The 57,671-nt window shown below is 31.1% G+C and carries 53 protein-coding genes (2 of these 53 cut by a window edge); 28 read left to right on the top strand and 25 right to left on the bottom strand.

From position 1 onward, the window contains the following. The 8 genes from IU405_RS09995 to IU405_RS09960 form a co-directional block, all read left to right on the top strand. Positions 1 to 527: the final stretch of an NAD(P)/FAD-dependent oxidoreductase gene (locus IU405_RS09995; RefSeq protein ID WP_197438467.1), read on the top strand. 823 nt of this gene lie to the left of the window's left edge; only the last 527 of its 1,350 coding nucleotides appear in the window; its start codon lies off the left edge, out of view; its stop codon occupies positions 525 to 527. A gap of 4 nt (positions 528 to 531) precedes the next feature. Further along, positions 532 to 2,154: a 4Fe-4S binding protein gene (locus tag IU405_RS09990; RefSeq protein ID WP_197438466.1), complete on the top strand. Its 1,623-nt coding sequence runs from the start codon at positions 532 to 534 to the stop codon at positions 2,152 to 2,154. After that, positions 2,154 to 3,065 carry a toxin-antitoxin system YwqK family antitoxin gene (locus IU405_RS09985; RefSeq protein WP_197438465.1) on the top strand — a complete coding sequence of 304 codons (912 nt, stop codon included), beginning with the start codon at positions 2,154 to 2,156 and terminating at the stop codon, positions 3,063 to 3,065. The genes IU405_RS09990 and IU405_RS09985 overlap by 1 nt, the downstream gene beginning before the upstream one ends. A 419-nt stretch (positions 3,066 to 3,484) precedes the next feature. Then, positions 3,485 to 4,177: a glycosyltransferase family 2 protein gene (locus tag IU405_RS09980; RefSeq protein WP_197438464.1), complete on the top strand. Its 693-nt coding sequence runs from the start codon at positions 3,485 to 3,487 to the stop codon at positions 4,175 to 4,177. Then, the gene (locus IU405_RS09975; RefSeq protein ID WP_197438463.1) at positions 4,177 to 5,667 is read left to right on the top strand and encodes a cellulose synthase family protein; all 1,491 of its coding nucleotides are present in this window, start codon (positions 4,177 to 4,179) and stop codon (positions 5,665 to 5,667) included. Before IU405_RS09980 ends, IU405_RS09975 begins: the two co-directional genes overlap by 1 nt. Before the next feature lie 203 nt (positions 5,668 to 5,870). Continuing rightward, entirely contained in the window at positions 5,871 to 7,061 is a 1,191-nt protein-coding gene (locus IU405_RS09970) for a mannosyltransferase (protein WP_231749667.1), read from the top strand. A gap of 57 nt (positions 7,062 to 7,118) precedes the next feature. Then, positions 7,119 to 8,132, top strand: coding sequence for a LacI family DNA-binding transcriptional regulator (locus tag IU405_RS09965; protein ID WP_197438461.1), 1,014 nt, complete (start codon positions 7,119 to 7,121; stop codon positions 8,130 to 8,132). A 3-nt stretch (positions 8,133 to 8,135) separates the two neighbouring features. After that, positions 8,136 to 8,942, top strand: coding sequence for an HAD family hydrolase (locus tag IU405_RS09960; RefSeq protein ID WP_197438460.1), 807 nt, complete (start codon positions 8,136 to 8,138; stop codon positions 8,940 to 8,942). 11 nt (positions 8,943 to 8,953) lie between these two features. Here IU405_RS09960 and IU405_RS09955 read toward each other — a convergent pair whose 3' ends face one another. Next, complete coding sequence (locus IU405_RS09955; RefSeq protein ID WP_197438459.1) at positions 8,954 to 9,745, bottom strand: DUF2797 domain-containing protein; 792 nt, start codon at positions 9,743 to 9,745, stop codon at positions 8,954 to 8,956. Between the two features lie 59 nt (positions 9,746 to 9,804). Here IU405_RS09955 and IU405_RS09950 point away from each other — a divergent pair, with 59 nt between their 5' ends. Then, on the top strand, positions 9,805 to 11,313 hold the full coding sequence (locus IU405_RS09950; RefSeq protein WP_197438458.1) for a GH3 auxin-responsive promoter family protein: 1,509 nt from the start codon (positions 9,805 to 9,807) through the stop codon (positions 11,311 to 11,313). 86 nt (positions 11,314 to 11,399) lie between these two features. Beyond that, a complete protein-coding gene (locus tag IU405_RS09945; protein ID WP_197438457.1) occupies positions 11,400 to 13,808 on the top strand; it encodes a TonB-dependent receptor domain-containing protein in 2,409 nt (802 codons plus the stop codon). Here the strand turns inward: IU405_RS09945 and IU405_RS09940 are convergent. From IU405_RS09940 to IU405_RS09920, 5 genes are all read right to left on the bottom strand, one after another. Next, positions 13,805 to 15,691 (bottom strand): hypothetical protein, encoded by a 1,887-nt coding sequence (locus IU405_RS09940; protein ID WP_197438456.1) that lies wholly within the window; start codon positions 15,689 to 15,691, stop codon positions 13,805 to 13,807. The genes IU405_RS09945 and IU405_RS09940 overlap by 4 nt on opposite strands. 47 nt (positions 15,692 to 15,738) lie before the next feature. Continuing rightward, a complete protein-coding gene (locus IU405_RS09935; protein ID WP_197438455.1) occupies positions 15,739 to 16,716 on the bottom strand; it encodes a polyprenyl synthetase family protein in 978 nt (325 codons plus the stop codon). A gap of 70 nt (positions 16,717 to 16,786) precedes the next feature. Further along, entirely contained in the window at positions 16,787 to 17,827 is a 1,041-nt protein-coding gene (gene rlmN, locus IU405_RS09930) for a 23S rRNA (adenine(2503)-C(2))-methyltransferase RlmN (RefSeq protein ID WP_197438454.1), read from the bottom strand. Positions 17,828 to 17,902: 75 nt separating this feature from the next. After that, complete coding sequence (queA, locus tag IU405_RS09925) at positions 17,903 to 18,952, bottom strand: tRNA preQ1(34) S-adenosylmethionine ribosyltransferase-isomerase QueA (protein ID WP_197438453.1); 1,050 nt, start codon at positions 18,950 to 18,952, stop codon at positions 17,903 to 17,905. 71 nt (positions 18,953 to 19,023) lie between these two features. Next, positions 19,024 to 20,259 (bottom strand): 3-phosphoshikimate 1-carboxyvinyltransferase, encoded by a 1,236-nt coding sequence (locus tag IU405_RS09920; RefSeq protein WP_197438452.1) that lies wholly within the window; start codon positions 20,257 to 20,259, stop codon positions 19,024 to 19,026. A 65-nt stretch (positions 20,260 to 20,324) separates the two neighbouring features. Between IU405_RS09920 and IU405_RS09915 the strand changes: the two genes are divergently transcribed. Continuing rightward, positions 20,325 to 23,432: a VPS10 domain-containing protein gene (locus IU405_RS09915; RefSeq protein WP_197438451.1), complete on the top strand. Its 3,108-nt coding sequence runs from the start codon at positions 20,325 to 20,327 to the stop codon at positions 23,430 to 23,432. Positions 23,433 to 23,751: 319 nt separating this feature from the next. Here the strand turns inward: IU405_RS09915 and IU405_RS09910 are convergent, their stop codons facing one another. Genes IU405_RS09910 through IU405_RS09890 form a run of 5 tightly spaced genes read right to left on the bottom strand, consistent with a single transcriptional unit; the run spans position 23,752 to position 26,683 of the window. After that, a complete protein-coding gene (locus tag IU405_RS09910; protein WP_197438450.1) occupies positions 23,752 to 24,003 on the bottom strand; it encodes a hypothetical protein in 252 nt (83 codons plus the stop codon). Continuing rightward, positions 24,003 to 24,329, bottom strand: a complete 327-nt coding sequence (locus IU405_RS09905; RefSeq protein ID WP_197438449.1) for a nucleotide pyrophosphohydrolase — start codon at positions 24,327 to 24,329, stop codon at positions 24,003 to 24,005. Before IU405_RS09905 ends, IU405_RS09910 begins: the two co-directional genes overlap by 1 nt. 18 nt (positions 24,330 to 24,347) lie before the next feature. Further along, positions 24,348 to 25,145, bottom strand: coding sequence for a transporter substrate-binding domain-containing protein (locus IU405_RS09900; protein WP_231749665.1), 798 nt, complete (start codon positions 25,143 to 25,145; stop codon positions 24,348 to 24,350). Between the two features lie 55 nt (positions 25,146 to 25,200). Beyond that, on the bottom strand, positions 25,201 to 25,968 hold the full coding sequence (locus IU405_RS09895) for an alpha/beta fold hydrolase (protein ID WP_197438448.1): 768 nt from the start codon (positions 25,966 to 25,968) through the stop codon (positions 25,201 to 25,203). 1 nt (position 25,969) lies between these two features. Beyond that, entirely contained in the window at positions 25,970 to 26,683 is a 714-nt protein-coding gene (locus IU405_RS09890; RefSeq protein ID WP_197438447.1) for a pyridoxine 5'-phosphate synthase, read from the bottom strand. Between the two features lie 61 nt (positions 26,684 to 26,744). Here IU405_RS09890 and IU405_RS09885 point away from each other — a divergent pair, with 61 nt between their 5' ends. The 8 genes from IU405_RS09885 to murI all read left to right on the top strand — a co-directional run bounded on the left by IU405_RS09885 (position 26,745) and on the right by murI (position 34,706). Continuing rightward, a complete protein-coding gene (locus IU405_RS09885) occupies positions 26,745 to 27,404 on the top strand; it encodes a CBS domain-containing protein (protein ID WP_197438446.1) in 660 nt (219 codons plus the stop codon). Beyond that, entirely contained in the window at positions 27,404 to 28,303 is a 900-nt protein-coding gene (locus IU405_RS09880) for an NAD kinase (RefSeq protein WP_197438445.1), read from the top strand. The genes IU405_RS09885 and IU405_RS09880 overlap by 1 nt, the downstream gene beginning before the upstream one ends. A gap of 106 nt (positions 28,304 to 28,409) precedes the next feature. Then, positions 28,410 to 29,087, top strand: coding sequence for a DUF6089 family protein (locus tag IU405_RS09875; RefSeq protein ID WP_197438444.1), 678 nt, complete (start codon positions 28,410 to 28,412; stop codon positions 29,085 to 29,087). A gap of 4 nt (positions 29,088 to 29,091) precedes the next feature. Then, a complete protein-coding gene (locus IU405_RS09870) occupies positions 29,092 to 29,835 on the top strand; it encodes an isoprenyl transferase (RefSeq protein WP_197438443.1) in 744 nt (247 codons plus the stop codon). A 7-nt stretch (positions 29,836 to 29,842) separates the two neighbouring features. Continuing rightward, a complete protein-coding gene (gene bamA, locus IU405_RS09865; RefSeq protein WP_197438442.1) occupies positions 29,843 to 32,425 on the top strand; it encodes an outer membrane protein assembly factor BamA in 2,583 nt (860 codons plus the stop codon). Between the two features lie 65 nt (positions 32,426 to 32,490). Next, positions 32,491 to 33,318 (top strand): OmpH family outer membrane protein, encoded by an 828-nt coding sequence (locus tag IU405_RS09860; protein WP_197438441.1) that lies wholly within the window; start codon positions 32,491 to 32,493, stop codon positions 33,316 to 33,318. Between the two features lie 19 nt (positions 33,319 to 33,337). After that, a complete protein-coding gene (locus IU405_RS09855; RefSeq protein WP_197438440.1) occupies positions 33,338 to 33,844 on the top strand; it encodes an OmpH family outer membrane protein in 507 nt (168 codons plus the stop codon). A gap of 64 nt (positions 33,845 to 33,908) precedes the next feature. After that, positions 33,909 to 34,706 (top strand): glutamate racemase, encoded by a 798-nt coding sequence (gene murI, locus IU405_RS09850; protein WP_197438439.1) that lies wholly within the window; start codon positions 33,909 to 33,911, stop codon positions 34,704 to 34,706. Here the strand turns inward: murI and IU405_RS09845 are convergent. Next, positions 34,703 to 35,611 carry a type IX secretion system membrane protein PorP/SprF gene (locus IU405_RS09845; RefSeq protein WP_231749663.1) on the bottom strand — a complete coding sequence of 303 codons (909 nt, stop codon included), beginning with the start codon at positions 35,609 to 35,611 and terminating at the stop codon, positions 34,703 to 34,705. The two genes, murI and IU405_RS09845, sit on opposite strands and share 4 nt — an antisense overlap. Positions 35,612 to 35,964: 353 nt before the next feature. On the opposite strand from IU405_RS09845, the gene folK reads away from it, so the two are divergent. Continuing rightward, positions 35,965 to 37,089, top strand: a complete 1,125-nt coding sequence (gene folK / locus IU405_RS09840) for a 2-amino-4-hydroxy-6-hydroxymethyldihydropteridine diphosphokinase (RefSeq protein ID WP_197438437.1) — start codon at positions 35,965 to 35,967, stop codon at positions 37,087 to 37,089. On the opposite strand, the gene gldC is transcribed toward folK, so the two are convergent. After that, on the bottom strand, positions 37,086 to 37,427 hold the full coding sequence (gene gldC / locus IU405_RS09835) for a gliding motility protein GldC (RefSeq protein ID WP_197438436.1): 342 nt from the start codon (positions 37,425 to 37,427) through the stop codon (positions 37,086 to 37,088). The two genes, folK and gldC, sit on opposite strands and share 4 nt — an antisense overlap. Then, positions 37,427 to 38,386, bottom strand: a complete 960-nt coding sequence (gene gldB, locus IU405_RS09830) for a gliding motility lipoprotein GldB (RefSeq protein WP_197438435.1) — start codon at positions 38,384 to 38,386, stop codon at positions 37,427 to 37,429. The genes gldC and gldB overlap by 1 nt, the downstream gene beginning before the upstream one ends. A 59-nt stretch (positions 38,387 to 38,445) precedes the next feature. On the opposite strand from gldB, the gene nadE reads away from it, so the two are divergent. After that, entirely contained in the window at positions 38,446 to 39,234 is a 789-nt protein-coding gene (gene nadE, locus IU405_RS09825; protein WP_197438434.1) for an NAD(+) synthase, read from the top strand. 37 nt (positions 39,235 to 39,271) lie between these two features. Here nadE and IU405_RS15780 read toward each other — a convergent pair whose 3' ends face one another. The 5 genes from IU405_RS15780 to tig all read right to left on the bottom strand — a co-directional run bounded on the left by IU405_RS15780 (position 39,272) and on the right by tig (position 45,120). Then, positions 39,272 to 39,403 carry a hypothetical protein gene (locus tag IU405_RS15780; RefSeq protein ID WP_262894640.1) on the bottom strand — a complete coding sequence of 44 codons (132 nt, stop codon included), beginning with the start codon at positions 39,401 to 39,403 and terminating at the stop codon, positions 39,272 to 39,274. A 212-nt stretch (positions 39,404 to 39,615) separates the two neighbouring features. After that, a complete protein-coding gene (dnaG, locus tag IU405_RS09820) occupies positions 39,616 to 41,559 on the bottom strand; it encodes a DNA primase (protein ID WP_197438433.1) in 1,944 nt (647 codons plus the stop codon). Between the two features lie 134 nt (positions 41,560 to 41,693). Beyond that, positions 41,694 to 42,929 (bottom strand): ATP-dependent Clp protease ATP-binding subunit ClpX, encoded by a 1,236-nt coding sequence (clpX, locus tag IU405_RS09815; RefSeq protein WP_197438432.1) that lies wholly within the window; start codon positions 42,927 to 42,929, stop codon positions 41,694 to 41,696. A 43-nt stretch (positions 42,930 to 42,972) separates the two neighbouring features. After that, positions 42,973 to 43,635, bottom strand: a complete 663-nt coding sequence (clpP, locus tag IU405_RS09810; protein WP_197438431.1) for an ATP-dependent Clp endopeptidase proteolytic subunit ClpP — start codon at positions 43,633 to 43,635, stop codon at positions 42,973 to 42,975. A 168-nt stretch (positions 43,636 to 43,803) separates the two neighbouring features. Next, the gene (gene tig / locus IU405_RS09805) at positions 43,804 to 45,120 is read right to left on the bottom strand and encodes a trigger factor (RefSeq protein ID WP_197438695.1); all 1,317 of its coding nucleotides are present in this window, start codon (positions 45,118 to 45,120) and stop codon (positions 43,804 to 43,806) included. 225 nt (positions 45,121 to 45,345) lie between these two features. On the opposite strand from tig, the gene pyrH reads away from it, so the two are divergent. The 6 genes from pyrH to IU405_RS09775 all read left to right on the top strand — a co-directional run bounded on the left by pyrH (position 45,346) and on the right by IU405_RS09775 (position 53,004). Then, positions 45,346 to 46,053 (top strand): UMP kinase, encoded by a 708-nt coding sequence (pyrH, locus tag IU405_RS09800; RefSeq protein WP_197438430.1) that lies wholly within the window; start codon positions 45,346 to 45,348, stop codon positions 46,051 to 46,053. Between the two features lie 234 nt (positions 46,054 to 46,287). Next, positions 46,288 to 46,842, top strand: coding sequence for a ribosome recycling factor (gene frr / locus IU405_RS09795; protein WP_197438429.1), 555 nt, complete (start codon positions 46,288 to 46,290; stop codon positions 46,840 to 46,842). 101 nt (positions 46,843 to 46,943) lie between these two features. After that, positions 46,944 to 49,319, top strand: a complete 2,376-nt coding sequence (locus IU405_RS09790) for an efflux RND transporter permease subunit (RefSeq protein WP_197438428.1) — start codon at positions 46,944 to 46,946, stop codon at positions 49,317 to 49,319. A gap of 108 nt (positions 49,320 to 49,427) precedes the next feature. After that, positions 49,428 to 50,861: an asparagine--tRNA ligase gene (gene asnS / locus IU405_RS09785; protein WP_197438427.1), complete on the top strand. Its 1,434-nt coding sequence runs from the start codon at positions 49,428 to 49,430 to the stop codon at positions 50,859 to 50,861. Between the two features lie 83 nt (positions 50,862 to 50,944). Continuing rightward, on the top strand, positions 50,945 to 52,408 hold the full coding sequence (rpoN, locus tag IU405_RS09780) for an RNA polymerase factor sigma-54 (RefSeq protein WP_197438426.1): 1,464 nt from the start codon (positions 50,945 to 50,947) through the stop codon (positions 52,406 to 52,408). Next, the gene (locus IU405_RS09775; RefSeq protein WP_317193366.1) at positions 52,405 to 53,004 is read left to right on the top strand and encodes a hypothetical protein; all 600 of its coding nucleotides are present in this window, start codon (positions 52,405 to 52,407) and stop codon (positions 53,002 to 53,004) included. Before rpoN ends, IU405_RS09775 begins: the two co-directional genes overlap by 4 nt. On the opposite strand, the gene IU405_RS09770 is transcribed toward IU405_RS09775, so the two are convergent. From IU405_RS09770 to IU405_RS09745, 6 genes are all read right to left on the bottom strand, one after another. Next, entirely contained in the window at positions 52,999 to 53,673 is a 675-nt protein-coding gene (locus IU405_RS09770) for a porin family protein (RefSeq protein WP_197438425.1), read from the bottom strand. The two genes, IU405_RS09775 and IU405_RS09770, sit on opposite strands and share 6 nt — an antisense overlap. 113 nt (positions 53,674 to 53,786) lie before the next feature. Beyond that, positions 53,787 to 54,251 (bottom strand): ExbD/TolR family protein, encoded by a 465-nt coding sequence (locus tag IU405_RS09765; protein WP_197438424.1) that lies wholly within the window; start codon positions 54,249 to 54,251, stop codon positions 53,787 to 53,789. 21 nt (positions 54,252 to 54,272) lie between these two features. Next, complete coding sequence (locus IU405_RS09760) at positions 54,273 to 54,917, bottom strand: ExbD/TolR family protein (protein WP_197438423.1); 645 nt, start codon at positions 54,915 to 54,917, stop codon at positions 54,273 to 54,275. A gap of 3 nt (positions 54,918 to 54,920) precedes the next feature. After that, positions 54,921 to 55,382, bottom strand: a complete 462-nt coding sequence (locus IU405_RS09755) for a hypothetical protein (protein ID WP_197438422.1) — start codon at positions 55,380 to 55,382, stop codon at positions 54,921 to 54,923. Between the two features lie 9 nt (positions 55,383 to 55,391). Further along, on the bottom strand, positions 55,392 to 56,114 hold the full coding sequence (locus IU405_RS09750; protein WP_197438421.1) for a MotA/TolQ/ExbB proton channel family protein: 723 nt from the start codon (positions 56,112 to 56,114) through the stop codon (positions 55,392 to 55,394). 245 nt (positions 56,115 to 56,359) lie between these two features. Next, the gene (locus IU405_RS09745) at positions 56,360 to 57,391 is read right to left on the bottom strand and encodes an asparaginase (protein WP_197438420.1); all 1,032 of its coding nucleotides are present in this window, start codon (positions 57,389 to 57,391) and stop codon (positions 56,360 to 56,362) included. A 93-nt stretch (positions 57,392 to 57,484) separates the two neighbouring features. Here IU405_RS09745 and IU405_RS09740 point away from each other — a divergent pair, with 93 nt between their 5' ends. Continuing rightward, positions 57,485 to 57,671: the start of a zinc metallopeptidase gene (locus IU405_RS09740; protein WP_197438419.1), read on the top strand. 524 nt of this gene lie beyond the right edge of the window; only the first 187 of its 711 coding nucleotides appear in the window; it begins with the start codon at positions 57,485 to 57,487; its stop codon lies off the right edge, out of view.

Below are 57,671 nucleotides of genomic sequence, written 5' to 3'. Positions count from 1 at the left end.
CAATTGGAGATTGTGCAGAACAACAACATCCGATTGGAAATCGAAGACCCATTGAAGCTGTTTGGTATACAGGAAGAATGATGGGCGAAACTGTAGCGCAAACCATTTGTGGCAAAAAAACGGAATATAAACCTGGACATTGGTTCAATTCTGCGAAATTTTTAGACATTGAATATCAAACCTATGGTTGGGTTTTTAGTGAAAAAACTAAAAGTGAAAATGAAGACCATTTTCAATGGCAACATGCTTCCCAAAATAAATGCATTACCATTTCTTTTGACAAAAATACGCATGAATTTTTAGGAATCAATACGTTTGGAATTCGAATGCGCCATGAAATTTTTGACCAATGGCTTTCTGAAAAAAAATCAGTAGAACATGTTTTAGAATATTTAGCAGATGCCAACTTTGACCCTGAATTTTATAAATCTCACGAAACTGAAATTGTGGCAAAATTCAATCAAGAAATGTGTACAAATATTCAAGTGAAAAAGAAAAGTTGGAAACGAATTTTTAGCAAAGCATAATCAAATGAAAGCAATAAAATACTCAGGTTTAGGAATTTTCTTAGTAGGATTTTCCATTTTTACAATGGCTATTTTTTCAGGCTATTTTAACTTTACTGAGCAAGAATTAGAGAGCTATATTTCTGAAAAAGGGTATAAAAGTGAACACCTAAAAGAGGAGTTATTAAAGTCAATTGTGACTGATGAAAAATTATCCATCTTTGAGTTTTCAAGCAAAGTTAGAGCCGCTTTTGAAACCTCCAATAAGTATCATGAAACTCAAATTTCAAAATACAATGCAGAAAAAAATTGGGCTAAAAAAGGGGAAGAATTTCAATATAAAATTTCTGGAAAACCACATTCATTAAGTTATGATTTGGCAAAAAAAGCGGGAAAAGGATTTTTCAAAGACGAACCAATGTTGGCTTGGTGGTTGACTTTTGGTTTGGGAATTTTTGGAGCATTACTTTTTATTCTTCCAAATGTTATTTTACTGGGAAAACCAGGAATTAAAAACAACGGAATTTATCATGAATCCGCCACAAATAGAGGTTTTATTGCTTGGTTGGTTTTGATGTATTTGGTTGGTTTTTATCTTGTGCTCTACTTTATGCCAGATTATGTGGTGAATTGGACGTTTATTTTTGATCCAATCAGCAATGCTTTAAATGGTGGAAATGCCAGTCAGTGGTTTGTGTATGGATTTTTATATTGTACAATTATGTTGGTGATGGGTGCAAGAATGTATATCAAATACAGACACAATAAATATCAAATAATTAGAACGACTTCCGTTTTATTTTTCCAAATTGTTTTTGCTTTTCTGATTCCAGAAATCATGACAAGTTTGAATATGCCTGGCTATGATTTTAAGAGTGCTTTTCCTTTAGATTACGATTTTTTCTTTGAATGGAACCTCAAAAGTTTGCAAAATAGCGGTGCTATTGGAATTTTTATTTTAGTTTGGGGAATCATTTTGACGATTGTAATTGTACCTGTTATGGTCTATTTTTTCGGAAAACGCTGGTATTGTTCTTGGGTTTGTGGTTGTGGAGGTTTGGCTGAAACTTTGGGAGACCCTTATAGACAGCATTCTGATAAAAGTTTAAATGCCTGGAAATTAGAAAGATGGCTGATTCATTCTGTGTTGATTTTTTCATTAGTAATGACGGTTGTTACTTTATATTGTTATTTTTCAGGAACTTCTTCTTTTTTAGGAATCAAATCACAATGGATAAAAGATACTTATAGCTTTCTAATTGGAGCTTGGTTTGCGGGTGTTATTGGAACTGGATTTTATCCCATTTTTGGCAACAGAGTTTGGTGCAGATTTGGCTGTCCTTTAGCTGCATATTTAGGATTTGTACAACGTTTTAAATCTAGATTTAGAATTACTACAAATGGTGGTCAATGCATTTCTTGCGGAAACTGTTCCACCTATTGCGAGCAAGGAATTGATGTGAGAGCTTATGCCCAAAAAGGCGAAAATATTGTTCGTTCAAGCTGTGTTGGTTGCGGAATTTGTAGTGCAGTTTGTCCAAGAGGAGTGTTAAAATTGGAAAATGGTCCTGAAAAAGGGAGAATTAATCCTACCGAAATTTTGTTAGGTAATGATGTTGATTTAATGCAATTGTTAAACCAAAAATAATGCTTCAAAATAGATTATTCCTTTTTTTTTATTTTTTTAGTTTTATACTATTTTCACAGGTAGAATATAAAAAAGAATATTATGAAAATGATCAATTTAAAGAAGAAGGATGGCTAATCGAAAATAAAAAAAATGGTTATTGGATTACTTATAATTCAAATAATACTATTTCGTCTAAAGGATTTTATATTGAAAATAAAAAAAATGGGTTTTGGAATTTTTATCATTTAAATGGGGAAATTAAAACACAAGGGGTATATATAGATGATTTAAAAAATGGCAATTGGTATGAATATTACGAAGATGGAATAAAAAAAAATGAGGGTACATATATTGATAATTTAAAAAACGCTTATTGGTTTTTTTATCACAACAACACTACTATTTCTGAGGAAGGATGGTTTAAAAATGATTTAAAAATGAATACTTGGTTGAGTTATTATCCCAATAAAACAGTGAAATATAAAGCACGTTTTCTTAATAACAAAAATTCTGGATTTTGGATTGTGTATTACGAAAATGGTCAAAAAGAAAGTGAGGGTGAATATAAAGATGGATTAAAAACAGGGTATTGGAAATTTTACAATAATAATGGTAAACTCAAAAAGGAAGGTAATTTTAAAAACAATCTAGAAACAAATTACTGGTATTTCTATACTAAAAATTCAATCAAAGAAAAAGAAGGGCATTTCAATTTAGGTAAAAAAAATAATTGGTGGTTATTTTACGATTCCAGTGGAGAAGTAAATCAAAAATGCCAATTAGAAAATGATCAAAAAAATGGTTATTGTTTAACATATCAAAATAAGAAAATTATCAAAGCATCCAAATTTAAAGCTGGCAAAAAAAACAAAGAATGGACAGATATTTCAACTTTCAAAAAAGAAAATAATCTACTTGATTTAAGATAAATAACACTGAATAGAAAAGTATTATTTTCTGAGAATATTGAGAAAAATCTAGTTAGAATGCCAATGTGAGTTTTAATTATAGTTATGTTTTTTTTTAGCTCAGTTATCTTGTAAAGAAATTTAAAATTTTAAGATGATCCAAGAAAGAGTAAATTATTTTACTGATATTCTTTTAGGAAAAAAATATAAATTTTATAAAATTACTTAATAATCAATAACATAAAATTAATCTTGCTATAAATTTTTAATAATAAGTAGTTTTTAGCGAAAAAAAAGGTCAAAAAAAGAAAATGTAATTGTTAATATTTTGACAAAAAATATTTATACTTTTACACCCTGAATTTAAAGTAGGCGAAAAAACGAATTGACTGATTTTATTTTTCAAAATAACACAATTTTGATTGTACTAAAATATAAGAATGACGTCCGTAATTAAAGTAATCATCCCTGCTTTTAATGAAGAAAACTCTATTGCAAAGGTCATTTACGACATTCCAAAAATTGTAGATGAAATCATAGTGATAGACAACAACTCTACAGATGAAACAGCAAATAATGCAAAAATTGCTGGAGCAACTGTGCTAAAAGAAGTAAAAAAAGGGTATGGTTTTGCTTGTTTAAAAGGATTAGAATATATTTCAAATCAAACAAAAAAGCCTACTATAGTTGTTTTTTTAGATGGTGATTATTCAGATTATCCTGAACAATTAACACAAATTATACAACCAATTATTGAAGAAAATATTGATTTTGTAATTGGAGCCCGTGTAAAAGATTTGCGCGAATTAGGCGCAATGACACCTCAACAAATCTTTGGGAATTGGTTAGCAACAAGTTTGATGAGGGTGTTTTTTGGTTCAAAATTTACAGATTTAGGCCCATTTAGAGCCATCAAATATGAAAAATTATTAGCATTAAATATGACTGACAAAACCTATGGTTGGACGGTTGAAATGCAATTAAAAGTGCTAAAAAAGAAAATGAGTTATCTGGAAATTCCGGTAAAATACAGAAACAGAATTGGAACTTCAAAAGTTTCAGGTACTGTAAAAGGTAGTATATTTGCAGGAGTAAAAATTCTAAGTTGGATTTTTAAATATAGTTTTAAATAATGTTTATAGAGTCTTTAATTATCACTGTTTATACAATTAGTTTGTTGCTTATTTTTATGTATGCACTAGCACAATTGAACTTACTTTTTAATTATTTAAAGTATCGAAACAAACCAGATAATTCACCGAAGTTCGACTTTACGAATCCTGATGAAATTCCTTATGTCACCATACAATTGCCCGTTTATAACGAATTGTATGTGATGGAACGTTTGCTAGAAAACATCGCAAAAATTGATTATCCAAAAGAAAAATTGGAAATTCAGGTATTGGATGATTCTACTGACGAGTCTGTGGAAACTACAGCCAAACATGTAAAGATTATTCAAGATTTAGGTATTGATATTCAGCATATTAGAAGAGAAAACAGACAGGGTTTTAAGGCTGGTGCTCTAAAAGAAGGTTTAAAAACTGCCAAAGGCGAATTCATTGCTATTTTTGACGCTGATTTTTTACCAAAAGAAGATTGGCTATATCAAACTATTCCTTATTTCAAAGATCCTCAATTGGGAGTTGTTCAAACAAAATGGAGCCACATCAATAGAAATTATTCTACATTGACAAAAATTCAGGCATTTGCTTTAGATGCCCACTTTACGTTAGAACAAGTTGGTAGAAATAGCAAAGGACATTTTATCAATTTTAATGGTACAGCTGGAGTTTGGAGAAAAGAATGTATTTATGATGCTGGAAACTGGGAAGGTGATACATTGACAGAAGATTTAGATTTAAGTTATAGAGCCCAATTTAAAAATTGGAAATTCAAATATCTAGAAAAAGTAGAAACTCCTGCTGAACTTCCTGTAGTTATAAGTGCTGCAAGATCTCAACAATTCAGATGGAATAAAGGTGGTGCAGAGAATTTTCAGAAAATGATCAAACGAATTATTTTAAATAAAAATAGTTCTTTCAAAACCAAAGTTCATAGTGTATTACATTTACTGAATAGCAGCATGTTTACATTCATATTTTTGGTTTCTGTATTGAGTGTTCCTATGCTTTACATCAAAAATGAGTATGCTCACTTAAAACCTTATTTTTATGTAATGAGCTTTTTTGTGATTAGTTCACTGATATTTTTTGTCTGTTATTGGCACATGTATAAGAACGTTTATGGTAGTGGATTTAAAAATTTCATTATTTATATTGGCGCTTTTTTTACGTTTTTTTCTATTGCTATGGGCTTTTCTCTTCACAATTCAATAGCCGTTTTAGAAGGACATTTTGGTAAAAAAAGTGAATTTGTTCGAACTCCAAAATTCAATATTTTAACACTTAAAGACAGCTGGAAAAGCAACAAATACATCAAAAAAAGACCTTCTGTTCATGTTATTTTAGAAGGATTATTGGCACTTTATTTTGTTTTTGGGATGTACAGTGCTTTTGTTGTTGGTGATCAAGGAGGAGATTTTGGACTTTTCCCATTTCATTTGATGTTATTTATTGGTTACTTTTACGTGTTTTTTAAATCCATTTTTTCAAAAGCGTAGTGAATTTTCTCAACAAACATAAAAGTTGGTTTGTTGTTTTTGTTAGCATTATTAACTACGTTTTTATTTCCTATTTTTTAGAGAGAACTTCTTTTGAAAAGCTTTTATTTTGCTGGATTTTTCTCTTTGGATGTTATTATTATTTAGTAAAAAACCAGCCCTTTTCTTTTAAGCATTTAGTAGGAATTTCAATTCTTTTCAGATTGCTGTTTCTATTTGCAACGCCGAATTTATCTCAAGATTTTTATAGATTTATTTGGGATGGAAGAATGATTTTCGAAGGTCTAAATCCCTATCTTTCAAAACCTGAATCATTTATAAATAGCGGTATATTTCCAATACATGAAGCCAAAACTTTGCATGAAGGAATGGGAATTTTAAACGGAAGTCATTTTACCAATTATCCACCAATTCATCAACTTGGATTTTTAATTGCAGCAGTTTTTGCTAGTAAATCCATTTTTGGAAGCATTTTAGTGTTGAGGTTTCTGATTATTATAGCAGATATTGGAATTCTTTATATTGGAAAAAAATTATTAGAAAAATTACAACTTCCCAATCACACTATTTTTTGGTACGCTTTAAATCCATTTATCATCATTGAAATGACTGGGAATTTGCATTTTGAGCCTGTTATGTTGTTTTTTTTAGTGATGAGTTTCTATAAACTACAGCAGCAAAAATGGATAGTAGGAGCAATTTTTATGGGTTGTGCTATTTCTGTAAAACTGATTCCAATCCTTTTTTTACCTTTGTTTTTAAAGTGGTTTCACTCACCAAAATTGGATACAAATCCAACTAAAAAATTGGATTTTCTGAGTTTCATTCAAAAAGAAAATGTAACAAAACTAATTTCGTTTTATGCGATCATATTCTGTGTAATTTCGTTGTTATTCTCTCCATTCCTTTCTCAAAATTTACTATCAAACTATTCAATATCAATTGGTTTATGGTTTACAACTTTTGAATTTAATGCAAGCTTTTATTACCTTTTTAGAAAAGTTGGTTACCTTATTACAGGCTATAATGAAATTGCTATTATTGGAAAAATTACAGCTATGAGTACTATTGTTGTCATTTTCATAATAGCTGCTTTTAGAAAAAATAATTCCATAAAAAACCTTTCTATTTCCATGCTTTTGGGTATTAGTTTTTATTATTTTTTTTCAAGCACTGTGCATCCTTGGTACATTGCAACACCTTTACTTTTATGCATTTTTACAAACTATAGATTTCCTGTTTTTTGGTCATTTGTTGTCATTTTAAGTTATCATGCTTATTCAAACGCAACTTGGAATGAAAATTTACAAATAGTTGCAATTCAATATATTTTATTGTTTTCATACATTATTTACGAAATAAAAAAACATATCGTAAAAAAAACAATTCTTTAATATTTAGTTGTTAAAAAACTGTACATAATTTTATATCTTCGTATAAAATTTTTTCTTATGAATAAACTCACAATAAAAGATATTGCAAAAAAGTTTAATGTATCGATTTCTACAGTTTCTAAAGCACTGAATGACAGCTATGAAATTAGTGACGCCACCAAGGAAAAAATTCAAAAATATGCTAAGGAGAACAATTACAAACCTAATTTTAATGCACTTAGCTTAAAAAACAGAAGTACAAAAACGATTGGAATTATTCTTCCAACAATGTTAAATTACTTTTTTGTACAAGTTTTTAATGGCATAGAAAAGACTGCTTTAGAAAGAGGTTATAAGGTAATTACCTGTATATCAAACGAATCTTATGATAAAGAATTGGAAATTATAGAAATGCTCTCCAATGGAAGTATTGATGGTTTTATCTTGTCAATGGCCAAAGAAACAGAAATCAATAAAGATTTTACCCATTTTCAAGAAACCATCGAAAATGGAATCCCAATTGTGATGTTTGACAGAGTTGCGCCAACTATTCAATGTGATAAAATTATCACTGATGATTTTAATGGTGCTTTACATACAGTGGAACATTTATACAAAAGCGGTCATAAAAAAATTGGTTTTGTCTCAACTTTGAGTAATTTACATATAGGTCAACAACGATTTTTGGGATATAAAAAAGGCCTAGAAATGGTTGGATTGCCTTTTAATGAAGATTTTGTCATCAATATTCTTGATACCGATTATAAAAAATACGAAGAAATCTTACTCCCTTTTTTGAAAAAAAATAAATTTGATAGCATCATCACAACAGGTGAATCTGCTGCTGTAGCTTCTATGAAATCTGCATTAAAACTTGGCTATCAAATTCCTAAAGATATGTCTGTAATTGCTTTTTCAAATGGAATTTTAGCAAGACATTCAAGTCCTAAAATGACAACAATCAGTCAACATGGAGAATTGATGGGAGAAACTGCAGCTAAAATTTTAATTGACAGACTAGAAAATAAATTGACTGATTTTACCACCAAAATCATCAAAACAGATTTGGTAATTAGAGATTCTAGTAAATAATTCATGGATTTTTCCAATATAAAACTAGTAGTTTCTGATATGGATGGCACTTTGCTGAACTCAAAAGGCAAAGTAAGTGACCGGTTTTTTGAATTATTTCAACAACTTAAAGATAAAAATATTCATTTTTGTGCGGCAAGTGGCAGACAACATAACAGTATTGTAGCCAAATTAGCCAACATAAAAAATGATATTTATGTCATTGCAGAAAATGGAGGTGTTGTAAAACAAGGTGACGAAATGCTTCTCTGCTATTTTTTACATCCTGAAAAAGTGCAAAAATTGATTCCTATTTTGAGAGGAATTTCAGGTGCAAATATGGTGCTTTGCTGCGATAATTCTGCCTACATTGAAAGTAAAGACGAACGATTTATTACCTTATTTCAAGAATATTATCACAGCTTTCAACAAGTGGATGATTTGATGGAAATTGCGAAAAGCATTCCTGTTTTTAAAATTGCCATTTATCATTTTGATTCTTCAGAAAAGTTCATTTTCCCTATTGTGAAAGATTTTAAAAACGAAGTTTTATTGAAAATTTCTGGACAACATTGGGTAGATATTTCTGATGAAAAAGCCAACAAAGGAAATGCCTTAAAAGCCGTTCAAGAACGATTGCAAATTTCAAAAGAGCAAACGCTTGTTTTTGGAGATTATCACAATGACATTGAGATGATGCAAGAAGCTGGAATGAGTTTTGCTATGAAAAACGCTCACGAAGACATCAAAAAAATTGCTGATTTCATTACAGAAAGCAATGATGATTTTGGTGTGGAAATCGTGTTAGAGAATGTTGTCAATCAATCATAAAATTGATTTTTTCAAATCTCAATTGCAACCACTAAACCTTCATTTCCTCTGATATTAAAAACGGTTTCATCTTCAAAAATCAAATATTGACCTTTGACACCCATTAATTTTCCAGTAAACGTTTTTTCTTTTTCTAAAGACAAACTTTTAGGTTTTTCAGGATATTTCAATACCGGAAAATGAATCTGTGTTTCTTGATTGTTTTGGATAAAATAAGGCAACACTTCACTAGGAATGTATTTTTTTAACTGATCTCTCCAAGAAACCAAATCTTCATCTTTGCAATCATTTTGAAGCATTTTTCGCCAATTGGTTTTATCTGCAACATGCTCTTTCAAAGCAACTTCTGTAATTCCTGCCAAATATCTATTAGGAACTTCTACAATTGCAATGGCTTCGTGTGCACCTTGATCAATCCATCTTGTAGGGATTTGTTGTTTTCTGGTAACACCAACTTTTACATTGCTTGAATTTGCCAAATACACAATATGAGGTTGCAACTGAACGGATTTTTCATAGTCCAAATCACGGTCTTCAATACCTAAATGGGCTCTGCTCAACTCAGGTTTCATAATCCAATCTCCCGCATTTGGAGTTTCAAAAAAACAAGATTTACAAAATCCTTGTCTGTAAATAGGTTTTTCTAATTCACATTGCAAACACTGATATTTTAGAAAAGAAAGTGTAATTTGCGAGTTTAATAATTGATTCATGTGTAAAAAATCGGATTGCATATCCAAATAATACTGAACTTGCTCCAAATATTCCGTTTTCATTTTTTTTAACACTCCTTGATATTGCATGACCAAATTTTAGTAATTTTAGCTTTTTACAAATCTACATAAAAAACGCAAGGTAACTTATGCCATACTTCATTGTTAATTCCATTATTTCTTGGTTTTTGAAAAAACGCATTCATCAAATAGACTTATTTTTAAAATATCCTATTGATGTTCAAGAAGAATTATTGTTGAAATTAGTTGCTACTGCCAAAAAAACGGAGTTTGGTAAAAAACATCATTTTTCGGAAATTAATAACTATTCAGATTTTTCAAAAAATGTTCCAATTCAAAAATATGAAAGTATTGCACCTTTAATTGAACGTTGCAGAAAAGGAGAACAAAATCTGTTTTGGCCAACACCCATCAAATGGTTTGCAAAATCAAGTGGAACTACCAATGCAAAAAGTAAATTTATACCTGTAAGTAATGAAGCGCTGGAATATTGTCATCTAAAAGCAGGGAAAGACATGTTGTGTTTGTACATCACCAACAATGAAGAAAGTCAATTATTCAAAGGAAAAGGATTGAAATTAGGAGGCAGTTCAGCCATTTATGAAGATAACAATTCATATTTTGGAGATTTATCAGCAATCATTACTGAGAATTTGCCTTTTTGGGCAGATTTTAGTTCTGCTCCCAAGCAAGAAACTGCTTTATTGGCAGAATGGGAAACCAAATTAGAAGCGATTATTGAAGAAACAATTCATGAAGACATCACAAGTTTGGTGGGAGTTCCTAGTTGGATGTTGGTTTTAATGAACAGAGTTTTAGACAAAACAGGCAAAAACAATATTTTAGAAGTTTGGCCCAATTTGGAAGTATATTTTCATGGAGGCGTCAATTTCAACCCTTATAGAGAACAATTTAAAAAATTAATTCCGAAAAAGAACTTCAGATATTATGAAACGTACAATGCATCTGAAGGATTTTTTGCGATTCAAGATCAAAATAATTCCAAAGAATTGTTATTAATGTTGGATTATGGAATTTTTTATGAATTCATTCCAATGACGGAATATAAAGGAGAAAGTTCCAAAGCAATTCCTTTATCCGAAGTAAAAAAAGAGGTAGATTACGGATTAATTATCACTACAAATGCTGGTTTGTGGCGCTATATGATTGGTGATACCATCAAATTTACTTCTTTAGATCCTTACAGAATAAAAATTACGGGAAGAACAAGACATTATATCAACGTTTTTGGTGAAGAATTGAACATTGAAAACGTAGAAGATGCGTTGAATTTAGCCTGTAAAAAAACCAACTCAACCATTACTGATTATACATTAGCGCCCATTTTTATGGAAGGAAAAAATAGTGGTGGACATGAATGGATGATTGAATTTAAAGACGCTCCAGAAAACTTACAATACTTTACAGAGCTGTTAGACAACGCTTTAAAATCAATCAACTCGGATTATGAAGCAAAAAGATATAATAATTTAACCTTGGCATTTCCAAAAGTCAATGTCGCTAGAAAAGGGTTGTTTTATGATTGGTTAAAGAAAAAAGGGAAATTAGGTGGGCAGCACAAAGTACCAAGACTGTCTAATAAAAGAGAGTTTTTGGAGGAATTATTAAGTCTATAATATATCAATTAAAATCGTTAAAATTTATAAAAAGGTATGATTTTTGATAAGTAAAAAATTCAAATATGAATCATATATTTTTATAGATGTTAAAACAACTATTCCTATTCTCAGTTTTCCTTTTTTTTGGTGCGCAATCATTTTCTCAAACAGTAACCATTGTAAATAAAGAAACAAATGAACGTTTAGAACAGGTTACTATTTTTGATCAAAATACAAAAAACTACGTCACTACAAACGAAAAAGGACAGGCTGATATTAGTTCTTTTAAAAATGCTTCAACATTAGAAGTTCGTTTTTTAGGTTTTAAAACGAAAATCAAAACCTATGCTGAAATTAAAAATAATAGATTTATCATTCAATTAGAGCCAAGCATTTTGAGCATGGACGAAATTGTAATTTCTGCTTCAAAATGGAAGCAAAAAAAATCTGAATTGGCCACAAAAGTTGCAGTTATTTCAAAAAAAGAAATTCAATTATTAAATCCGCAAACTGCAGCTGATTTACTCACAGTTTCTGGAAAAGTATTTGTACAAAAAAGCCAACAAGGAGGAGGAAGTCCCATGATTAGAGGCTTTGCAACCAATAGATTGTTATATACTATTGATGGTGTTCGTATGAATAATGCCATTTTCAGAGCTGGAAATATTCAGAATGTAATTTCATTAGATCCTTTTTCAATCGAAAAAACAGAGGTTGTTTTTGGACCAGGTTCTGTCATTTATGGAAGTGATGCAATTGGTGCAGTCATGAGTTTTAAAACAATTACACCTAGATTTTCTTTTGATGAAAAAACGGTTGTAAATGGAAATGCTTTTGCACGATTTTCTTCGGCAAATAATGAAAAAACAGTACATGCTGATATCAATGTTGGTTTTCAAAAATGGGCTTTCGTGACAAGTATTTCTCATAATGATTATGGTGATTTAACCATGGGAAGTAATGGCCCTGATGAATATTTACGAAATTTTTATGTTGAAAGAATTGACAATCAAGATGTTGTAATAGAAAATAAAAATCCTAAAAAACAAATTCCAACTGGATACACCCAACTCAATTTGATGCAAAAAGTAGGATTTAAATCTGATGACAATTGGGATTTTGAATACGGTTTTCACTTTTCAGAAACCTCAAGTTACGATAGATATGATCGACTTATCATCACCAGAAATGGAAATCCAAGAGATGGTGAATGGAGATATGGCCCACAAAAATGGTTGATGAACAATCTTGAAATTGATAAAAATATGGCGAATTCATTTTTTGACAATGTAAGTTTACGACTCACACATCAAAATTTTGAAGAAAGCAGAATAAGCAGAGGATTCAACAGAAATAGTAGAGAAACAAGAACCGAAAAAGTAGCCGCTTTTTCAAGTAATTTAGATTTTACAAAGGTTTTAAGCAAACGTAATAAACTTTTTTATGGGACTGAATATGTGTTTAACGATGTCACTTCTACAGGAGTAAATACAGATATTTCTACAAATACTTCACAAAAAGGACCAAGCAGATATCCCAATGCAACTTGGTCTTCTCTTGGTTTTTATGTATCAAATCAAACAGATTTTGCCTCAAAATGGACATTACAAACAGGTTTAAGATATAATTTTTATAAGTTAGATGCTATTTTTGACACTACATTTTATCCATTTCCATTTACCGAAGCAAAAATTGATGATGCCGCATTTTCAGGAAGTATTGGATTAGTTTTTAGACCTGAAAAAACATGGTTGTTAAGCACAAATATGTCTTCCGCTTTTCGTTCTCCAAATGTAGATGACGTTGGAAAAGTGTTTGATTCTGAACCTGGATTTGTAGTAGTTCCTAATCCAAACTTAAAAGCAGAAAATGCTTACAATACTGACATTTCTATTGCAAAAACGCTGACCGATTTTATAAAAATTGAATTGACAGGATTTTATACAGTATTAAAAAATGCCATGGTTCGTAGAAATTTTACATTAAATGGACTTTCTGAAATTATGTATGATGGAGAAATGAGCCAAGTGCAAGCGATTCAGAATGCAGCTTCTGCGCATGTATATGGATTTCAAACTGGTGTAGAAATTGATTTTGGAAAAGGATTTGGTTTTTCATCCGATTTCAATTATCAAAAAGGAGAAGAAGAATTGGATAACGGCGAAAAAGGCCCTCTAAGACACGCAACTCCTTGGTTTGGTACTACGCGTATTTCTTATTCAAAAGACAAAATAAAAGCTCAATTTTACGCAAATTATAGTGGTTCAGTAGCTTTTGAAAACATGCCTGAGACTGAAATTGCAAAACCTTTTATGTACGCAATTGACCAAAATGGAAATCCATATTCACCTTCTTGGTTTATTTTAAATTTAAAAACTTCGTATCAATTTAAAGAAAATCTATTATTTTCATCAGGAATTGAAAACTTGACAGATGTTCGTTACAGACCTTACAGCTCTGGAATTGTTTCGCCAGGAAGAAATTTTGTAGTTTCTTTGAAAGCGACGATTTAATTTTTAGTACAGTTTTCGCAATAAGTTGTTTTTAGATATTTATTTTTTAACAATTGAAAGGTAACACCCCCATCATTTGAAGCATTGAATAATTTACAAAATCGTTTTTTATTGATTTCAATAGCGTTTAACATAATGGTTCTATAATTTTTTGAAGCAACTGCATACTCATCAATTAATGTTAGGTTTAAGTAATAAAACAATAAATCCTCATCAATAGTTATCTCTTTTACTTTCTCTTCTAAAAGATCAATGGCTTCATCTGTATTTGCATAAAATGTTAGAAACTGAGCTAAACTTACATAATCAAAATTTGAAAGGGTAAAATTATCATACGTCTCTAAGATAAAATCTACAGATTCATCTTTTGCTTCATATTTTTTATCTTTCATATTTTTCTCTGCTTTTACAATATGGAAATTCACCAACATTCTATCAATTAAATTTTGTTTAATACCATATTTTTTTAAATCTAAAATTTCAGCTTTAAAATCATTTTCTTTAATTTCTTCCCAATTATAACGCCAAATAAAAAATTTCATTACTGCTAAATTATATTTGATTTGGTAATTTTTGGTATCTAATTTTTCTAAACTTTTCAATTCATCAAAAACAATTTTTGCATAACTTACGTTTAAAAGATATTTAAAAACAGTATTTTTTGTGAGAATTGGCATAAATTTTAGCTGCTTTGGGACTGTAAGTTTTGAGAGCAACTCTGGTGAATTTTCTTCTTTCAATCTATCAAATATTGAGTTTTGAACTACTAAAGCTTCTTCAATATTTTCGTTTACAATCAATTGATTAAAAGTATCAACCAATGTTTCTTTTGACATATTTTTATACTTATCCTTTTTTTCCAGTTCTAATATTATGACTGCTTTTCTATGATTTTTTAAATATTTTTCTAAATCTGAAGAAACATTTCCTAAAACTTTTTGTTTGATTTCTATTTTAGATAGGTTTTTTAAATCTTTGTATGGTGATTTTGTAACATCATTTAAAAATTCTACCCAATTTTCTGAGGATGAAATTTGAGTAGTTATATTTGGTTGTTGGAATGATTGCAATGATTTTACGATGCTTTTTGCCCGCTTTTCTTGCAATTCTATATTTCTTTCTAAACTGCCTTCAATAGAAGAATACGCCTTAATATTGATCGTTTTTATTGTAAAATCTGTTAGTTTTAAACTATCATATAGTGGTTTAATATCTTCAGATAAATATTCATATTTATTTTTTTCAAATGGAATGACAAACTTTAATGTTTTATATTTTGTAACGAATTTATCAGACGTATTTATTTTTTTGTCTTTATAAGTAAGTGAATCTAAATAAACACCCATATCTAACAAATCCCAAGGAAATGATTCAAGGTTATAAATTGTTTGATATCTACATAGCGTTTTATTGTTCAAAAACAGGATGTTAAACTCTAATTCGTCATTTTGCAATTCTTTTGGTATTGAACCAACAAGGGTTTGAAAATTTATTGAATTAGCTGATTTTTTAAATCCTCTCAGTAATTGTTGTGCAAAAACAGGTTGTAATAAAGTTCCTTTAATTTGAGAATCTTCAAAATCTTTATTACAGTCATAAATAGATTTGGAAACTACATCTATTGCTACTCCATCTCCCGAATTTTTAAAAACTGCAGCAAACCAATCTTTATCATTAGTGCTTAAAAAAAGTTGATTTCCCTCTTTTACGATACTAAATCTAACTTCTTTCGGTTTTTGATTAAATGCATTTGTAAAATACGTGCACTTTTGATTTCTTTCAGCATCAGAAATTGGAAAATATATCCCAGAATTGGATTGAGATAAATTAATTTGCGAGTATAATAAGGCTACAAAAAATAAGAATTGGAGGTGTTTTTTCATATTTAATTTTTCTAAAAATCAAATATAAAAAATACTTTTTAAAATGGTTAGATTTTACGTTCCACAACGTAATCAATCATTGTTTTTAAAGAATTTTTATAGGGAGAATCTGGAAATTGTTCTAGGATACTCAAGGCTTTATTTTTATACTCGTTCATTTTTGAAATGGTATATTCAATGCCTCCTTGATTTTTTACAAACGATATCACTTCTTTTACACGAACTTTATCTCGATTGTATTTTTTTACTGAATTGATAATCCACCCTTTTTCTTTTGAAGAACAATTATTCAGCGTATAAATTAATGGCAATGTCATTTTTTGCTCCTTGATATCAATGCCTGTAGGTTTGCCAATTTTTTCTTCAGAATAATCAAATAAGTCATCTTTTATTTGAAAAGCAATCCCAATATATTCTCCAAATTTGCGCATTTGTTGAACGGTTTCTTCAGTTGCACCCACTGAAGCAGCTCCAATTCCACAACAAGCAGCAATCAACGTTGCTGTTTTTTGACGAATAATTTCAAAATAAATATCCTCAGAAATATCTAGTTTTCGGGCTTTTTCAATCTGTAATAATTCGCCTTCACTCATTTCACGAACTGCAATTGAAATCAATTTTAGTAAGTCAAAATCCTCATTGTCAATCGAAAGCAATAGTCCTTTGGATAATAAAAAATCGCCCACCAATACTGCAATTTTATTTTTCCAAAGTGCGTTGATGGAGAAAAAACCACGTCTTCTATTGCTATCATCAACCACATCATCATGCACTAAAGTTGCAGTATGAATCAATTCCACTACTGATGCTCCTCTGTAAGTTCTTTCATCAAAACCTCCATCAGAAACCATTTTTGCTACCAAAAACACAAACATTGGGCGCATTTGTTTTCCTTTTCTGCGAATAATGTAATAGGTGATTCTGTTTAAAAGAGGCACATTGGATTGCATGGAATCTTTGAATTTTTTTTCAAAGAGTTCCATCTCCATTTTAATGGGAAGTTTTATGAGTTCTACTGGTTTCATCTGATTCGCAAAAATAAACAATAATAATTACAACTTACAGATTTAAAAAACAGCATCAATTAAAAAAGAGTTAAGATTTATTCGCCAATTGACCACAAGCCGCATCAATATCTTTTCCCCTACTTTTTCGAACATTTACAGTGATGTCGTGCATTTCTAAATTGGAAATATAATTGTTAATAGCACTTGAACTTGCTTGCTGAAATTGTCCATCATCAATAGGATTGTATTCTATCAAATTTACTTTGCAAGGCACATATTTACAAAAATCAATCAACGCTTTGATGTCTTCTTTTCGATCATTGATTCCTTCCCAAACTACATATTCATAGGTAATTTTTCGTTTGGTTTTTTCGTACCAATATTCTAAAGATTCGCGCAAATCAGCAAGCGGAAAATGCTCATTAAAAGGCATGATTGATGTTCTAACTTCCTCAATAGCAGAATGTAAAGAAACTGCTAAATTGAATTTCACTTCATCATCTGCCATTTTTTTAATCATTTTTGGCACTCCAGATGTTGACACTGTAATTCGTTTTGAAGACATTCCTAAACCTTCAGGAGAGGTAATTTTATCAATGGCTTTTATTACATTATTGTAATTCATTAAGGGTTCTCCCATTCCCATAAATACAATATTGGTCAATTTTTTTTGGTGATATAATTGGCTTTGTTGGTCAATAACCACCACTTGATCGTAAATTTCATCTGGATTCAAATTTCGCATTCTTTTTAAACGCGCAGTTGCACAAAATTTACAATCCAAACTGCAACCCACTTGACTGGAAACGCAAGCTGTTGTTCTATTTTTAGTTGGAATTAGCACAGATTCTACTACCAAACCATCATGTAATTTGATTCCGTTTTTAATAGTTCCATCTGCACTTTTTTGCATGGAATCTACTTTGATATGATTGATCACAAAGTGCTTTTCCAACATTTCTCTGGTTTGTTTTGAAATGTTGGTCATGTCTTCAAAAGTGTGTAACGATTTACTCCAAAGCCAATCATACACTTGATTTCCACGAAAAGCTTTGTCGCCATTTTCTTCAAAAAAGCGGCGTAACTGCTCTTTAGTAAGTGCTCTAATATCTTTTTTTACGATTTCCATTGGTTGCAAAATTACAAAACCTCACAAGTATTTTTGTGAGGTTTTGTATATCTATTTTTATTTTTAATAAAAAAATTAAATAATCAACATCGCATCTCCATATGAGTAGAATCTGTATTTTTCTTTAACAGCTTCTTTATATGCTTTCATTAAAAAATCATATCCCGCAAAAGCGGCAGTCATCATCATTAATGTAGATTTTGGAGTATGAAAATTAGTAATCATCGCATTTGCAATGCTAAAATCATAAGGAGGGAAAATAAATTTATTAGTCCAACCTTCATATGGATTTAGTAAGTGATTAGCTGATACTGAAGACTCTACAGTTCTCATCACAGTAGTTCCAACAGCACAAATTCTTCTTTTTTCTTTTTTTGCTTGATTTATTTTTTGAGCTGTATTTGCTGGAATAATGATTTGTTCAGAATCCATTTTGTGTTTTGACAAATCTTCTACTTCAACAGGACTAAATGTTCCTAAACCAACATGCAATGTCATTTCAGCAAATTCTATTCCTTTGATTTCCAAACGTTTCATCAAATGTTTTGAAAAATGCAAACCAGCTGTTGGAGCAGCAACTGCACCTTCGTGTTTTGCATAAATAGTTTGATAACGCTCTTCATCTTCAGGACGTAATTCTCTATTGATGTATTTTGGAAGTGGAGTTTCGCCCAATTCAATTAGTTTTTCTCTAAATGCTTCATAAGAACCATCAAATAAAAAACGAAGTGTTCTTCCTCTTGAAGTGGTGTTGTCAATTACTTCTGCCACCAAACTGTCATCATCTCCAAAAAACAATTTATTTCCAATTCTGATTTTTCTTGCAGGATCAACCAAAACGTCCCATAATCTATTTTCAGCATTTAGTTCTCTTAATAAAAAAACTTCGATTTTAGCGCCAGTTTTTTCTTTATTTCCATACATTCTTGCAGGAAATACTTTGGTATTATTCAGCATCAAAACATCTCCTTCTTCAAAATAGTCAATGACGTCTTTAAATAATTTATGCTCAATAGTTTGTGTTTTTCTATTAAGTACCATCAATCGAGATTCGTCTCTGTGTTCAGAAGGATATTCTGCTAATAATTCATCAGGTAATGTAAACTCAAAGTGTGATAATTTCATAAGACTGTTTTAGTAAAGGCGGCAAATATACGATATCAAAATAGGCGTTGTCAAGTGTTTGGGTGTTTAATTTAATTATATTGAATTTCAATACCAACTTGTTGCATATCTTCCCAAAATTTTTGGTACGATTTCGTCACAACCTCAGCATTCAAAATTTTGATAGGAACTTTTAACGCTAAAGGCGCAAAAGCCATAGCCATTCTGTGATCATTGTAGGTTTTGATAGCCTCCCCTAACCCCTCCAAAGGAAGGGAACTAATTCCGATTGAAAGAGAATTCTCAGTAATTGTAATATTTGCTCCAAATTTACTTAGCTCATCATATAATGCTTCTAATCTGTCAGTTTCTTTGATTTTCAGCGTATGTAATCCTGACAATTCACAGGCAATTCCTTCAGCAAAACAAGTTACAGCAATGGTTTGAGCAATATCTGGCGCATTTTTCAAATCAATTTTCAAAGATTCCTTAGTACTTTGTTGTACTTTTTTAAGTGTAATTGCATTTTCAGAAAAAATAGTTTCAACCCCAAAATGTTCATAAATTGTTGCCAAACAAGAATCTCCTTGTAAACTTTCTTTTTTGTAAGCTGACAATGTAATTGCAGAACCAATTTCAGAAAGCGCGATAATTGAATAAAAATAACTTGCTGAAGACCAATCAGATTCCACAACAATGGTTTGTTTTTGAATCGCTTTTTTTGGAAAAACTTGAATGATATTTCCCTCAAACGTAGTTTCGATTCCTAATTGATGCAACAAACTCAAGGTCATTTGTATATATGGAATTGAGGTGATTTCACCCAACAATTCAATTTTCAATCCATTTTCTAATTTTGGCGCAATCAATAACAAAGAAGAAATATATTGACTACTCACATTTCCATTGATTTTTACACTTTCTTTGGTGATTTTTGTCCCTGAAATTCTGATAGGAGGAAATCCTATTTTGTCTTCGTAAGTGATGTTTGCACCCAAATCTTGCAATGCATCTACCAAAATTTTGATAGGTCTGTTTTGCATTCTTTCAGAACCTGTAAGCACAATTTCTCTATCAGCATTTGTGGCAAAATAGGAAGTCAAAAAACGCATAGCTGTTCCTGCATGACCTATGTCAATCAGTTCATTTTGAGTTGATAACGCATGTTGCATGTGCACAGAATCATCAGAATCAGAAAGATTTTCAATCGAAATTTCTGGAAATAATTTTTGTAAAATCAGCAATCTATTTGATTCGCTTTTTGATCCAGAAATGGTGATTTTTTCAGTGATTTTTTTATTTGCTAATGTTTGTAAAAGGATGTTCATATTTTGATACAATCAATCAGATTTTATTTTCTTAAATTTACAACTACAATTTCAAAATCATCAAAATGAAAAAATACCTATTTCTGACAATCAGTTTTATTTTTGTAATTAGCGCCAAAGTTAACGCACAAAAAAATGTTGACAAAGTTTCTGAGACATATTTTAGTGCCATAGAATGGAGAAATATTGGTCCATTCAGGGGTGGAAGAAGTGCAGCTGTGACTGGAGTTGCCCATAAAGCAAATCTTTTTTACATGGGCGCAACTGGAGGTGGCGTTTGGAAAACTACAGATGCAGGAAACACTTGGGAAAATATTTCTGACGGATTTTTTGGAGGTTCAGTGGGAGCAGTCGCAGTTTCTGAATCTGATAATAACGTGATTTATGTTGGAATGGGCGAAAAAACAGTTCGTGGAAATGTTTCATCTGGAGATGGAATTTGGAAATCCGAAAATGCAGGAAAAACCTGGAGACATGTTGGATTGAAAAACGCACGTCACATTCCTAGAATGCGAATTCATCCAAAAAACTCGGATATTGTTTTTGCGGCAGTTTTAGGCGATCTTTATAAACCAACTCAAGATAGAGGTGTTTATAAATCAATTGATGGTGGTGAAAATTGGAAAAAAGTATTGTTTGCAGATGAAAATTCAGGCGCCATTGATTTGATTTTTGACCCAAATAATCCACGAATTTTATACGCAACAACTTGGGATGTAAGAAGAACTCCTTCTAATTTATCCTCTGGAGGAAAAGGTTCTGGAATGTATAAAAGTACTGATGGAGGTGAAACTTGGTCAAATATTTCTGCAAATAAAGGGTTGCCAAAAGGCATTTGGGGAATTAGTGGTGTGACAGTTTCACCCGTAAATTCTGATATTGTTTGGGCTTTGATTGAAAATGAAAATGGAGGTGTTTATAAATCTACAGATGCAGGAAAAACTTGGAATTTAATTAATTCTGAACGAAAATTACGTCAAAGAGCTTGGTATTACACACGTTTATATGCTGATACGCAAGATGAAGATATTTTATATGTACTGAATGTCAATTATCATAAATCCACTGATGGTGGAAAAACATACAAAACATACAATGCTCCTCATGGAGATCATCATGATTTGTGGATTGCGCCTGAAGACAATCAAAGAATGATTATTGGCGATGATGGAGGTGCTCAAATTTCCTTTGATGCTGGCGAAAACTGGAGTACCTATATGAATCAACCAACTGCTCAATTTTACAGATTGACCACTGACAATCATTTTCCGTATCGAATTTATGCAGCACAACAAGACAATTCTACCATTAGAATTTCGCATAGAAATTCTGATAGATTTATTTCTGAAAGTGATTGGGAAGAAACTGCAGGAGGAGAAAGTGCGCATATTGCTGTTGATCCTTTGAATGATGATATTGTGTATGGTGGAAGTTATGGAGGATTTTTGACAAGAGTAAATCACAAAACCAATGAAACACGTGCCATCAATGTTTGGCCAAATGATCCTATGGGACATGGAGCTGAAGATTTTAAATATCGTTTTCAGTGGAATTTTCCGATTTTCTTTTCTCCAAATAACAAAAAACGTTTGTATGCAGCTTCCAATCATTTGCATGTGACCGAAAATGAAGGTCAATCTTGGAAATTGATTAGTCCAGATTTGACAAGAAATGACCCAAAAACTTTAGGTCCTTCAGGAGGTCCAATCACCAAAGACAATACAGGAGTGGAATATTATGGAACTATTTTCGCAGCAACAGAATCCGCTTTTGAACCGGGTTTAATCTGGACAGGTTCTGATGATGGTTTGGTTCATGTTTCCAAAGACAATGGCGAGAATTGGGAAAATATCACCCCAAAAAAAATGCCTGAATGGATGATGATTAATTGCATTGAAGTGGATCCTTTTACCAAAGGTGGAGCATATATTGTGGGCACAAAATACAAATCTGGAGATTATAAACCTTATATCTATAAAACAGAAAATTATGGGAAATCTTGGGAATTAATTGTTTCTGGAATTGAAGGAGAAAGCTTCACAAGAGCATTAAGAGCAGATCCAAAAAGAAAAGGTTTGTTGTATGCAGGCACTGAAAAAGGCATGTATATTTCTTTTGACGATGGAAAAAATTGGCAAACTTTTCAGCAAAATTTACCTATTGTTCCCATTACAGATTTGGCTATAAAAAATGACAATTTGATTGCAGCAACTCAAGGAAGATCTATTTGGATTATTGATGATTTAACGCCATTACATCAATTAAATGAAACTATTTCCAAAGAAAAAGTGGTTTTATACCAACCAAAAGATGCTTATAATTTGAGTGGTGGCAGTGGAAGAACTTCAAAAACGGCTGGCACAAATCATCCTGGAGGAGTTGTAGTGAATTTTTATATCGATAAAATTGAAGAAAAAGATAGTGTTTCAATATCCTTTTTTGATTCAAAAAATACACTCATCAAAATATTTTCAACAAAACCCAATACAAAAAAAAAGGAAGAAAAACTGACTGTAAAAAAGGGTAATAATCTATTCAATTGGAACATGATGTATGATGGCGCAGAAAGTGTGGAAGGCATGATTTTATGGTGGGCTTCACTGAGTGGACCCATGGCTTTGCCTGGAAATTATAAAGTGGAATTGGTTGTAAATGACATCAAAAAATCTCAAAATTTCAATATTCTTAGAAATCCAATTTCAGAAGCTACTGAAAGTGAAATGAAAGCACAATTTGATTTTATCAATGACATAAATACCAAAGTTACAGAAATTCACAAAGCACTGAAAAATGTGGCTAAAATCCGAAATCAAGTTCAAGTATTGCAAAAAGCAATTAGTGATAAAAAACAACACAAAGCGTTGATTGATTTGTCAAATACGTTGGTAAAAGACATGACTGTGATTGAAGAAACCTTATATCAAACAAAAAGTAAGAGCAATCAAGATCCGTTGAACTTTCCTATCAGATTGAACAACAAATTGGCGCATTTGAATTCGTTGACAAGAATTGGCAATTATGCTCCAACACAACAAGCCATTGATTTTAAAAACGAAATTGTAAAAGAGATTGATATTGAACTCGCAAAACTGTATTCATTGTTTGATAATGGCGTGAAAGAACTCAATCAAAAAGTGAAAGAAAGTAATATTGATTTGATTCAATTGGACTGATTTTCAATAGTTTAAAAACTCAAAAGCGACTTTAAAAAGTCGCTTTTTTAGTTGTGTTTATTGTTCCAATTTTGTTGTATTTTCAATCTTAGTTTATGAAAAATTCGTAAAAAAACAGCAAAACTAACTGCCTGAATGATAACATGCCTTATGTCAAAAGGAAACTCGAAAAAAAGACTTGCGATGAACATCATAACCGAAAAAATCACAAAAAGTATAGGAACGTAAATCAAAAAATACTTTCCCAAAGGCAATGAATTTATAAGAGTTGTCTCTTCATTTATACTTTTATTTAAGATATCATTTATTTTCTTAAACATTATTTTTTCATATTTTTATTGGTAATATACAATCCATACAAAGAACTAAAGACAATTTTATATCCAAAAAATGCTTGCCATTTTCCTTCTGAAAAATTGGTTTCAGCCACTTTTGTAAAATCCCCTGAAAATAGATCTCTCCAAGAATTTAATGCCAATGAAAAAATAGTAACGATTACAAAAAAAGGAATGGCAACTTTTAAAAAATTTGGCCAAAAATCAGGATGTTTAATATTGTTAAAAAAGCTCATTATTGTAGTTTTTGATTATTTTGATGACGTTCGTGATCGCGTTTTGTTTTTATATCCAACTTTTTCTCAAAAGCTTCTTGCAAATTAACTCCAGTTTGATTTGCCAAACACAAAACTACAAAAACAACATCAGCCAATTCTTCGCCTAAATCTTTGTTTTTATCAGATTCTTTTTCACTTTGTTCGCCATAACGTCTTGCAATAATTCGTGCAACTTCACCAACTTCTTCGGTTAATTGAGCCATGTTTGTCAATTCATTAAAATAACGAACTCCGTGATTTTGAATCCATTCGTCAACTTGTTTTTGAGCGTTTTGTAAGTTCATCTTCATTGAAATATTAAATTATAACAATGCCAAATTCGGTTTTAAATTGGCAAATTCTTTTGGAATTAAAGGGTTTTCAAGAACAAACAGCGTTCTTTTTTCTAAACCCAATTTTTCTACAATAGTAGGATAATAATGGTTAAAAATCAAATCCAATTCTCCTGAATTCATTATTCTTTGCATTCCTTCATCAATTCTTTTTGCCAAATCAGGCATTGCTGGATTTACATAAAAAACCAATGGAAATGGATAAAAAAACATCATGTTTTTTGAAATCATAAGACTTTCAAATTTTGATGCTCGTTCTTTGAAAACAGTTTCAACTTCATTGGCACCAAACGTCACATAATCGAAATTTTCATTGTGCAATCGCTCAAAAATATCATCAAAATTTCCTTCTTCAGAAACTTTATAGTCATTGTGTCTAAAAACTGTGGCATCACTCCACGTTTCAGGAATTCCAAGAACTCCCTTTTTTAGAATGGAAACATCTTTCAAATTATCAAAAATTGGGGCATCTTTTTTCCTGATAATGGGAATTCTATATCCCAATAAATTTTTAGCAATTGGCTTTGAAATCAGTATGATTTCGTCATTTTTAAACTTCTGATTTCCAGCAATTGTCACTAAAAGATGATGCTTTTTTTCACTAAAAGCTCCTGATTCTTCTGCTCCTGAATAATCAGTAAATGATTCCTGAATTTGATAGTTTCCATGAGTTTCTATAGTTGCTTTTAAAATTGCATCCAAAATTTCACGTTCATATCGTTGTCTGATTTCTGATCTGTTTCCATTCCAAAAGTCAATTTCTATCATTTGCTTTATTGTTTAGAATTCGGAATCAACTAGTATTTCGAATGTTTTTTCAAAATTAGTTTTTCAAAAAATCAAAAACGACCGTATAAAATTGTTCAGGATTTTCGGCATGCAACCAATGACCTGCATTTTTAATGGTTACAATTTTATTTTCGGGAAAATGAGCATCAATTATCAAGGCTTCATTTTGTGTGATGTAATCCGAATTTTCGCCTTTTAAGAACAAGGTTTGCTTTTCAAAGCGAGCATTCATTGGCAATGCTTCTCCAATTGCAGGATTATTTTTGGTGAGGGAATCTAAATGAAATCGAAAGCCCAAAACACCTTTGTCTTTCCAAAAAATATTTTTCATCAAAAATTGACGAACACCAAATTCGGGAATCAATGTTGACAATTGTTCGTCAACCAATTCTCTGGAATTGTGAATGCTAAAATCAATAGAATTGAGCGCGGCTAAAATCGCATGATGATGAGGTTTGTATTCTCTGGGCGAAATATCAACAATTACCAATTTATCAACCAACTCTGGATACAAAACTGCAAACAACATCGCTGTTTTTCCTCCCATAGAATGTCCCAATAAATGAACTTTTTCTAACTGATAATGTTCCAAATACTTGTGCAAATCTTCCACCATCAAATCGTAAGAAAATTCATCAGAATGAAAACTCCTTCCATGATTTCGTTGATCAATCAAATGCACTTCAAAGTGTTCAGAAAACTGACTTCCTAAGGTTTTCCAATTATCACCTGAACCAAAATAACCATGCAAAATGAGTAGAGGCTTTCCCTTGCCTACAATTTTAGAGTGAAGAATTTCCATGTTATTGAAGTTTGTGCAAATACATATTGACCACATTTTCAAATCCTAGATACAAACTTTCGCAAATCAATGCGTGTCCAATTGAAACTTCTGCTAAATTTGGGATATTTTCTTTGAAAAATTGAATGTTATCCAAACTCAAATCATGTCCAGCATTGATTCCTAAACCCAAATTATGAGCTAAAATAGCAGCATCAGTATAGGATTTTATGACACTTTTATTCCCTTTTGCAAATTCACTCGCAAAATGCTCTGTGTATAATTCAATTCTGTCAGTTCCTGTTTTTGCAGCAGCTTCCATCAAATGCAAATCTGTATCAATAAAAATAGAAGTTCTGATGCCATTTTGTTGAAATTCCTGAATCACTTCTTTCAAAAATGATTGTTGTGTTATGGTATCCCAACCTGCATTTGACGTGATAGCATCCTCAGCATCAGGAACTAACGTAACTTGTGTTGGTTTGATTGACAATACCAAATCCATAAATGATTTTACAGGATTTCCTTCAATATTATACTCATTTGTTACGATGTTTTTCAAATCTCTTGCATCTTGATAACGAATATGACGTTCATCTGGTCTTGGATGAATGGTAATTCCTTGTGCACCAAAACGCTCCATATCTTGTGCCACTTTTAGTAAATTTGGTACATTTCCACCTCTAGAATTACGTAATGTTGCAATTTTATTGATATTTACACTTAACTTTGTCATTGAGTAAAAATTAGTTTGCAAAGATAAATCATTCAAACATTTTATCCTATCTTCGTGCAAAATGAACATCAACGATTATATACTTACCGAAATCAATCCTTTACGCTTGAAAAGCACCATTCAAAGCGCAAAAAAACTATTTAAAAATTTTCCTTTAACACATTTTCCTGTGATTGATGAAAACAAATTAGTAGGCTCTTTTGCAGAAGACGATATTCAAATTATTGAACATGAAAAAGGAGAATTGATGTCATATACACATTTGTTGAGTTCGTTTTTTGCAGATGAAAAGGCAACAGTATTAGAGTTGCTAAAGATTTTTGCAGATAATGATACCAATATTATTCCAGTGTTGGATGAACAAAAAAATTATGTTGGTTATTATGATTTGCGCGATGTTTTAGATGTATTTTCTACAAGTCCATTCATGATTGAAGAAAGTGAAACGTTGATCGTAAAAAAACTAGAAAATGATTTTTCAATGAGCACCATTGCACAAATTGTGGAAGCAAATAACGGAAAATTATTGGGTGCTTACATTTCAGAAAAAAAGGAAGATTTTGTTGAAATTACATTAAAATTAGTTTCAAATGACATCAACGAAATCATGCAAACTTTCAGAAGATACAACTACGAAATTGTGTCAACTCATGAAAACGATATCTATTTAGAAGATTTAAAAAATAGATCAGAATATCTTCAAAAATACCTAGAAATGTAATGAGAAAAGTTGCTATTTATGGTCAATCTTATTCCATTTCTGCTGAAAAGGAAATCCATGTTTTATTGGACATTCTTGAAGAAAAAGGGTGTGTTTGCTTTATTGAAAAAAAATTCTACGAAACTTTAAGAAGAGAGACTTCCTTAGAAAAAGAATATGATACTTTTTCGGGTTTTGGGGATTTAAACAGCACTTTTGAAGTCATGTTTACCTTGGGTGGAGATGGCACTATTTTAAGAGCTGTTACATTCATCAGAAATTTAAATATTCCCATTATAGGAATCAATGCAGGAAGGTTGGGCTTTTTGGCGACCATTCATAAAGATGCCATTCAAGAAAATATTGATCTTATTTTTAAAGGAGCATATACTATTCAAGAGCGAACGTTATTATCTGTTAAAACTACTCCAGAAATTGAAGCGTTTTCAGAACTAAATTTCGCCCTAAATGAAGTAACCATTGCACGTAAAAACACCACTTCAATGATTGGTATAAAAACCAGTATCAACTTTGAATATTTAACCAATTATTGGGCTGATGGTTTGATTATTGCAACACCCACAGGTTCTACAGGATATTCATTAAGTTGCAATGGACCTGTCCTTTCTCCTGATTCAAAAAACTTAGTAATTACGCCAATTGCACCTCACAATTTGAATGCAAGACCCATGGTAATTTCCGATGAAAAAACAATACAATTGAGCACAAATTCCAGAGAAAAAGACTTCTTGATTTCATTAGATTCAAGAATTACAAGCGTTCCAAAAAATACCGAAGTTTTCATTGAAAAAGCACCATTTACTATCAAAACAATTGTTCCAAATAATCAATCATTTTTACAAACTTTACGCACCAAATTATTGTGGGGTGAAGACACTAGAAATGAGATAAATTTGTAAGAATCAACTTACAATAAAAACCAAAAATAGCTGTTATCCAAAAAAGACTCATTATTAACTTTATAAAGCAACTAGAAATTCCTATATTTGCACGCTATTTTTTAGAATGAAAAACAGTATATTATTACTCATAGTTATCAATTTTTCTTGCATTTTACATGGACAAGTGTATGAAGCAGGAATTTTTTTAGGGGGCTCAAATTACATTGGCGATATTGGAAGAACAAATTATATCTATCCCAACAAATTTGCTGGTGGTTTGATTTTCAAATACAATTGGAATCCTAGAATTGCTTTGAGAGCAACTTACAGTTATTTGCCCATAGAAGCAAGTGATTTAGAGGCAGATACTGATTTTAAAATTTCGCGAGGTTTGCAATTTAAAAATACCATCCACGAATTGGCTTTAGGACTAGAATATAATTTTTATGAATATGATTTATCATCAGATGATAAAACGTGGACACCTTATATTCTTTTAGAACTAGCTGCATTTAATTACAATTATGTGGTGAGTGAACCTATTCCAAATCAGTTTACTTACGATTCAAAAAATGCTTTTGCTATTCCATTTGGTTTTGGAATCAAATCAAAATTGATTGGTGATTTGGCGATTGCTTTTGAAACCAAATTTAGATATATTTTCAACGACGATTTAGATTATACTACTCCTGCAATCCCAAGATTAAATATTGGTGGAACAAACAGTGATTGGTATGTGTTTACTGGTGTTTCTTTTTTATACACTTTTGGCAGACCCGCCTGTTATACAAAAGGATTGTAGGCTTATGGATAAAAAATTACACATCGATTTACAAAGAGTTCCAAAACACGTTGCCATCATTATGGATGGTAATGGAAGATGGGCAAAGGGTCAAGGAATGAATCGTATTTTTGGTCACAGAAATGCCTTAACCGCAGTAAGAGAATCTGTTATTGCTGCCTCTGAAATAAATGTTGAAGCAATCACTTTATATGCTTTTTCTACAGAAAACTGGAAACGCCCTAAAATTGAAGTGGACGCTTTAATGAACTTATTAATCAATTCCTTAAAGAAAGAATTGCCTGATTTCATGAAAAATGGTGTCAAAGTAAATTCTATTGGATGTATTGAAAGTTTACCTAAAAAAGCACAAAAAGTATTGGCTGAGGTAATTTCTGAAACAAGAAATAATACTAAAATCATCCTAACTTTTGCATTAAGTTACGGTTCAAGAGAGGAAATTGTTAATGCAATGAAAACGATATCTAAAAAAGTTGTTAATAAAGAACTTGATTTAGAAAATATTGATGAAAATACTATAAATAACCATTTATATACATTTAATTTGCCCCACGTTGATTTAATGATTAGAACTAGTGGCGAACAACGCATTAGTAATTTTTTATTATGGCAAATGGCATATGCCGAACTATATTTTACAGATATACTTTGGCCAGATTTTAGACAAGAACATTTCTATGACGCCATCATAGAATATCAGAATAGAGAAAGAAGATTTGGAAAAACAAGCGAACAACTTACAGAATAAATTTTTTATGAAATTATTTTCTGCGTCATTAGTGCTTTCTGCACTATTTTTTACTTTTAATGCAACTGCACAAATAAAAAATGACAGTATTAATGTCATCAAAAATGATACACTAAATATCACTAAAAAAGATACCATCATCAACAATCAAAAGGTTGAATATGAAATTGGTAAAGAATATGTTTTAGGAGGAATTTCAGTTACTGGTTTGAAAAAATTTAGTGAAGAAACTGTAAGAGTTTTTACAGGTCTTGTAAATGGACAATTATTACGATTGCCTGGTGATAAATTGACAAGCGCTATCAAAAAATTGTATGAAACCAAACAGTTCAGTAATGTAGATGTGTATTTGATAAAAGTTGATGGACAGGCTATTTATCTTGAATTTGATGTTCAAGAATTACCCCAATTAAACCAAGTAAAAATCAACGGAGTTAAAAAATCGAAAGCCAAAGAATTGATTAAAGAAGCTGAATTAAAAGTTGGAGCAATGGTTACTGACAACTTATTAGTAACTACCAAAAATTACTTCACCAAAAAATATACTGACAAAGGTTACTTAAAAACTAAAGTAACACTTGATCTTCAAAAAGACACAACAGACATGGATGTTGTAAATATGAATGTGTATATAGATCAAGGTCAAAGAATAAAAATCAAGAACATCAACTTTACAGGAAACGAAAAATTATCAGACAAAAAATTGCGCAAAGCAATGTCTAAAACCAAAGAAAGAATGATTGGTCGTTTTTGGAAAGCATCCAAATATATTGAAGAAGAATATCAAAAAGATTTGGAGAAAATTTTAGACAAATACAGCAGATTAGGTTTTAGAGATGCACGAATCTTAAGCGAAAATATCTCATGGAATAAAGACAATACCATCAATGTAAATATTGACTTAGAAGAAGGAAAACAATATCGTTTTGCAGACATTGTTTTTGTTGGAAACAAAGAATTTACAGATGAGCAATTACGAATGGTATTGCAAATAGAAAAAGGAGACGTTTATAATGGTGCTGTTTTAAAAGAACGTGTAAAAGGTGATGGAACACCCACATCTGATGATTTATCGACCTTATATCAAGATAATGGTTTCTTGTTCTCGCAAGTAAATGCAGTGGAAACCAAAGTAGAAAATGACTCTATTACTGTTGAAATTAGAGTTCGTGAAGATGAAAAAGCACGTATCAGAAAAGTAACAGTAAGAGGAAATGACAAAACCAATGACCATGTAATTTTTAGAGAATTACGTGTAAAACCAGGAGATTTATTTAGCAGAAGTGCCATTATTCGTTCCATTCGTGAAATTGGACAATTGGGTTTCTTTGATCAAAATGTGTCACCAGATGTAGTTCCTGATTATCAAAACAAAACGGCTGATATCGATTTTACCGTTGTTGAAAAAGGAGGTAGTCAAATAGAATTGCAAGGTGGTTATGGTGGTGGTTCATTCATTGGAACGCTTGGTTTGTCTTTCAATAATTTTTCTATTAAAAATATTTTTAACAAAGATGCTTACAAACCATTACCAATGGGAGATGGACAAAGTTTGTCTTTGCGTTTGCAATCTAGTAGAACTTTTAATACGTATAGTTTTTCGTTCACAGAACCATGGTTAGGTGGAAGAAAACCACAATCACTATCTTTTTCCGTGTATTCTTCGAATCAATATCAATTCAATTTTCAAACTGGAGATGTTGACAGAAGCCAAAGTTTAGGAATTGTTGGTGCTTCTGTAGGTCTTGGAAAACGTTTAAAATGGCCTGATGATTTCTTTCAATTATCGCAAACAATCAGTTATCAAGCTTTTAATTTAAATAATTACGGTTTTAGAGTTGGTGAAAACATTTTAAGTAATGGAAGTCTAAACAACTTGTCTTACAGTGCTACATTATCAAGAAATTCTGCAGGACCAAGTTTAATTTTCCCAACATATGGTTCAGAATTTAGCATTGGAGTAAAAGCTACTTTCCCATATTCCCTAGTAAATGGAAGAGATTATTCAATTCCAGAAGATGCAACTGATGAAGAAAGAAACAATTTGATCGCTGAAAATTACAAGTGGTTGGAATATTATAAAATCAGTGCAAAAGGAAAATGGTACACTTCATTTACGGATAAATTGGTATTGATGACCAATGCAGAAATGGGATATTTAGGATATTACAACTCTAAAGTTGGATTATCTCCTTTTGAAAGATATTATGTTGGTGGAGATGGAATTGCTATTTTTCAATTAGATGGTAGAGAAGTAATAGGTTTAAGAGGATATGAAAACAATAGACTTTCTTCTGCTGAAGGAGGCTCTATTTATAATAAATTTCAATTAGAATTACGTTATTCAATTACTGATGCGCCATCTGCTTCCATTTATACATTAGGATTTTTAGAAGCTGGTAATTCTTATGACAATTTTAAGACATTTAATCCGTTTGAGTTAAAACGTTCAGCTGGATTAGGAATCAGGATATTTATGCCTGCTTTCGGGTTATTAGGAATCGACTTTGCACACGGGTTTGATCCTTTGCCTGGATTTACAGAAAAATCTGGTTGGCAAACACATTTTATTATTGGAAGACAATTCTAAGAAAATTGTACATTTGTAAATGCATCTATTTTTTTGGCATGGTTTTTTCTAAATACATTTTACAAATGAAAAAAATATTTTTATTCGTCGTTCTTTTATTTAGTGTATCCAATTTTTGGTCACAAAGAAATCAGTTAATTGCTTATATAGATATGGAATATATTCTAGAAAATGTTCCTGAATATCTTAAAGCACAAAACACGTTAGATGCAAAAGTTGCTAAATGGAAATCAAACCTAGACCAACAAGCACGTCATATAGAGGTTATGAAAACCGATTTGGCAAACGAAAAAGCAATTTTAACAAAAGATTTAATTGAAGAGAAAGAGGAGGAAATTACCTTAAAACAAGAAGAATTAAGAAGACTTGAATCGTTATATTTTGGTCCAACTGGCGATTTGTTTTTGATGCGTAAACAATTGGTAAAACCAATTCAAGATCAAGTTTACAATGCCATTCAAAGCATTGCAAGTAGAAAAAATTATGATTTTGTTTTTGAAAAATCTAGTGATTTGGTAATGCTATATTCCAATAAAAAATACGATATTAGCGACCTCGTTTTAGCAACCATTGACAGGACACGATTGTCTGAGGAAAAAAAGGAGCAACGAAATAAAAAAAATGAGAAAGATCCTTTATTAGACAATGATATCTCTGAAAAACAGCAGCAGTTAATTGACAAAAAAGAAGAATTAATTACTGAAAAAAAAGAGGAACAAGTTAAAAAAGAGGAAGAGAAAAAAGCATTAGTTGATGCTAAAAAGAAAGAAATAGAAGATAAAAAAGAAGCATTAGCGAAAAAAAGAGAAGAACAACGTAAAATTCTGAGAGAAAAACAAGAAGCGCTAAAAAAGAAAAAGGAGGAAGAAAAAAAGAAGAAAAATCAAGAATAATTATTAAACTAAAACAAGAATGAGAAATTTTAAAACGTTACTATTAATTGCTGTATTTACTTTAGGATTGGGTGGTGTTGCAAATGCACAAAAATTCGGTCATATTGACTTTGAAAAATTAGTAGCTGAAATGCCATCAACTACAAAATTAAAGGCGGACATTGAAAAATTAGGAAAAACCTATCAAGATGAAATTGAAGGAATGGGCAAAAAGTTAGAAGCAAAAGTAAAAAAATACCAAGCTGAACAAAATGCACAAACTAAAGAAATCAATGAATCTAGAGCTTTAGAAGTACAGCAAGAAAATCAAAGATATGAGCAATTAAGACAAACTGCTTATCAAGAGATGCAAAAAAAACAAGCTGAAGGCTTAAACCCAATCATTGAAAAAGCTCAAAAAGCGATTGAAGATGTTGCTGCTGCAAAAGGTATTGTATATGTTTTTGATTCATCAGTAGGAAAAGGTTTGCTAGTTTCTAAAGGCGAAGATTTATTCAATGCTGTAAAAGCAAAATTAGGATTCTAAAAAATCATTTTTTATAAACCCATAAAAACCTACTTTATTAAGTAGGTTTTTTTATTTTTACAACATGGTGCAATCTGCAAATTTTCCTATCGGTATTTTTGATTCTGGAGTGGGTGGAACTTCCATCTGGAAAGAAATTGTAACCTTATTGCCCAATGAAAACACCATTTATTTGGCAGATAGTAAAAACGCACCATATGGAGAAAAATCCAAAGACGAAATCATTGAGCTTTCTATAAAAAATACCAAGTTTTTACTAAATCAAAACTGTAAAATTATTGTGGTTGCCTGCAATACAGCAACCACAAACGCTATTAAAACTTTACGACAAAAGTATGATATTCCATTTATTGGTATTGAACCAGCCATAAAACCTGCTGCACTTTCTACAAAAACCAATGTTGTGGGAATTTTAGCCACCAAAGGAACTTTAAATAGTGAGCTTTTTGAATCAACGTCTAGCCTTTTTAAAGAAAAAATTACCATCATAGAAACTATTGGAAAAGGTTTGGTTGATTTGATTGAAAATGGAGAAATCAACTCACCAGAAATGTCAAAATTGTTAGCAACTTACTTACAACCAATGTTGGAACAAAACGTGGATTGTTTGGTATTAGGCTGTACACATTATCCCTATTTAATTCCTCAAATACGAAAAATTGTGGGTAATAAAATGCAGATTATTGATTCTGGTTTGGCAGTTGCCAAACAAACCAAAGCTATTTTAGAAAAAAATAATTTATTGCAAGTAAATATGCAAAAAGGAAAACATCAATTATTTTCGAATAGTACTATACAAGTTTTAGAAATGCTTGTTGGAAACCAAATAGCACTTACGGAAATCAAAAAAAGAGATTTTTAAAACCCTCCAAAAGCAGAATTGATATTTGGACAAGCTGCAGCTCTTTGTTCTCTCGTCCACAAATTTACACCCACAGAAACTTGATGAAACCCAGAATTAGTCAAAACAGTTTCGTTCATTTGATTGGTATATGTGTAAGAAAACATCCAGTTTTGATAATTGATTCCAACAATTGGTGACACATAACGTGCATTTTGAATGGCATCTGCATCAAAACTTTGTCTGTAAGAAAGTGCTGCCCAAAGTTGTGTTTGCGAAAAAGTTTTGTAAGCTTTGATATTGATATCAGCAATTCTTTGTTCTGTGCCTTCTCTGAATTGCATCATGATGGAAGGCTCAAATTGCACAAAAAGTTCTTCACCAAAATAATATCCAGCAGAAAAAATATAATTTCTCAAATCCAAGGGCTCTTGAATATTCAAATTATTTTTGGCTGTCAATAACAAATTTTTTACAGTAAAATAAGAAGAAAATCCTCCTAAATGATAAGCCACACTGAAATCTGCGTTATAATAACTAGTACTTTCTATGATGGCCGCAATCGCTCTATCGCCCGTAAAAGTTCTTTGATCAGATTGATTTTGTACGTATGTAAATGCCAGTCCAAATGACAATTGATTGAACAATCTGCCATCACTCATAGGCAAATGATATGCATATGTTCCTTGAAAACCTAATTGAGAATGAAATCCGTTTTTATCATTGAACATAACCAATCCATATCCTGCATTTGAATATTCACCAAATCGTGAATGAAAACTTACTGTTTGAAGTGCAGGAGCATTTGGAATTCCTGCCCATTGTTGTCTTGCTGTAAATCGCAGTTTGCTCGAATTTCCAATGCCTGCAGCAGAAGGATGTAATAAAAATACATTATCTGATAAATAATCTTGGTAAATGGGCAATGTTTCTTGTGAAAAACTTTTTATCGATAAAAGCGACAAAAAAAAGAAACAGCATGCGTAGTAAGTGAATCTCATTAAAAAACGGTTGTTTTAAGTTTTCAAATATATTGCTTTTAAAAGAATAATTACTTTTTATATAAAAGTTTTAACAGTTTTAGAGGTTTTAAAGTAAAAATAAAGTGCTGATAATCATTAAAAATTGAAATAAAATTAATATTTAAATTATTTAAAAAAATGATTGTCAAAAATATAGAAATGACAATTAATATTTCAATTCCAAAAATTGTTTAATTAAACTATTTTAAGAAACTTTGATGATAATAGAAATCCTTTTATTTTCTTTGTAAAACAATATGAAAATACAACGCATCGCATATTTATCTTTGGGAACCAATCTTGGAGATAAAACTGAAAATTTACAAAATGCTATAGAAAGTATTGCCGAAAAAGTAGGCGATATTCGTAAGATTTCAAGCGTATATCAAACTGCTTCTTGGGGTTTTGAGAGCGAAGATTTTTATAATTGTTGTGTGGAAGTTTCTACCTATCATGCACCCGAAAAATTATTGTCAATTTTGCTTCAAATTGAATCTAATTTGGGAAGAAAAAGAGTGGATTCTACAACTTATCTAGATAGAAATATTGATATTGATGTGTTGTTATTTGATGATGAAATCATCTTTTCAAAAACACTCACTGTACCTCATCCAAAAATGTTGTTACGGAAATTTGTATTGGTTCCTTTAGTAGAAATTGCGCCTGTATTTTTTCATCCTATAGAAAAAAAACAACTAACTTTTTGTTTGCAACATTGTGAGGATTCCTCTGAAATTATACAAACTTCTATTGAACTAAAGCGCCCAATTCCAATAGTTGAAAAGTATAATTATATTGCTATTGAAGGAAATATTGGTGCAGGAAAAACATCCTTGGCAAAAATGATGTCTGATGAATTCAATGCGAAAATTATTCTTGAACGATTTGCTGACAATGCATTTTTACCCAAATTTTACGAAGACAAAGAACGTTTTGCATTTCCTCTGGAAATGAGTTTTTTGGCTGACAGATATCAACAATTGAGTGATGATTTGGCGCAATTAGACTTGTTTAAAAACCTGATTGTATCTGATTATTATATTTTTAAATCATTGATTTTTGCACAAATCACGCTTCAAAAAGAAGAATATATCCTTTATAGAAAAATGTTTGACATTATGTATAAAGAAATTACAAAACCTGATTTGTATGTGTATTTGTATCAAAACACGAATAGATTATTGCAAAATATCAAAAAAAGAGGGAGGGATTATGAACAAAATATTGAAGAAACATATCTGCAAAAAATTCATGATGGATACAAGAATTTTATCAATACACAACAAGAGCTAAATGTGCTTGTTATTGATGTTTCTGAAATTGATTTTGTAAATGAACCCGATGATTATCAGACGATTATCAACAAAATTAAAAAGGCTTAATTTCCCTTTTTCAAATCCAATTTCTCAGCAAAATATTCGCAAAAATCACGCATAGTTTCACTCATTTTTAAATCGTTTGTAGCGCGTTCATAGGTATCTGCCATAGAAACCAAGGTTTGATGATAAAACTGTTTCATCTCATCAATAGGCATATCTTTCGTCCATAAATCCATGCGCAACGTATCTTTTTGTTTGTGATCCCACACAGAAATCATCACTGCTTTTGACGCTTCATTTTCAATTCCACCATCTTTTGCTGTCCAAGACATGCTTTCAGGAATTTTGTTTTCATCTAAATTAATGTGAAAAATTACTTCTGAATTGTGTGTAATTGCCATTATTTTTTAGGTTTATATTTTGACTGATTAAATAATTCTGTTTCGTCTTTTTTCAAAAATTCCTGCAAATATACATCATTATGTTTCAAATATGATTGCACGATTTTCCATCCCATCCAAACGCCAATTTTTCCAGGTGATAAATTGTCTTGTTCCATATAAAATTTTGAAAATGGCGCATTTTCTAAAAATCGTTTGTTGAGATTGGTTTCTGTGCTAAAAAGTAATTTATTCTCCATAAAGTATGCCCAAATCTCAGCTTCATTTTCAACAGCCCATTGCCATTTTTCTTGAGAATATCCCATTTTTTCACTTTCGGAAACAGCAGGTAAATACCAATCCAACAAAGCCATTTTTTTTCCTTCATAAATCATTTTCCCCATAAAACTGCGATTGTTTGATGCGGGAATTTGTTGGTCAATAATATGTTCTGCAACTGCTACAATCAAATGTTCTTTGGTGTTGTTTTCTGAGATATACTTTGGAAAATCCGCATAAAATGGATGTTCTTTTCCGAGAAAAACATCCAAAGAAATCAGTAACAAACTATCTGCATAAATAACTCGACTTTCATAATCAATATTTGATTGAATCGTAACTACATTTGGTGCTTTGAAAGTTGGATTGTAATACTTTATATGTTTGAAAAGTGACGTCAACTGAGTTTCTACATCCGAAAAATCTTTGTAAACTTTTTGAGTTTCAACAAACAATTCTTGCTCTTGAGAATCTGCAATTTTTGCCAATGAAATGCTATCAGAAAACGCCTCAGGAAATAAATAAGGATAGGTTGCTTTTAGTTTTGGCAAACTTTCCCTATCTGCATTGTAAAAATCAACCTCAAAACGACTAATTGAAAAGTCAATATCGATATTGGAAACATCAACTTTTGATTTGTTTTCATTTGCACATGAAAAAAACGCGAATAAAACCAACAAAATCACTGCATAAAATCTCATATTCTTTGTATCTTAGTCTTTTAAAAATAAAACGATAAAATTACAAAATTAGTTTGTCAATGAACACAGAAAAAGTAGCAGCGCATATTATAAATTGGTTAGAAAATTATGCGAAAAACGGGAAATTGAATGGATTTGTAATAGGAGTTTCTGGTGGAATTGATTCTGCAGTTACCTCAACATTATGTGCCAAAACAGGATTGCCAACTTTATGCTTAGAAATGCCCATTCATCAAGCAGAGAGTCAAGTAAACAGAGCAAAAAATCATATTGATTGGTTAGAAAAAAACTTCGAAAATGTTTCCAGAATTACCGTAAATCTAACTCCCGTTTTTGATAGTTTGATAGCTGCTTTGCCTAAAGTTGAGGATGAAGAAAGTCGATTTATGTCATTAGCAAATACTAGAGCTCGGTTGAGAATGACAACTTTGTACTATTTTGCTGCTTTACATGGATATTTAGTGGCAGGAACAGGAAATAAAGTAGAAGATTTTGGTGTAGGATTTTACACAAAATATGGTGACGGAGGTGTAGATTTGAGTCCTATTGCAGATTTAATGAAATCTGAAGTATATAAAATTGCAACCTTTTTTGGGGTAAATCAAGATATCATAAAAGCTGCACCAACAGACGGTTTGTGGGGAGATGACAGAACAGATGAAGACCAAATTGGTGCTTCCTATGACGAATTGGAATGGGCAATGAATATGCAAGAATTAGGAAAAACTGCAACTGATTTTTCTGGAAGAGAAAGAACAGTTTTTTCAATTTACATTCGTTTGAATACCATAAATCAGCACAAAATGCAGCCAATTCCGGTTTGTAAAATTCCTAAAGAGTTGAAATAAGTAAAAAAAGCCTTCATCAATTACGAAGGCATTTTTTTTACAGTAAATTTGCGGCAATCATCAATCTTCTGATTCGAAGATGTGCTCTTCTTCTAGAGCCATTTGTGATTTCAAATGGTAATAAAATGTACAATTGGATGATTTTCAAAATTTGTAATAGTTTTTTCATAACTTGTAGATATTTCTTTTTCTTGGGACAAAACTAATAAAAAAGATTTTAAATCAGCAAAAATTTACACAGGAAAAACACCCTTTTTTGAATTACTTCATGAAAAATTGATGAAATTTGAGCTCAATAATTTGCTATATTATGAATATTATCAAGGCTTTACAGCGTTTTAAAGAAATTTTATTTTTGTTAATAAAATCTTAAAGAAATTTTTAAACTACCCTATTTAATTTCTCAGAAAGACGAATTCTCAAAGAATTATAATTCATAATTTCTTCTATTTCTTCCTTTGAATACTCTTTTTCTTTAAGCATTTTCTTTTCTATTAATTTTTTAATTAAAATTCTTCTCAAATTAAAAATTGCATCATTTACTGATTTTTCGATATCTACATTTTTAATAAAAATATTTTTCCTTTCCCAATTACTTAATGGATATTCATCTTCTTCAAATAATATGGATGTTACTGTTGATGAAATATTTGAATTCAAGTTATTTGTTAACTTTTCTATTTCTATTTTTTGAGATTGATTTAAAGGATAAATAATTTCTGAATAAATTTGTTGAAAAATTGAATTTGTAAACTCAATTTCATCACTTTGAAGCTGTAAAAAAATTTCTCTAGATACTTTATTCAAATATTTTTTAATTGTTTTTATTTCCTTACCATTCTCATCGAAATGAATAATTTCATCCATAAAATCAATCTCTTCATTTCCGAAGATTAATAAATTTTTAATTATTTCTCTTTCATATTTATTTTGCTCATCTATTTCCTCTAATTGAATATCTTGCCTTTTAACAACTTCAAAGGTTTTTTTCTCTTCTTGATGTTGTTTTGCATCTTCCGTTTTATTTTTAGAAATCAATTGTGCTAATTCACTGAACAAAATTCGTTCTGAAATTTCCATAATTCGCGAACATTCTTGTACATACACTTCACGTTGAATCGCATCAGGAATTTTGGAAATACTAGTAACAATATCTCTAATCAATCCAGCTTTTTTTACAGGATCATTTTGAGTATCTTCTACTAATAGTGATACTTTAAAATTGATAAAATCCTGAGCTGCAGCCTCTAAAAATTCTTTTAATTCAGCATCAGAATGTGATTTGGCAAAACTATCAGGATCTTCACCTTCAGGAAATTGTACCACTTTTACGTTCATTCCTTGCTCTAAAATCAAATCAATTCCACGAATAGAAGCTCTAATTCCTGCTGCATCACCATCAAAAAGTACGGTTATATTTTTGGTCAATCTGCTTATCAATCGAATTTGGTCAGGAGTCAAAGCTGTCCCAGAAGAAGCTACTACATTTTCAATTCCTGATTGATGAAAAGAAATTACATCCGTATATCCTTCTACCAAAAAACAATTGTCTTGCTTTGCAATTTCTTTTTTTGCTTGATAAAGTCCATACAAAATTTTGCTTTTGTGGTAAATATCACTTTCTGGAGAATTGAGATATTTTGCTGCTTTTTTATCATTCGTCAAAATTCGACCTCCAAAACCCAAAATTCTTCCAGACATAGAGTGAATTGGAAACATCACTCGTCCTTTGAATCGGTCAAATTGTTTGTTGTCTTTTACGATGGTAAGTCCTGTAGATTCTAGATATTTTAATTGATATCCTTTAGAAATTGCGGCATTTGTAAAATGATCCCATTCATCCAAACAGTATCCTAAATCAAACTTTTTGATGGTCTCATCACGAAAACCACGCTCTTTGAAATAACTCAACCCAATGGCTTTCCCTTGATTGGAAGTTAGCATGGTATTGTGAAAAAAATCTTTGGCAAAATTGGATACCAAAAACATGCTTTCACGTTCGTTTATTTGCTCTTTTTCTTGATTAGTCTGCGCAGTTTCTTCAATCTCTATGTTGTATTTTTTTGCCAACCATTTTAAGGCTTCAGGATAGGTATAATGTTCATGTTCCATTAAAAAAGAAATGGCATTTCCTCCTTTTCCTGTAGAAAAATCTTTCCAGATTTGTTTTACTGGAGAAACCATAAACGAGGGTGATTTTTCATCCGTAAATGGACTCAAACCTTTGAAGTTACTTCCCGCTTTTTTAAGCTGCACAAATTCTCCAATAACTTCTTCTACTCTGGCTGCTTCAAAAACTCGGTCTATGGTACTTCTAGAAATCATAAATTGTGTTACCTAAAATTGGAAAACAAATATAGGAATTCAAAAACTTGTTTTTATGGTTCTGTAAAATTTAAAACCTCATTAAAATAATTTTAATGAGGTTTTGAATATTGAATTTTAAACTTTGAATTGGTTTATGATGCTGCTCTTAATTTTTTCAAAGTTGCATTTGATAATTTTGATTCTGCATACTCTTTTGTTACATGAAATTCTTTTTCATCAGAACTTGGTAAATCAAACATAGCATCTGTAAAGATAGCTTCGCATAGAGAACGCAATCCTCTTGCGCCTAATTTATAAGTTATTGCTTTGTCTACAATAAAATTTAAGGCTTCTTCAGCAATCGTGAAATTCACATCATCCATTGCAAATAATTTTGCATACTGTTTGATTATGGAATTTTTTGGTTCGGTCAAAATAGCGCGCAAAGCTGTTGAATCTAGAGGATTCATATATGTTAAAACAGGCAAACGCCCTATGATTTCAGGAATCAATCCAAACGATTTTAAATCGGAAGGAGTAATATATTTCAATAAATTTTCGTGATCAATTCCAGCTTCATCCAAAGAGGCACTAAAACCAACTGCTTGCATGTTTAAACGTTTGCTGATGTTTCTTTCAATTCCGGAAAATGCTCCACCTGCAATGAATAAAATATTTTTAGTATTGACTTCTGTAAATTTTTGCTCTGGATGTTTTCTTCCACCTTGAGGAGCTACATTTACCACAGTTCCTTCTAAAAGTTTCAGCAACGCTTGTTGCACACCTTCGCCAGAAACATCTCTTGTAATGGAAGGATTGTCTCCTTTTCTGGCTATTTTATCAATTTCATCGATAAAAACAATTCCTTTTTCAGCTTTTGAAACATCATAATCTGCTGCTTGTAACAATCTGCTAAGAATACTTTCTACATCTTCTCCCACATAACCTGCTTGCGTTAATACAGTTGCATCAACAATAGAAAATGGAACGTTCAGCATTCTTGCAATTGTTTTTGCTATCAGGGTTTTTCCTGTACCAGTTTCACCTACTAAAATGATGTTGCTTTTTTCAATTTCTACATCATCATTGGTATTTTTTTGCAATAATCTTTTGTAATGATTATAGACAGCCACTGACATTGCACGTTTTGTTTCATCTTGACCAATGATATATTGATCTAGAAATTGTTTGATTTCTTGCGGTTTTTTAACAGTAAGTGTCTTTGAAAGTTTGCTTTTTTTGGATTGTAAAATTTCTTCTTTCACAATTCCATGAGCTTGCTCAATACATTGATCGCAGATATGAGCATCCATTCCTGCAATTAATAAATCTGTTTCCGATTTTTTTCGTCCACAAAATGAACATTCTAAATTATCGTCTTTTGCCATTTTATTAGCTATTTGCTTATAGCATTTGGCTATAAGCTATTTATTACATTTTTCTTTCAAGAACCTCATCAATCATTCCATATTCTCTTGCCTCATAGGATTTCATCCAATAATCTCTATCAGAATCTTTCTGAATTTTATCAAAAGACTGTCCTGAGTGAAATGAAATAATTGAATACAATTCATCTCTTAATTTGATGGTTTCTTTGATGGTAATTTCCATGTCAGAAACTTGCCCTTGAGTACCACTCATTGGTTGGTGAATCATCACTCTTGAATGTGGCAACGCAGAACGTTTTCCTTTAGCTCCTGCACACATTAAAACTGCGCCCATTGAAGCAGCCATTCCTGTACAAATCGTTGCTACATCTGGTTTTATGAATTGCATAGTATCGTAAATTCCCAAACCTGCATAGACACCTCCACCTGGCGAATTGATATAAATTGAAATGTCTTTACTAGCGTCCACACTTTCTAAAAACAGTAATTGTGCCTGAACAACATTGGCAATTTGGTCATTGATTCCTGTTCCTAAAAAGATAATTCTATCCATCATTAAACGCGAAAAAACATCCATTTGAGTGATGTTCATTTGACGTTCTTCCATGATATAAGGAGTTAAACTACTTGTAATTTGGGTATAATAAGTGCTACTTATTCCATGTTCTTTGGTAGCGTATTTTTCAAATTCTTTTCCGAAATCCATTATTGTAAAGTATTATTAATTAATCTGTAAAGATACAAACTATTCTTTTTATGTACTATTTTGAAAATAAATAAAAAAAACCTGAATTTGGGAATTCAGGTCTTTATGATTTATACCTACAAGGTTTTTAATCCCGAGATTTCGGGATTGTAGGATTTTTGAAACTTTTTAATGATGCATTTCTTTGATAAAATCTTCGTACCCAATTTCTTTGGTTTCAAAAGTCATGTTTTCTTTGTAGAAAGCTAATAACTTTTGACTGATTAATTGCGATTGCAATTTTTGAGCTTCTTCTTTATTTTGCAAAATTCTTCCTGCAATATCTTCCAATTCTTTTTCTTCTGGATTCAAGTTTCCAAATTGAGCCATTTGCATTCTGATAAATCCTTTTGCATAGTCAACCAAATCAGTATAAGAAACACTGATATTGTTGTCTTTTAAGATTTTTCCTTCAATCAATTGATAACGCAATCCTTTTTCAGATTTGTTATATTCTTCAATGGCTTCTTCTATTGTAAGTGGTTTTTCTCCTGCAGTTTGCAACCATTTTTGTAAAAATGATGCTGGCAAAACAAATGTAGTATTGTCGATTAAATATTCAATGACATCATTTAAAAACTGCTGATCAGATTGTTGTTGAAACTGTTTTTCAGCATCTTCTTTTATTTTTTCTCTCAATTCTGTGGCAGTTGTTACACTTCCATCAGCAAATAATTTATCAAACAATTCTTGGTCTAAATCAGCCAATTCCGTTTTGGTAATATTTTCAATTGTTGCCTCAACTGTAATTTCTAATCCATGAACAATATCATGAGAAACACCCAATAAATGCTGTAATCTGTGAACATCTTCAAACAAATCTTTAGTCTCTAAAGAAACAACATCTCCTAATGTCGCGCCAATCAAACTATTTTTTTGACTTTTCAATTCGCTAATTCTGAAAGTCGATTTTTTGTTGATTTCATTTTCTTCATTTACAAAAGTAGCTGTTACGTTTGCTTCTTCAGTAATTTCATCTAAAGAACTCATTTTGCCATAACGTGCTTGAATATTTTGAACTTCTTCATCAATCAAAGAATCTGTTGCAATGATTTTTTTCATTACAACATTGTTTTTTGCTTTTAAATTGATGTCAAATTGTGGTGCTAAACCTAATTCAAATTCAAAAGAAAAAGTAGGTGCATCCCAATTAAAATCGTCTTTGATTCTTGGTAATGGGTTTCCTAAAATGTCTAATTTTTCTTCGATGATAAATTTATTTAGCGCAGTTTGAAGCAATTTGTTTACCTCATCAATCATCACTGATTTCCCATATTGCTTTTTTACAAGTCCCATAGGCACTTGTCCTTTTCTAAATCCTGGAATGTTGGCTTTTTTACGGTAATCTATCAACATTTTATCAACTTTTTCTTGATAATCTTCGGCAACAATATCCACTTTTACAACTGCATTTAAAGCATCTAAATTTTCTTTTGTAATATTCATTCGTTCTATTTCTCTAGTTCTTAAAAAATCGAGTGCAAAATTAATCATTTTTATTGATGCAACAAAGGTTTACATAATTCAATTTCAGTTGCATATATTTTTGATTGATTCATAAAAAATGAACAGAATTCTATGGAGGCAGTTTTAAATAAATTAAAAAAAATACTTAATTTTGCGAAACTTTTATCCTTTACTTAAAAAGGATTGATTAAAAAGCAACCAAAAATGCAGTACAAAAGAATCCTTTTAAAATTGAGCGGTGAAGCCTTAATGGGTGATCGCAATTACGGAATTGACCCAAAACGTCTTTCAGAATACGCAAAAGAAATCAAAGAAGTTGTTGATAAAGGCATTGAAGTTGCCATTGTTATTGGAGGAGGAAATATTTTTAGAGGTGTTGCTGGTGCAAGTAATGGAATGGATCGTGTGCAAGGAGATCACATGGGAATGTTAGCAACTTGTATCAATGGTTTGGCATTGCAAAGTGCGTTAGAAGCTGAAAATGTGTTCACTAGATTGCAAACTGCCCTTGAAATCAAAGAAGTTGCTGAACCTTACATTCGTAGAAAAGCCATCAGACATTTAGAAAAAGGTCGTGTGGTTATTTTTGGTGCAGGAACAGGAAACCCATATTTCACAACGGATACAGCAGCTGTTTTAAGAGCGATAGAAATAGATGCTGATGCGATTTTGAAAGGTACAAGAGTGGATGGTGTCTATGATGCAGATCCTGAAAAGTTTAAAAATGCCATTAAATTTGAAAATATCACTTTCAAAGATGTAATTGAAAAAGGGCTCAAAGTTATGGACATGACTGCATTTACATTGAGCGAAGAAAACAACTTACCTATTATCATTTTTGACATGAATAAAACAGGAAACTTGTTAAAGTTGGTTTCTGGAGAAAAAATTGGAACATTGATAAATATTTAAGCAAAACCATTTAGTGCAATAAGAACAACATTAATTTTTTAAAAATAGTTGATTATTTAACCACATAGAAACATAGAAAAAGATAGAAATAGCCCAATTACTAATTTTCATATACTTATGATTAACTAAAATTGAGTGAAACGCCTTTAAAACATGCATAAAACTATGTCTCTGTGTGGTTAAAAAATATTAAACATTAAATGACTAACAATAATTTTTAAAGTTTAAGAAATAATGAACGAGGAAGTAGATTTTATACTAGATACTGCAAAAGAAGCCATGGACAGTGCTATTGCACATTTGGAAAAAGAATTTCGTGCCATCAGAGCTGGAAAAGCAACTCCTGCAATGTTAGGAACTGTTTTAGTTGACTATTATGGTTCACAAACACCTTTATCGCAAGTTGCCAATGTAAGCACACCTGATCCAAGAACATTAACGATTCAACCTTGGGAAAAAAACATGCTTCAAGTAATTGAAAAAGCAATTCAGTTAGCAAACTTGGGTTTCAATCCTATGAATAATGGAGACGTTATCATGATAAACGTTCCACCATTAACGGAAGAACGAAGAGTTGGATTGGCAAAACAAGCAAAAGCAGAAGCAGAACATGCAAAAGTTGGTATCAGAAATGCTAGAAAAGATGCTAATAACGACATCAAAAAATTAGATGTTTCTGAAGATTTAAAAAAAATTGCGGAAGATGATGTTCAAAAATTGACAGATGCTTACGTAAAAAAAATTGACGATATTTTGGTTGTAAAAGAAAAAGAAATCATGACCGTTTAATTTTTTCGATATACAAAAGTTTTGAGAGAGTGTTTTTTTTAACACTCTTTTTTGTTTTTAATCGCAAAGACAATTGGTTACCTTTGCACAAATTTTTTTAAATGAATTTCTGGACAAAAGTTGCTAGTATCATTTTAAGAAACCGCTACTTGGTTTTATTGATTATTGCAATCATTACTGGTTTACTAGCATCGCAAATAAAGTATATGAAATTTTCATATACAGAAGCCAATTTACTTCCTGAAAACCACGAAGTCAACATTGAATACAATAAATTCCTAGAAATTTTTGGCGAAGAAGGCAATTTAGTCATTCTGGGAATCAAAGATTCTAGTGTTTTTTCTCCCAAAAAATTCAATGCTTGGAATCATTTGATTGATAATTTTGAAGATTTAGCAGAAGTTGATTTCACTCTTTCTATTGCCGATGTTCAAAAATTAAAAGCGGATAGAAGCAATCGTAAATTTGTTTTAGAACCTTTATTTGATGAAGACCCAAAAACAGTTGAAGAAGTTTTAGCCATCAAAAAACAGCTTTTTGAAAAACTGCCTTTTTATGACAATTTACTTTTTAATAAAAAAACGGGTACTTTACAAACAGCTATTTACATCAAAAAAGAATTGGTAAATACAGCCAGCAGGAGAGATTTTATCTTTAATAAATTGATTCCTGTTGTTGAAAAATTTGAAAAAGAACACCATGTTGACGTCCGGATTTCAGGAATGCCCTATATCAGAACCTTAAATTCTCAAAACATTCAAGACGAAATTTTATTGTTTGTTTTAGGAGCTTTACTCATCACTGCTGTTATTTTCTTTTTCTTTTTTAGATCATTCAGAGCAACATTTATTACGCTTTTAGTCGTATTGATCGGCGTTACTTGGGCTTTTGGATTTATTGGTTGGTTTCGATATGAAGTAACGGTTTTGTCTGCATTAATTCCACCTTTGATTATCGTAATTGGTGTTCCAAATGCGGTTTTCCTCATTAATAAATACCAACAGGAAATCAAAAAACATGGGAATCAAGCAAAATCTTTGCAACGAGTAATTACCAAAATTGGGAATGCAACGTTGATGACCAACATCACAACTGCTTCTGGTTTTGCCACTTTTGTCTTTGTAAAAAGTGACTTATTGCGTGAATTTGGGATTTTAGCCTCTATCAATATCATCAGTATTTTTATTTTGGCATTGTTGTTAATCCCAATTATTTACAGTTTTATGCCACTTCCCAAAAAGAAACATTTGAATCATTTGGAGCGAAAATGGATTGAAAATGTAGTGGATTGGATGGAAAAAACGGTAAGAGATTTTCGAATTGGAATCTATTTTACGGCTGTCATCGCCATTATTATTGGAATTATTGGCGTTTATCAAATTCGTGTTTCAGGAAGTTTGATTGAAGACATGCCAAAAAGTATGGGGTTTTATAAAGACATCAAGTTTTTTGAAAATGAATTTGGGGGAATCATGCCTTTGGAAATTTTGATTGATACCAAAAAGGAAAAAGGAGTTATGAACTTATCCACCTTGAAAAAGATGGAAAAAATAAATGAGACTATTGAAACTTTTCCTGAGTTATCAAAACCAATTTCTGTTGTGAATTTGGTAAAATATTCCAAACAAGCCTATTATTTAGGAAACCCAAAATATTACCAATTACCCACATCTCAAGAACAAAATTACATTTTTGCATATAGTAAAAACTCGAGTAATGATACAGGAATGCTGAAAAGTTTTGTTGATTCTACTGGGCGTTATGCACGAATAACTACCTTTATGAAAGATATTGGTACTGACAAAATGGATGACATTCAAGAGCGAATCCAAACTGTTATTGACAAAGAATTTGATAAGGAAAAATATTCTGTTAGCTTAACTGGAAAAGCATTGGTGTTCATCAAAGGAACCAATTATTTGATTACCAATTTAGTGTTATCATTAGCGTTAGCCATTGTTTTAATTTCCATTTTTATGGCGTGGATGTTTCGTTCACCGCAAATGATTTTGATTTCATTGTTGCCTAATATTTTACCTTTATTAATCACAGCAGGCTTAATGGGCTTTTTTGATATTCCTATAAAACCGTCAACTATATTGGTGTTTAGCATTGCTTTTGGGATTTCTGTGGATGATACCATTCACTTTTTGGCTAAATATCGACAAGAATTGATTGCCCATAATTGGCGTATAAAACCTTCTGTTTTTGCAGCTTTGCGTGAAACTGGAGTGAGTATGTTTTACACTTCTATTGTGCTGTTTTTTGGATTTTTAGTATTCACCTTATCAAGTTTTGGAGGCACCATTGCTTTGGGTGGTTTGGTTTCAGTAACATTATTGCTAGCCATGGTTTCCAATTTATTGTTATTGCCTTCCTTATTATTGACATTTGAGAAAAAAATAGCCAATAAAAAAATATTTAAAGAACCTGCTATGGAAATTATTCCAGCAGAGGATGAAAAAACAGATGAGTAGATTGATATCTAAATAAATAAAATTTGAACTTTTGTAATCGTTCACAAAAAAGTATCTTTACGCTCATTTCAGAAAAAGAATAGTTTACGTACATCAAATTGATAAAAAATGACAGAAAAGAGCGTTGTCGAAATTTTAAATTCGAATCTTATTTTACAAGAAATAGTCCTAAAAGGCTGGGTTAGAACTTTTAGAAGCAATCGTTTTATTGCATTGAATGATGGCTCAACCATCAAAAATATTCAATGTGTGATTGACTTTGAAACTACTCCTGAAGATACCTTGAAAAGAATTACCACTGGTGCAGCAATTGCTCTAAAAGGAACTGTCGTTGAAAGCCAGGGAAAAGGTCAAAGTGTAGAAATTCAGGTTTCTGAAATCACTATTTTAGGCGATTCAAATCCTGAGGAATATCCTATTCAACCTAAAAAACATAGCTTCGAATTTTTAAGAGAAAATGCCCATTTGCGTACAAGAACCAATACGTTTGGAGCTGTGATGAGAGTTCGTTCAAAACTGTCATTTGCAGTTCATACCTATTTTCAAGAAAATGGTTTTAACTACGTAAACACCCCAATTATTACGGGTTCTGATGCAGAAGGTGCAGGAGAAATGTTTCGAGTAACTACGTTCCATGACAACAAATCTCCATTGACCGAAGATGGAAAAATCGATTATTCGAAAGACTTTTTTGGAAAAGAAACGAATTTAACGGTTTCTGGTCAATTAGAAGCGGAAGCATATGCCATGTCTTTAGGAAAAGCGTACACATTTGGACCCACTTTTCGTGCTGAAAATTCAAACACAACAAGACATTTGGCGGAATTTTGGATGATTGAACCTGAAGTTGCTTTTATGGATTTAGACGGAAATATGGATTTGGCAGAAGATTTTATCAAATCAGTAATTCAATATGCATTGAAACATTGCCAAGATGATTTGGAATTTCTAAATCAACGTTTGTTGGATGAAGACAAAACAAAACCAATGAACGAACGCAGTGAAATGAGTTTATTGGAGAAATTACATTTTGTGGTTGACAACAATTTCAAACGGGTTTCTTACACAGAAGCGGTTGATATTTTACGAAATTCAACGCCTAACAAAAAGAAAAAATTTCAATATCCAATCAATGAATGGGGTGCAGATTTGCAATCAGAACACGAACGTTTTTTGGTAGAAACTCATTTTAAATGTCCTGTGATTTTGTTTGATTATCCTGCAAATATCAAAGCATTTTACATGCGTTTGAATGATGATGGAAAAACAGTTAGAGCCATGGATGTATTATTTCCTGGTATTGGCGAAATTGTGGGAGGAAGCCAAAGAGAGGAACGATATGACGTTTTGGTATCCAAAATGAAAGCTTTGGGTATTGAAGAAAAAGAATTATGGTGGTATTTGGATTTGCGAAAATATGGAACTGCTGTTCACTCTGGTTTTGGATTAGGCTTTGAACGTTTGGTTCAATTTACCACAGGAATGAGTAATATTCGCGATGTAATTCCTTTTCCAAGAACACCTCAAAATGCAGAATTTTAACTAAAAAATAGAGCTGTAAAATCAATCGTCATTCTCACAAGAAGGACGATTTTTTTTTTGCTTTAATTCATATCTTTGTAATTATGTTAAAACAAGGCTTACAATTTAAACTTTTACAAAAATTATCTCCTCAACAAATTCAGTTGATGAAGTTGATTCAATTGCCTACACAAGCTTTTGAAGAGAGATTGAAACAAGAATTAGAGGAAAATCCTGCTCTCGATGATGGAAAAGAGGAATTGGAAAACATTGATGATGATCTTTCCAATGAGTATGATGACGATTTAGGCACTGAAAAAATCAATGCTGATGACATCAATATTGATGAATATTTGAGTGATGATGAAGTGCCAAGTTATAAAACTCAAGCAAATAATTATTCTCCAGATGACGAAGAAAAAAACATTCCTTATGAAGCTGGAATTAGTTTTCATCAGTCATTGAAAAATCAATTAAATACGTTTCGCTTGTCAGATGAAGAGTTTGTAATTGCTGAATATTTGGTAGGAAGCATTGATGATAGTGGCTATATCCGAAGAGAAATCGTAGACTTGGTTGATGATCTTGCTTTTTCTGCAAATGTGTTTACAACCGAAGAAAAAGTAGTTCAAATATTAACTTCTGTAGTGCATAATTTGGATCCAATTGGTATTGGTGCAAGAGATTTAAAAGAGTGTTTGGTGATTCAATTGAAAGGAAAAGAATCCACTAAAATTAGGACTTTAGCCATTGATATTTTAGAAAATGCGTTTGACCATTTTGTCAAAAAACATTACGAAAAACTGCAAGAAAAATATGGAATTACAGAGGAAGAATTGAAACTGATAAATACTGAAATTTCAAAATTAAATCCAAAACCCGGAAGTTCTTACTCAGGAAACAACAAATTTGCAGAGCAAATTGTACCTGATTTTTCTATTAAAATTGTAGATGGCGAATTGGAATTGACCCTAAATTCAAGAAATGCACCTGAATTGCATATTTCAAAAGAATATAGCAATATGATGAAAGGATATCAAGAAGCTACTACCAAAAGTCAGTCGCAAAAAGATGCTGTATTTTTCATCAAACAAAAATTAGACTCAGCAAAATGGTTTATAGACGCCATCAAACAGCGTCAACAAACCTTGTTATTGACCATGAATGCCATCATGCATTATCAATATGATTATTTTTTAACAGGCGATGAACGAAAGTTAAAACCAATGATTTTAAAGGATATTGCTGACCAAATTCAGATGGATATTTCTACAGTTTCTAGGGTTGCAAACAGCAAATATGTTTCTACACCTTATGGAACGAAATTAATCAAGGAATTCTTTTCAGAATCTATGAAAAATGATCAAGGAGAGGATGTTTCTACTAAAGAAATTAAAAATATTTTACAAACAGTTATCGCTGAAGAAAACAAAAAAAGACCTTTGACTGATGAAAAATTAGCTGAAATTTTGAAAGAAAAAGGATATCCAATTGCTAGAAGAACCATTGCAAAATATAGAGAGCAATTGGATTTACCTGTAGCACGTTTACGAAAAGAAATTTTGTGAAAATTCCTCAATTTATATCTGTTATTTTACATCCAATTGTCATTCCAACTGTTGGGTTGATGTTGTACTTTTTAGTATCGCCCATAAATTTTGAAACTAGTCAAAAATTAAGCGTTTTAAGTTTGGTGTTTGTAATCACCTACTTAATTCCATTACTTATTTTGGTGCTTTTTAAAAAATTTAAACTGATAGATTCATATAAAACTGAGACCATTCATGACAGAAAATTACCTGTTGCAATCATGATTGTAGTCTTTTATTTACTAGGAAATACGCTAAATTATATTCCAAATTTAAATGAAGTAGCCTTACTTTTTTACGCAACTTCATTAGGATTGATTCTAATTTATATGTTATTTTATTTTCAAATGAAAGCAAGTATTCACCTACTTTCATTTGGGATTTTTACAGGTTTTTTTATGGTATTAAGTACGATTCACAGCCAATCCTATTTGATGATCATTATACTTCATATACTGCTCTCAGGAATTGTAGCGTCTGCAAGATTGCATCTAAATGCCCACACACCAAAAGAAATTTACATTGGTTTTTTTATTGGACTTTTAGCACCAATTTTTACAAATATTCTTTTATAGAATATAAAATATCAATCCAAACTTTAAAATACTAGTATCTATAGATTCAGAGTTGATAGTGGCATTCTTAAAAATTGGAGTCAAATTGTAAAAAACATGAAGATTTATTACGTCATAACCTGCTGAAAAAGTGAAACCGTACTGAAGGTTATTATATGCTGAAACATTTTTATAGGAAAATTGAGTGCCATTTTCTTCAAATCTAAATGTATTTGAAAAATTGTATAAGAATTTTACTCCCGTGTAAATTCGCCAAAAATCATACTTTACAGCATTAGAAGTTCGCCAACGAATTTCCAGAGGAAAATCTAAATTATGAGACGTGAAAATATTAGAATTTACATTTATTGACTCACTAAATACTGTTGAATTATTTATTTCTTGAACTTTTAAATTGTGATTAAAATAATCATACCCATAACCTACTCCAATTGCGAAAGAAAAAGAGCCTTGTTTGTTTAAAATAAAATCTTTCAAAAATCCTGTGGATAGTCCAAAAGAAAAACCACTTTTGCTGATTACAGCTGGTTGTTGATAAAATTGCGCATACGAAATAGAAGCATAAATTTGATCATCAGCATATCTATCTCCTATTTGTAGTGAATCTTTCTGAGCAAACGAAACTGAGACAGAGAAAATAAAAAAAAGAAACAATAAAATTTTATTCATATCAAAAATAAAGGTGATGAAATATACAATTTTTTACCAGTAAAACACAAAAATATAGAACAAAAAAAAAGGGTAACTCTAATGAATTACCCTTTTTTTTATTTTAAAATATTTTAATTACTTGTTCCTTTTTGAGTTGAATAACTTACTTTCAAAGCATTTACATCTCTCAATTTCAATCGGATATCAGTAATAGTACCAACACTAGATTCTCTATCTGCTTTGATAGACGTTGTCATGAAAGGTATTTCAGCTTCGGAAACCTTTGTTCTTGCATTAATTATAAATGAAGGAACTTGATCCGCTGAAGCAATTTTGTCATTTAACTGAATTTTATTGTAACCAGCTCCTTTAGTTTCATCTTTCGCTTTTCCTACATAAATAGTACAAACTAAACTTTTGTGTTCCAATTTTTTAATTTCTGTAGCACTAGGAAGTCTTGGATTTTCAATTCTCAAATCAGTTTCTCTCATAGTTGTTGTAACCATGAAAAAGAACAATAACATGAAAACGATATCTGGCAAAGCTGCAGTATTCACAGCAGGCATTCCCTTCTTCTTTTTTCTAAACTTAGACATATTATTAAATTTTAAAATTAATTAGGATGTTGGTTCTGCATCAGAAATAATTTGAGGATACGCAGTCTTTATATATTCAACTTTTACTCTCAAATCTTCAACTCTGTCCTTCATTCCTGCATTCTTTTTTGCTTCGTCATAAGCTTTTTCCAATTCATCAAAAGTCATTTGATACTTTTGTTTAGCCAATCTATTTCTCAATTCAGTATAAGCTTTCAGTAATTCATTTTGAACTTGGATGTAAGTTCCGTATTCAGTACCTCTATCACTCTGAACAGATATAATCGCTTTATTTGGATGATCAGAAGAGCTATCACTTCTTTCACCTTGACAATAGTCACAAGCTTTTCCTGGAGAACCATCTTCACCTGCATTTCCAATACCTCCACCATTATCAATAAATTTTAAAGCTTCATCTTTCAAATCTTTGATATCCATTCTTTGATTTTCTACCAATAATTCATTGTTTCTATTGATAACAACAACAAAGATGTTTTTTTCTTTGATCATTGGTGGTATATAATCTTTTGGTGGCTTTTCTGATAACTTCTTAGAAATACCTGAATCTACATTCATTGTTGTGGTAACTAAGAAGAAAATCAATAACAGAAAAGCAATGTCCGCCATGGAACCTGCATTAATTTCTGGATTTTCTCTTCTTGCCATAGTTTATGATTTTATCAATCCTTTTACTAGATCCCAAACAAAAAATAAGCTCGCAATACCACCTAAAATGATACTATACCATATTCCTGCTCCTACCCATCTGTTTACTGAAGAACCTTCTTCTCCTCCTGGTTCAATACCTCCAGCAGCATTGTATACTGCATCGCTGTCTGCCAAGAAATAAGAAATCAACAATAATGCTGCCAAAACTCCTAAACCACCTAAAGTTTTCTTTAAGTTTTCTGGATTTCTAAACAAACTTAATAATGATAATCCAACAGCCACAACAATAGTTGCAATAAGCAACCAAGTTGAAAAATAAATCAAAGGGCTTATCACGCTATTTTGAATTGCTGCATCCGTTTCAATTGCTGCTGTATCTTCCATAAAAATTCTTATGAATAGAATACCACCAATTAAGGCAATACCAGCAATTAAAAGATTTAATATTTTAGTACTCTTCATAATGAATTTTTATTTTTTAAACTTTACTAATAAATCTACCAAAGAGATAGATGCATCTTCCATACTGTTCACAATACTATCGATTTTTGCAACGATGTAATTGTAAAAAATTTGAAGAATAATTGCTACAACAAGACCAAATACTGTTGTTAATAGGGCGATTTTAATACCACCCGCCACAACTGCAGGAGAAATATCATTCGCAACAGCAATGTCATTGAAGGCACCAATCATACCAATTACAGTACCCATGAAACCAAGCATAGGAGCCAATGCAATAAATAATGAAATCCAAGAAACATTTTTCTCTAATTGTCCCATTTGAACTCCACCATAAGCAACAACGGCTTTTTCAGCTTCTTCAACTCCTTCATCAACTCTGTCTAAACCTTGGTAAAAAATAGATGCAACAGGTCCTTTTGTATTTCTACAAACTTCTTTTCCAGCTTCAACACCACCAGAACTAAGAGCTTCATCTAATTCTGCTAATAATTTTTTAGTATTGGTTGTAGCCATGTTTAAATAAATAATTCTTTCAATGGCAATTGCTAATCCTAAAATTAACGATACTAATACAATTCCCATAAATCCTGGGCCACCATCAATAAAGTTTTGCTTTAATACTTGGTGAAACGTTTTTGCTTCTGTTACTGCTTCTTGAGCAAAAGTTGATTGTATAGCTCCAAAAAACATGAATCCTGTTACAGATAAGGCATTTACTACTTTTTTCATCTTGGTTATAAATTAATTTTAATAGTTAACGGGTTAAAGATATAAATTTTCAATTCAAAAACAGAAAATCTACAAAACTTTCTATCTTTTAAAAGTCTTTTTGAATTACTTCCTGCTTACAGTGGGGCAAGTAACAAAAAATGTTAGGCAAAAAAAAATTTTTTTACTCCTATTTATTGACAATTTACGAATTTTTTAAAAATTGTTTTCGAATTATCAATTTATGAGGATGTTATAGATTAATTTCAAGAAATTTCACCTCTTAACGGTTTTTCAAAAAAGTTTGTGAATTCTGAAAGTGAAAAATTTTCATTCAAAAGATACATTAATTTTGCAACTGCAGCTTCTGTAGTGATGTCTTTTCCACTCACAACTCCTATTTTTTTCAACGCAACACTTGTTTCATAATGTCCTTGATTTACATTTCCACCCAAACACTGAGTTACATTTACTATTCGGATATTATTTTCAATAGCTTCTTTTATCAAATTTACAAACCACGTTTCATTTGGCGCATTTCCTGAGCCAAATGTTTCCATGACCACTCCTTTTAAATGTTTAATATGTAAAATACTTTTTACAACATTTTCTGTAATTCCTGGAAAAATTTTCAAAATAACAATATCAGTTACTAATTCCTTTCGGACAATTAACGTTGAATTTTTAGTTGAATTCTTTAATAAGTAGTGCTCGTTGAATTTCAAATAAACACCACTTTCTGCCAAAGGCGGATGATTCATTGACACAAAAGCTTCAAATTGCTCTGCATTCAATTTGGTTGTTCTATTTGCGCGATATAGTTTATATTCAAAATACAAACACACTTCTTGAATTATCGGAATTCCATTTTTTTGCGCACAAGCTACTTCAATAGAAGTAATCAAATTTTCTTTAGCATCCGTTCTTAAATCACCAATTGGCAATTGTGAACCCGTAAAAATGACAGGTTTTTGCAAATTTTCCAACATAAAACTAATAGCAGAAGAAATATATGACATGGTATCTGAACCTGAAAGAATGACAAAACCATCAAATACATCATAGTTTTTCTCAATAATTTCAACAATATCCACATAAAATTTAGTTGTCATATTTGAAGAATCAATTGGATTTTCAAAAGAAATTGTTTCTATATGACAGTTTAATTGTTGAATCTCTGGAATTTTATCTAAAAGCTGACTGAAATCGAACGCTTTCAAAGCATTGGAAGCATAATCTTTCATCATTCCTATAGTTCCTCCAGTATAAATCAATAAAATATGTGGCTTTGTTGACATTTTGACATAATTTTTTATCCAACTTAAAATTGGAATAATTTATGTTGTAAATTTACCGAACAATTTTGACATAAATAAGTAAACAAATATAGTATGATTGGATTTTATATTTTAATAGGTGTAATCTCTTTGGTTAGCTGGTTGATCAGCAATACTTTAAAGAAAAAATTTGAGAAATATTCTAAAGTAAGTTTGAGAAATGGCATGAGTGGTGCTGAAATAGCTGAAAAAATGCTTGCAGATCATGGCATTCGTGATGTAAAAGTTATTTCTACTCCTG

This window comes from Polaribacter sp. BAL334 (assembly GCF_015767435.1).
Lineage (GTDB): Bacteria > Bacteroidota > Bacteroidia > Flavobacteriales > Flavobacteriaceae > Polaribacter.
The sequence above is the reverse complement of the archived record's forward strand: the minus strand, read 5'-3'. Positions and strand labels throughout refer to the sequence as shown.

Coding starts and splice junctions, on each gene's coding strand:
- IU405_RS09990 (WP_197438466.1), top strand. CDS start 532: ATGAAAGCAATAAAATACTCAGGTTTAGGAATTTTCTTAGTAGGATTT.
- IU405_RS09985 (WP_197438465.1), top strand. CDS start 2,154: ATGCTTCAAAATAGATTATTCCTTTTTTTTTATTTTTTTAGTTTTATA.
- IU405_RS09980 (WP_197438464.1), top strand. CDS start 3,485: ATGACGTCCGTAATTAAAGTAATCATCCCTGCTTTTAATGAAGAAAAC.
- IU405_RS09975 (WP_197438463.1), top strand. CDS start 4,177: ATGTTTATAGAGTCTTTAATTATCACTGTTTATACAATTAGTTTGTTG.
- IU405_RS09965 (WP_197438461.1), top strand. CDS start 7,119: ATGAATAAACTCACAATAAAAGATATTGCAAAAAAGTTTAATGTATCG.
- IU405_RS09960 (WP_197438460.1), top strand. CDS start 8,136: ATGGATTTTTCCAATATAAAACTAGTAGTTTCTGATATGGATGGCACT.
- IU405_RS09955 (WP_197438459.1), bottom strand. CDS start 9,745: ATGCAATATCAAGGAGTGTTAAAAAAAATGAAAACGGAATATTTGGAG.
- IU405_RS09950 (WP_197438458.1), top strand. CDS start 9,805: ATGCCATACTTCATTGTTAATTCCATTATTTCTTGGTTTTTGAAAAAA.
- IU405_RS09945 (WP_197438457.1), top strand. CDS start 11,400: ATGTTAAAACAACTATTCCTATTCTCAGTTTTCCTTTTTTTTGGTGCG.
- IU405_RS09940 (WP_197438456.1), bottom strand. CDS start 15,691: ATGAAAAAACACCTCCAATTCTTATTTTTTGTAGCCTTATTATACTCG.
- IU405_RS09935 (WP_197438455.1), bottom strand. CDS start 16,716: ATGAAACCAGTAGAACTCATAAAACTTCCCATTAAAATGGAGATGGAA.
- rlmN (WP_197438454.1), bottom strand. CDS start 17,827: ATGGAAATCGTAAAAAAAGATATTAGAGCACTTACTAAAGAGCAGTTA.
- queA (WP_197438453.1), bottom strand. CDS start 18,952: ATGAAATTATCACACTTTGAGTTTACATTACCTGATGAATTATTAGCA.
- IU405_RS09920 (WP_197438452.1), bottom strand. CDS start 20,259: ATGAACATCCTTTTACAAACATTAGCAAATAAAAAAATCACTGAAAAA.
- IU405_RS09915 (WP_197438451.1), top strand. CDS start 20,325: ATGAAAAAATACCTATTTCTGACAATCAGTTTTATTTTTGTAATTAGC.
- IU405_RS09910 (WP_197438450.1), bottom strand. CDS start 24,003: ATGAGCTTTTTTAACAATATTAAACATCCTGATTTTTGGCCAAATTTT.
- IU405_RS09905 (WP_197438449.1), bottom strand. CDS start 24,329: ATGAACTTACAAAACGCTCAAAAACAAGTTGACGAATGGATTCAAAAT.
- IU405_RS09900 (WP_231749665.1), bottom strand. CDS start 25,145: ATGATAGAAATTGACTTTTGGAATGGAAACAGATCAGAAATCAGACAA.
- IU405_RS09895 (WP_197438448.1), bottom strand. CDS start 25,968: ATGGAAATTCTTCACTCTAAAATTGTAGGCAAGGGAAAGCCTCTACTC.
- IU405_RS09890 (WP_197438447.1), bottom strand. CDS start 26,683: ATGACAAAGTTAAGTGTAAATATCAATAAAATTGCAACATTACGTAAT.
- IU405_RS09885 (WP_197438446.1), top strand. CDS start 26,745: ATGAACATCAACGATTATATACTTACCGAAATCAATCCTTTACGCTTG.
- IU405_RS09880 (WP_197438445.1), top strand. CDS start 27,404: ATGAGAAAAGTTGCTATTTATGGTCAATCTTATTCCATTTCTGCTGAA.
- IU405_RS09875 (WP_197438444.1), top strand. CDS start 28,410: ATGAAAAACAGTATATTATTACTCATAGTTATCAATTTTTCTTGCATT.
- IU405_RS09870 (WP_197438443.1), top strand. CDS start 29,092: ATGGATAAAAAATTACACATCGATTTACAAAGAGTTCCAAAACACGTT.
- bamA (WP_197438442.1), top strand. CDS start 29,843: ATGAAATTATTTTCTGCGTCATTAGTGCTTTCTGCACTATTTTTTACT.
- IU405_RS09860 (WP_197438441.1), top strand. CDS start 32,491: ATGAAAAAAATATTTTTATTCGTCGTTCTTTTATTTAGTGTATCCAAT.
- IU405_RS09855 (WP_197438440.1), top strand. CDS start 33,338: ATGAGAAATTTTAAAACGTTACTATTAATTGCTGTATTTACTTTAGGA.
- murI (WP_197438439.1), top strand. CDS start 33,909: ATGGTGCAATCTGCAAATTTTCCTATCGGTATTTTTGATTCTGGAGTG.
- folK (WP_197438437.1), top strand. CDS start 35,965: ATGAAAATACAACGCATCGCATATTTATCTTTGGGAACCAATCTTGGA.
- gldC (WP_197438436.1), bottom strand. CDS start 37,427: ATGGCAATTACACACAATTCAGAAGTAATTTTTCACATTAATTTAGAT.
- gldB (WP_197438435.1), bottom strand. CDS start 38,386: ATGAGATTTTATGCAGTGATTTTGTTGGTTTTATTCGCGTTTTTTTCA.
- nadE (WP_197438434.1), top strand. CDS start 38,446: ATGAACACAGAAAAAGTAGCAGCGCATATTATAAATTGGTTAGAAAAT.
- IU405_RS15780 (WP_262894640.1), bottom strand. CDS start 39,403: ATGAAAAAACTATTACAAATTTTGAAAATCATCCAATTGTACATTTTA.
- dnaG (WP_197438433.1), bottom strand. CDS start 41,559: ATGATTTCTAGAAGTACCATAGACCGAGTTTTTGAAGCAGCCAGAGTA.
- clpX (WP_197438432.1), bottom strand. CDS start 42,929: ATGGCAAAAGACGATAATTTAGAATGTTCATTTTGTGGACGAAAAAAA.
- clpP (WP_197438431.1), bottom strand. CDS start 43,635: ATGGATTTCGGAAAAGAATTTGAAAAATACGCTACCAAAGAACATGGA.
- tig (WP_197438695.1), bottom strand. CDS start 45,120: ATGAATATTACAAAAGAAAATTTAGATGCTTTAAATGCAGTTGTAAAA.
- pyrH (WP_197438430.1), top strand. CDS start 45,346: ATGCAGTACAAAAGAATCCTTTTAAAATTGAGCGGTGAAGCCTTAATG.
- frr (WP_197438429.1), top strand. CDS start 46,288: ATGAACGAGGAAGTAGATTTTATACTAGATACTGCAAAAGAAGCCATG.
- IU405_RS09790 (WP_197438428.1), top strand. CDS start 46,944: ATGAATTTCTGGACAAAAGTTGCTAGTATCATTTTAAGAAACCGCTAC.
- asnS (WP_197438427.1), top strand. CDS start 49,428: ATGACAGAAAAGAGCGTTGTCGAAATTTTAAATTCGAATCTTATTTTA.
- rpoN (WP_197438426.1), top strand. CDS start 50,945: ATGTTAAAACAAGGCTTACAATTTAAACTTTTACAAAAATTATCTCCT.
- IU405_RS09770 (WP_197438425.1), bottom strand. CDS start 53,673: ATGAATAAAATTTTATTGTTTCTTTTTTTTATTTTCTCTGTCTCAGTT.
- IU405_RS09765 (WP_197438424.1), bottom strand. CDS start 54,251: ATGTCTAAGTTTAGAAAAAAGAAGAAGGGAATGCCTGCTGTGAATACT.
- IU405_RS09760 (WP_197438423.1), bottom strand. CDS start 54,917: ATGGCAAGAAGAGAAAATCCAGAAATTAATGCAGGTTCCATGGCGGAC.
- IU405_RS09755 (WP_197438422.1), bottom strand. CDS start 55,382: ATGAAGAGTACTAAAATATTAAATCTTTTAATTGCTGGTATTGCCTTA.
- IU405_RS09750 (WP_197438421.1), bottom strand. CDS start 56,114: ATGAAAAAAGTAGTAAATGCCTTATCTGTAACAGGATTCATGTTTTTT.
- IU405_RS09745 (WP_197438420.1), bottom strand. CDS start 57,391: ATGTCAACAAAGCCACATATTTTATTGATTTATACTGGAGGAACTATA.